Annotated in this window: 54 protein-coding genes and 1 pseudogene (1 of these 55 running past the window's edge); 13 read left to right on the top strand and 42 right to left on the bottom strand. The window is 62.1% G+C overall.

Translation table 11 applies throughout. The features are described from left to right. The 3 genes from E5678_RS01310 to E5678_RS01320 form a co-directional block, all read left to right on the top strand. Positions 1–329, top strand: partial view of a diguanylate cyclase gene (locus E5678_RS01310; RefSeq protein WP_168708461.1) — the 3' end only. 694 nt of this gene lie to the left of the window's left edge; 329 of the gene's 1,023 nt are visible here — the last part of the coding sequence; its start codon lies off the left edge, out of view; its stop codon occupies positions 327–329. Then, positions 326–5,164 carry a PAS domain S-box protein gene (locus E5678_RS01315; RefSeq protein WP_136176859.1) on the top strand — a complete coding sequence of 1,613 codons (4,839 nt, stop codon included), beginning with the start codon at positions 326–328 and terminating at the stop codon, positions 5,162–5,164. Before E5678_RS01310 ends, E5678_RS01315 begins: the two co-directional genes overlap by 4 nt. 174 nt (positions 5,165–5,338) lie before the next feature. Continuing rightward, entirely contained in the window at positions 5,339–6,592 is a 1,254-nt protein-coding gene (locus E5678_RS01320; RefSeq protein WP_136176860.1) for an Hsp70 family protein, read from the top strand. A 35-nt stretch (positions 6,593–6,627) separates the two neighbouring features. Here E5678_RS01320 and E5678_RS01325 read toward each other — a convergent pair whose 3' ends face one another. The 11 genes from E5678_RS01325 to E5678_RS01370 form a co-directional block, all read right to left on the bottom strand. Then, a complete protein-coding gene (locus tag E5678_RS01325) occupies positions 6,628–6,957 on the bottom strand; it encodes a cupin domain-containing protein (protein WP_136176861.1) in 330 nt (109 codons plus the stop codon). Between the two features lie 77 nt (positions 6,958–7,034). Further along, positions 7,035–7,823, bottom strand: a complete 789-nt coding sequence (locus tag E5678_RS01330; protein ID WP_136180574.1) for an SDR family oxidoreductase — start codon at positions 7,821–7,823, stop codon at positions 7,035–7,037. Between the two features lie 138 nt (positions 7,824–7,961). Continuing rightward, entirely contained in the window at positions 7,962–8,936 is a 975-nt protein-coding gene (locus E5678_RS01335; protein ID WP_136176862.1) for a VCBS repeat-containing protein, read from the bottom strand. 67 nt (positions 8,937–9,003) lie between these two features. After that, on the bottom strand, positions 9,004–9,285 hold the full coding sequence (locus tag E5678_RS01340; protein ID WP_136176863.1) for a DUF427 domain-containing protein: 282 nt from the start codon (positions 9,283–9,285) through the stop codon (positions 9,004–9,006). A 37-nt stretch (positions 9,286–9,322) separates the two neighbouring features. Then, positions 9,323–9,463: a hypothetical protein gene (locus E5678_RS22210; RefSeq protein WP_168708462.1), complete on the bottom strand. Its 141-nt coding sequence runs from the start codon at positions 9,461–9,463 to the stop codon at positions 9,323–9,325. Positions 9,464–9,586: 123 nt separating this feature from the next. Then, positions 9,587–10,177, bottom strand: coding sequence for a thioredoxin fold domain-containing protein (locus E5678_RS01345; RefSeq protein ID WP_136176864.1), 591 nt, complete (start codon positions 10,175–10,177; stop codon positions 9,587–9,589). 96 nt (positions 10,178–10,273) lie between these two features. Then, on the bottom strand, positions 10,274–11,224 hold the full coding sequence (locus E5678_RS01350; protein ID WP_136176865.1) for a nitronate monooxygenase family protein: 951 nt from the start codon (positions 11,222–11,224) through the stop codon (positions 10,274–10,276). A 171-nt stretch (positions 11,225–11,395) separates the two neighbouring features. Then, positions 11,396–11,920, bottom strand: a complete 525-nt coding sequence (locus E5678_RS01355; RefSeq protein WP_136176866.1) for an RcnB family protein — start codon at positions 11,918–11,920, stop codon at positions 11,396–11,398. 65 nt (positions 11,921–11,985) lie between these two features. Continuing rightward, positions 11,986–12,507, bottom strand: a complete 522-nt coding sequence (locus E5678_RS01360; RefSeq protein WP_136176867.1) for a TerB family tellurite resistance protein — start codon at positions 12,505–12,507, stop codon at positions 11,986–11,988. A 247-nt stretch (positions 12,508–12,754) separates the two neighbouring features. Further along, a complete protein-coding gene (locus E5678_RS01365) occupies positions 12,755–13,165 on the bottom strand; it encodes a DUF6691 family protein (RefSeq protein WP_247596875.1) in 411 nt (136 codons plus the stop codon). Between the two features lie 14 nt (positions 13,166–13,179). Further along, positions 13,180–13,656 carry a YeeE/YedE thiosulfate transporter family protein gene (locus E5678_RS01370; RefSeq protein ID WP_136176869.1) on the bottom strand — a complete coding sequence of 159 codons (477 nt, stop codon included), beginning with the start codon at positions 13,654–13,656 and terminating at the stop codon, positions 13,180–13,182. Between the two features lie 70 nt (positions 13,657–13,726). On the opposite strand from E5678_RS01370, the gene E5678_RS01375 reads away from it, so the two are divergent. Further along, positions 13,727–15,025 (top strand): lipopolysaccharide kinase InaA family protein, encoded by a 1,299-nt coding sequence (locus E5678_RS01375; RefSeq protein ID WP_136176870.1) that lies wholly within the window; start codon positions 13,727–13,729, stop codon positions 15,023–15,025. Between the two features lie 3 nt (positions 15,026–15,028). Then, the gene (locus tag E5678_RS01380) at positions 15,029–15,727 is read left to right on the top strand and encodes an SOS response-associated peptidase family protein (protein ID WP_136176871.1); all 699 of its coding nucleotides are present in this window, start codon (positions 15,029–15,031) and stop codon (positions 15,725–15,727) included. A 13-nt stretch (positions 15,728–15,740) separates the two neighbouring features. Here the strand turns inward: E5678_RS01380 and E5678_RS01385 are convergent, their stop codons facing one another. Beyond that, complete coding sequence (locus E5678_RS01385; protein ID WP_136176872.1) at positions 15,741–16,370, bottom strand: DUF938 domain-containing protein; 630 nt, start codon at positions 16,368–16,370, stop codon at positions 15,741–15,743. After that, positions 16,367–17,182, bottom strand: coding sequence for a serine protease (locus E5678_RS01390; RefSeq protein WP_247596876.1), 816 nt, complete (start codon positions 17,180–17,182; stop codon positions 16,367–16,369). Before E5678_RS01390 ends, E5678_RS01385 begins: the two co-directional genes overlap by 4 nt. A gap of 183 nt (positions 17,183–17,365) precedes the next feature. On the opposite strand from E5678_RS01390, the gene E5678_RS01395 reads away from it, so the two are divergent. Both E5678_RS01395 and E5678_RS01400 read left to right on the top strand, forming a co-directional pair. Beyond that, entirely contained in the window at positions 17,366–18,064 is a 699-nt protein-coding gene (locus E5678_RS01395) for an SOS response-associated peptidase family protein (protein WP_136176873.1), read from the top strand. 245 nt (positions 18,065–18,309) lie between these two features. Beyond that, the gene (locus E5678_RS01400; RefSeq protein ID WP_136176874.1) at positions 18,310–18,993 is read left to right on the top strand and encodes a glutathione S-transferase N-terminal domain-containing protein; all 684 of its coding nucleotides are present in this window, start codon (positions 18,310–18,312) and stop codon (positions 18,991–18,993) included. Positions 18,994–19,158: 165 nt separating this feature from the next. Here the strand turns inward: E5678_RS01400 and E5678_RS01405 are convergent, their stop codons facing one another. The 3 genes from E5678_RS01405 to E5678_RS01415 form a co-directional block, all read right to left on the bottom strand. After that, a complete protein-coding gene (locus E5678_RS01405; RefSeq protein WP_136176875.1) occupies positions 19,159–20,232 on the bottom strand; it encodes an alkene reductase in 1,074 nt (357 codons plus the stop codon). 115 nt (positions 20,233–20,347) lie between these two features. Beyond that, entirely contained in the window at positions 20,348–20,587 is a 240-nt protein-coding gene (locus E5678_RS01410) for a hypothetical protein (RefSeq protein WP_136176876.1), read from the bottom strand. Positions 20,588–20,714: 127 nt separating this feature from the next. Then, on the bottom strand, positions 20,715–21,278 hold the full coding sequence (locus E5678_RS01415; RefSeq protein WP_136176877.1) for an outer membrane beta-barrel protein: 564 nt from the start codon (positions 21,276–21,278) through the stop codon (positions 20,715–20,717). Positions 21,279–21,540: 262 nt separating this feature from the next. Between E5678_RS01415 and E5678_RS01420 the strand changes: the two genes are divergently transcribed. After that, positions 21,541–23,742 carry an Ig-like domain-containing protein gene (locus E5678_RS01420; RefSeq protein ID WP_136176878.1) on the top strand — a complete coding sequence of 734 codons (2,202 nt, stop codon included), beginning with the start codon at positions 21,541–21,543 and terminating at the stop codon, positions 23,740–23,742. A gap of 67 nt (positions 23,743–23,809) precedes the next feature. Here E5678_RS01420 and E5678_RS01425 read toward each other — a convergent pair whose 3' ends face one another. The 5 genes from E5678_RS01425 to E5678_RS01445 form a co-directional block, all read right to left on the bottom strand. Further along, positions 23,810–24,184, bottom strand: coding sequence for a DOPA 4,5-dioxygenase family protein (locus tag E5678_RS01425; RefSeq protein WP_136176879.1), 375 nt, complete (start codon positions 24,182–24,184; stop codon positions 23,810–23,812). 30 nt (positions 24,185–24,214) lie between these two features. Next, positions 24,215–24,661 carry an SRPBCC family protein gene (locus E5678_RS01430; RefSeq protein ID WP_136176880.1) on the bottom strand — a complete coding sequence of 149 codons (447 nt, stop codon included), beginning with the start codon at positions 24,659–24,661 and terminating at the stop codon, positions 24,215–24,217. A gap of 247 nt (positions 24,662–24,908) precedes the next feature. Continuing rightward, on the bottom strand, positions 24,909–26,135 hold the full coding sequence (locus E5678_RS01435) for a GGDEF domain-containing protein (protein ID WP_136176881.1): 1,227 nt from the start codon (positions 26,133–26,135) through the stop codon (positions 24,909–24,911). Between the two features lie 74 nt (positions 26,136–26,209). Continuing rightward, positions 26,210–27,406: a Gfo/Idh/MocA family oxidoreductase gene (locus tag E5678_RS01440; protein ID WP_136176882.1), complete on the bottom strand. Its 1,197-nt coding sequence runs from the start codon at positions 27,404–27,406 to the stop codon at positions 26,210–26,212. A gap of 99 nt (positions 27,407–27,505) precedes the next feature. After that, positions 27,506–27,970 carry a hypothetical protein gene (locus E5678_RS01445; protein WP_136176883.1) on the bottom strand — a complete coding sequence of 155 codons (465 nt, stop codon included), beginning with the start codon at positions 27,968–27,970 and terminating at the stop codon, positions 27,506–27,508. 673 nt (positions 27,971–28,643) lie between these two features. On the opposite strand from E5678_RS01445, the gene E5678_RS01450 reads away from it, so the two are divergent. After that, the gene (locus E5678_RS01450) at positions 28,644–29,648 is read left to right on the top strand and encodes a polysaccharide deacetylase family protein (protein WP_136176884.1); all 1,005 of its coding nucleotides are present in this window, start codon (positions 28,644–28,646) and stop codon (positions 29,646–29,648) included. Positions 29,649–29,667: 19 nt separating this feature from the next. Here the strand turns inward: E5678_RS01450 and E5678_RS01455 are convergent, their stop codons facing one another. The 13 genes from E5678_RS01455 to E5678_RS01515 all read right to left on the bottom strand — a co-directional run bounded on the left by E5678_RS01455 (position 29,668) and on the right by E5678_RS01515 (position 46,324). Beyond that, entirely contained in the window at positions 29,668–30,708 is a 1,041-nt protein-coding gene (locus tag E5678_RS01455) for an acyltransferase family protein (RefSeq protein WP_136176885.1), read from the bottom strand. A gap of 10 nt (positions 30,709–30,718) precedes the next feature. Then, a complete protein-coding gene (locus E5678_RS01460; protein ID WP_136176886.1) occupies positions 30,719–31,699 on the bottom strand; it encodes a lysylphosphatidylglycerol synthase domain-containing protein in 981 nt (326 codons plus the stop codon). Positions 31,700–31,835: 136 nt separating this feature from the next. Continuing rightward, positions 31,836–33,152, bottom strand: a complete 1,317-nt coding sequence (locus E5678_RS01465) for an FAD-dependent oxidoreductase (RefSeq protein ID WP_136176887.1) — start codon at positions 33,150–33,152, stop codon at positions 31,836–31,838. Positions 33,153–33,570: 418 nt separating this feature from the next. After that, the gene (locus E5678_RS01470; RefSeq protein ID WP_136176888.1) at positions 33,571–35,394 is read right to left on the bottom strand and encodes a GDSL-type esterase/lipase family protein; all 1,824 of its coding nucleotides are present in this window, start codon (positions 35,392–35,394) and stop codon (positions 33,571–33,573) included. Between the two features lie 44 nt (positions 35,395–35,438). Continuing rightward, complete coding sequence (locus E5678_RS01475; protein WP_136176889.1) at positions 35,439–36,605, bottom strand: nucleotide sugar dehydrogenase; 1,167 nt, start codon at positions 36,603–36,605, stop codon at positions 35,439–35,441. 338 nt (positions 36,606–36,943) lie between these two features. Beyond that, positions 36,944–37,864, bottom strand: a complete 921-nt coding sequence (locus E5678_RS01480; RefSeq protein ID WP_136176890.1) for an AEC family transporter — start codon at positions 37,862–37,864, stop codon at positions 36,944–36,946. A gap of 63 nt (positions 37,865–37,927) precedes the next feature. After that, positions 37,928–38,344, bottom strand: a complete 417-nt coding sequence (locus E5678_RS01485) for a DUF1850 domain-containing protein (RefSeq protein WP_136176891.1) — start codon at positions 38,342–38,344, stop codon at positions 37,928–37,930. A gap of 21 nt (positions 38,345–38,365) precedes the next feature. Then, the gene (locus E5678_RS01490) at positions 38,366–38,839 is read right to left on the bottom strand and encodes an acyl-CoA thioesterase (RefSeq protein ID WP_136176892.1); all 474 of its coding nucleotides are present in this window, start codon (positions 38,837–38,839) and stop codon (positions 38,366–38,368) included. A 9-nt stretch (positions 38,840–38,848) separates the two neighbouring features. Further along, a complete protein-coding gene (locus E5678_RS01495; RefSeq protein WP_136176893.1) occupies positions 38,849–40,876 on the bottom strand; it encodes a TRAP transporter permease in 2,028 nt (675 codons plus the stop codon). Positions 40,877–40,996: 120 nt separating this feature from the next. Next, positions 40,997–41,956 (bottom strand): TAXI family TRAP transporter solute-binding subunit, encoded by a 960-nt coding sequence (locus E5678_RS01500; protein ID WP_136176894.1) that lies wholly within the window; start codon positions 41,954–41,956, stop codon positions 40,997–40,999. 202 nt (positions 41,957–42,158) lie between these two features. Beyond that, positions 42,159–43,478 carry a sigma-54 dependent transcriptional regulator gene (locus E5678_RS01505; protein WP_247596877.1) on the bottom strand — a complete coding sequence of 440 codons (1,320 nt, stop codon included), beginning with the start codon at positions 43,476–43,478 and terminating at the stop codon, positions 42,159–42,161. Positions 43,479–43,483: 5 nt separating this feature from the next. Further along, positions 43,484–45,262, bottom strand: coding sequence for an ATP-binding protein (locus E5678_RS01510; protein WP_136176896.1), 1,779 nt, complete (start codon positions 45,260–45,262; stop codon positions 43,484–43,486). 102 nt (positions 45,263–45,364) lie between these two features. After that, on the bottom strand, positions 45,365–46,324 hold the full coding sequence (locus tag E5678_RS01515; protein ID WP_136176897.1) for a TAXI family TRAP transporter solute-binding subunit: 960 nt from the start codon (positions 46,322–46,324) through the stop codon (positions 45,365–45,367). Positions 46,325–46,472: 148 nt separating this feature from the next. Between E5678_RS01515 and xerD the strand changes: the two genes are divergently transcribed. Continuing rightward, positions 46,473–47,426 (top strand): site-specific tyrosine recombinase XerD, encoded by a 954-nt coding sequence (gene xerD, locus E5678_RS01520; protein ID WP_136176898.1) that lies wholly within the window; start codon positions 46,473–46,475, stop codon positions 47,424–47,426. 35 nt (positions 47,427–47,461) lie between these two features. Here the strand turns inward: xerD and E5678_RS01525 are convergent, their stop codons facing one another. The 6 genes and pseudogenes from E5678_RS01525 to E5678_RS01550 all read right to left on the bottom strand — a co-directional run. Further along, positions 47,462–48,325, bottom strand: coding sequence for a PA4780 family RIO1-like protein kinase (locus E5678_RS01525; protein ID WP_136176899.1), 864 nt, complete (start codon positions 48,323–48,325; stop codon positions 47,462–47,464). Between the two features lie 28 nt (positions 48,326–48,353). Then, the gene (locus E5678_RS01530) at positions 48,354–48,611 is read right to left on the bottom strand and encodes a hypothetical protein (protein ID WP_136176900.1); all 258 of its coding nucleotides are present in this window, start codon (positions 48,609–48,611) and stop codon (positions 48,354–48,356) included. A 62-nt stretch (positions 48,612–48,673) separates the two neighbouring features. Further along, positions 48,674–50,122 carry a phosphatidylserine/phosphatidylglycerophosphate/cardiolipin synthase family protein gene (locus E5678_RS01535; protein ID WP_136176901.1) on the bottom strand — a complete coding sequence of 483 codons (1,449 nt, stop codon included), beginning with the start codon at positions 50,120–50,122 and terminating at the stop codon, positions 48,674–48,676. Beyond that, entirely contained in the window at positions 50,119–50,874 is a 756-nt protein-coding gene (locus E5678_RS01540; protein WP_136176902.1) for a tRNA-uridine aminocarboxypropyltransferase, read from the bottom strand. Before E5678_RS01540 ends, E5678_RS01535 begins: the two co-directional genes overlap by 4 nt. Continuing rightward, entirely contained in the window at positions 50,874–52,268 is a 1,395-nt protein-coding gene (gene dbpA, locus E5678_RS01545; RefSeq protein ID WP_136176903.1) for an ATP-dependent RNA helicase DbpA, read from the bottom strand. The genes E5678_RS01540 and dbpA overlap by 1 nt, the downstream gene beginning before the upstream one ends. A 31-nt stretch (positions 52,269–52,299) precedes the next feature. Beyond that, positions 52,300–52,813: pseudogene (locus E5678_RS01550) on the bottom strand (ferritin-like domain-containing protein); the annotation flags it as partial. A gap of 42 nt (positions 52,814–52,855) precedes the next feature. Here E5678_RS01550 and E5678_RS01555 point away from each other — a divergent pair. Further along, positions 52,856–53,635, top strand: a complete 780-nt coding sequence (locus E5678_RS01555) for a ferritin-like domain-containing protein (protein ID WP_136176904.1) — start codon at positions 52,856–52,858, stop codon at positions 53,633–53,635. Between the two features lie 127 nt (positions 53,636–53,762). Here the strand turns inward: E5678_RS01555 and E5678_RS22215 are convergent, their stop codons facing one another. Together E5678_RS22215 and E5678_RS22530 are read right to left on the bottom strand one after the other, a co-directional pair. Further along, on the bottom strand, positions 53,763–53,927 hold the full coding sequence (locus tag E5678_RS22215; RefSeq protein ID WP_168708463.1) for a hypothetical protein: 165 nt from the start codon (positions 53,925–53,927) through the stop codon (positions 53,763–53,765). 42 nt (positions 53,928–53,969) lie between these two features. Then, a complete protein-coding gene (locus tag E5678_RS22530; RefSeq protein ID WP_136176905.1) occupies positions 53,970–54,350 on the bottom strand; it encodes a DUF455 family protein in 381 nt (126 codons plus the stop codon). 104 nt (positions 54,351–54,454) lie between these two features. On the opposite strand from E5678_RS22530, the gene E5678_RS01565 reads away from it, so the two are divergent. Continuing rightward, positions 54,455–54,979: a gamma carbonic anhydrase family protein gene (locus E5678_RS01565; protein WP_136176906.1), complete on the top strand. Its 525-nt coding sequence runs from the start codon at positions 54,455–54,457 to the stop codon at positions 54,977–54,979. Between the two features lie 38 nt (positions 54,980–55,017). Then, positions 55,018–55,998 (top strand): Hsp33 family molecular chaperone HslO, encoded by a 981-nt coding sequence (locus E5678_RS01570; RefSeq protein ID WP_136176907.1) that lies wholly within the window; start codon positions 55,018–55,020, stop codon positions 55,996–55,998. Positions 55,999–56,147 lie beyond the last annotated feature (149 nt).

Consider the following 56,147-nt stretch of genomic DNA (forward strand, 5'->3'; position numbering starts at 1 on the left):
CTCACGCGGTGCTGGATGCCATTGAGCAACTGGGCATTGATCACGACACCTCGCCCTTGTCGGGCCATGTGACGGCGACCATCGGAATGTCGGTCTACGACAGCGCCAGCACATGCTGGGTCGAGCCGCTGGCCGCGGATGGCGTGGGTGAGTTGCCCGAATGCGATGCGCAGGCCTTGTACCGGTCGGCGAAGGGTGCGCTTAAAGCGGCTCGCCTGGCTGGGTGTGCGCAATCGTGGTGGGCAGACATTGGGCAAGATGACGCGCAAGCCCGCGCTGAAGAAATCTCGGCCCACAGCCGTCCAGCCTCGTTGCAAGCGATCGCATGAACCCCTCCGGCGCCCCCCGCGCATGGGCCACGCTGGTCTTGGCGACAGGGCTGGCGCTGACCGGCCTGGCTGCACACTTTCAGCGGCACACGAACCTGAGCGCTGCTCAGGTGCAGTTTGAAGCCGAGTCTGCACAGGCTGTGGCCGCGGTGGTGGACCGCCTGCATCTGTATGAATTTGGGCTGCGCAGTGTGCGCGGCGCGGTGCTCGCGGGTGGGGTGGACGCCATCAACCGCAAGCGCTTTCTTGAGTACAGCGAGTCGCGAGACTATAAAGTCGAATTTCCTGGTGCCCGTGGGTTTGGTGTGATCCGGCGGGTGTCGCCGGCCGGGCAAGCGGCTTTTGTGCGGCGGGAACGTGCCGACGGCATACCGGACTTCACGGTCAGGCAATTGAACGCGCATGACCGCGAGCGCTTTGTCATTCAGCACATTGAGCCGCTGGAAATCAACCGGCAGGCCCTGGGGCTCGACATTGCCTCGGAGCAAAACCGCCGCGGCGCAGCCATGCGTTCAATGCGCACGGGTGAAGCCACGCTCAGCGGCCCCATCACCCTGGTTCAGGCCACCGGCAAGCCTTCGCAGTCGTTCCTGCTGCTGATGCCCATTTACCGGCCCAATATGCCGCTGCGCAGCGAGGCCGAGCGGGAACTCGCCTGTATCGGCTGGTCGTATGCGCCCTTGGTGATGGCCGAGCTGCTGAACGGCCTCGATCTCTCCAATGGGGAGCTCATGCTCAAGCTCTCAGACCGGGGCGACGAGGCACCCGTGGTGTTTTTTGAGTCGCCTGGTGTGGCGCCGCCACCTGCCAGGGCATTGACCCAGACTATCGAGTTTTCCGTTCACGGCCGCAACTGGTCGGCCCAACTCAACCCGACGCCTGTTTTCTTTCAGCGTCTGAACCAGACAAGTCCAGCGCAGGTTGCCAGCATTCTGGCCGGCCTGTCCGCTCTGCTGTCCTTGCTGGTCTACCTGGTGGCCACCGGCCAGGCGCGCAAGCGCCAGATGCATCTGGCCCATGCACACCGTGCGGCCATCGTCGAAAATTCCCTGGACGCCATCATTGTGGTGTCGCTGGATGGCCGAGTGGTGGACTGGAATCATGGCGCCGAGAAGATGTTTGGGTACCTTGAGAATGAGGCCACAGGGCAGCTGCTGCGCACCTTGCTGCTACCCCCCGAACGCTCCGAAGAAGACGCAGTGATTCTGGTGGCCGTCAGGAGCGGGCGGACCGCCAAACCCTTCGAGACGACCAGGCTGTGCCGCGACGGACGTTTGCTGCAGGTTTCGATTGCTGTGTCGCCCCTGATGGACGCAAACGGCCAATGTGTGGGCTTGTCCAAAGTGATACGCGATATGAGCGAGGCGCACCAGGCGCAGCAGGCCCTCTCAGACCTCAATGGACAGCTTGAAATCCAGGTGCAAAGCCGCACGCAGGCGCTCAACGAAACCCTGCACGATTTCCGCAACATTCTGGATGCGCTGCCATCCATGATCGGCTACTGGGACATCAACAGGGTCTGCCGCGTCGCCAACAGGGCCTATGCCGAGTTTGTTGGCATGGATTCGTCGGACCTCGTCGGCCGGTCGATGGAAGATGTGCTCCCCGAAAACATGCTGGAGATCAGCCGTCCGCACATTCAGGCCGTGTTGAGTGGCGAGCCCCAAACTTTTGAGGAGACCCTGGTGGCCTGCCATGAAGGCGTCCCCCGGCAACTCTTGGTGTATTACTTGCCGGACATCGTGGATGGCGAAGTCAAGGGCTTTTATGTCTTGGTCCACGACCTCACCGAGCTGAACGAGAGCCGCCAGCAGCTGGCACTCGCGCAGCGCGATTCGGCCGCTTTGCTGCAAGCGATTCACCAGCATGCCATCGTGTCGGTCACGGACCGGGCGGGCACCATCGTTGAAGTCAATGACAGCTTTTGCACGATCTCGGGCTACAGCCGTGAAGAGTTGCTGGGTTACAACCACCGGTTGATCAATGCGGGGGTGCATAAAGCTGCTTTCTGGGACAACATGTGGGCGACCGTTTCGTCGGGTAAGTCCTGGCGCAGCGAGGTCTGCAACAAGGCACGGGACGGTTCTCTGTACTGGGTGGACAGCATCGTTTCGCCCGTTGTGGACGCCAGCGGCGAGGTCGAAAAATTCATTTCTATACGGACCGACATCACCGAGCGCAAACGCCTTCAAGCCGATGTGGCCGAAGCGCACCGGTTGCTGGCAGAACGTGAGCGCTTCCTGCGCAGCATCACCGACCATTTGCCGGTTCGCATCTCATACACCAACAGTCTGGGCGAGTTCCAGTTTGTGAATGCCACCTACTGCCAATACCTGGGCCACAAGCGCGAGGAGATCATCGGCAAGACGCGGACCGAACTCTTCCCATCGTGTGCAGGCATCGAATCCTTGCCCATTGAAGACGCCTTGCTGAAAGGCGTCGCTCAGCGCGTCGAGCACGACGAGGTCATGGACGGTGTTGTGGTCAGTATGGACACCCACCTGGTGCCTGATTTGGCGGGCGACGGCGCGGTTCGCGGTCTCTACATGGTGAGCACAGACATCACCGAGCGCCGCCAGGCTGAGCGCGAGTCGCGCCAGACCATGACCTTGCTCAATGCGGTGCTGGCCGCCGCTTCTCAGGTGTCCATCGTGGCAGTCAATCGCGATGGTGATATCAGCATTTTCAACAAGGGCGCCGAGAAGCTGCTGGGCTATCGCCAGGAGGAAGTCGTGGGCAAGATGTCCACCCTGCAGTTCCATGATGAGCGGGAAATGCGCCACCGTGCCGAAGAGCTGTCACGGCAACTGGGTCGAACGGTACAGGCCGGCAAAGTGTTGATCGATGCTGCGGAGCTGGGGCATTCCCGTGAATGGACTTATGTGCGCAAAGACGGCGTGGGCATCCCGGTGTCATTGGGTGTGACCGCCATGTACGACGACCAGAATGAATTTGTGGGCTACCTTGGTATTGCGCACGATGTGAGCCAGCAAAAGGAATACGAACGCTCGCTGCGCGAAGCCGTGCACAAGGCCCGTCGAGCCAACCAGGCCAAAACCCATTTTCTGGCCAACATGAGCCATGAAATCCGAACGCCCATGAATGCTGTCATCGGCTTGTCGTATCTGCTGGAGCGGACCGAGCTGACCAGCGAGCAAGGTGGTTTTCTGGCCAAGATCAAAGTGGCGAGCAAATCGTTGCTGTCATTGATCAACGACATCCTGGATTTGTCCAAGATTGAAGCCTCCGAGCTGAAAATTGAGCGCGCACCTTTCAGCCTGGCGAGTTTGCTGCGCGACATTTCAGAGCTGGTCTCGGTGCAGTCAGAGGCCAAGGGGATCGACTTCCAGCTTGACCTGCCACCTGAGATACCCCAGGCATTGGTGGGCGATTCGACGCGGCTGCACCAGGTGATGCTCAACCTGTTGACCAACGCGATCAAGTTCACAGACGAGGCGGGTTCGGTGCAGCTCCTGGTGACCCGGGTGGGGGGGGCCTCAGACATTTCACGCCTGCGTTTTGCGGTGCGCGACACCGGTATCGGCATGACCGAAGCGCAGATGGGGCGGCTGTTCACGCCGTTTGCCCAAGCAGATGCGTCCACAACCCGGCGCTTCGGTGGTACCGGATTGGGCTTGTCGATCGTGAAGCAGCTGGTCCAGCTCATGGGGGGTGAACTGGGCGTGACCAGTGAACCGAATGAGGGCAGTGAATTTTGGGTTGAGCTCGACTTCGGTCTGGGTGACGTAGAGATGCTGCCCGCGCCGGCGGCCGGAGACCAGCCGGCCCCGGGCTTGGGTCTTCAAGGCCTGCGCGTGCTGGTGGCCGATGACAGCGAAATCAATCTCGAAGTCGCCCGCCGCGTGCTGGAGCTGGAGGGCGCAGAGGTCAGCCTGGCCCTGAACGGCCAGGAGGCCATTGATCAGTTGCTCGCCAACCCACAGGGGTTTGATGTGGTCTTGCTGGATCTTCAAATGCCTGTGCTGGACGGCTTCGACACCAGCCGGCGCATACGCAGTGGCCTGGGCCTGCAGCATTTGCCCATCATTGCCCTGAGCGCTTCGACATTGAGCAGTGAGATGGAGTTGGCCAAGCGAGCCGGCATGAACGACTTCGTCAGCAAACCGTTTGAAGTGGCGAACCTGGTGGGCTGTATCCGGCGCTGGATACACAACGGGGGCGCACCGCAGTCGTCGGCACCCCAAGGCGTCCCGCCGCGCAGTCCCTTGGTCTGGCCCCATATCGAGGGCATCGATTCGGACGCGGCTTGCCGGCGCCTGGGCGGCGATCAGGAATTGTTTTTCTCCATGCTCAAACGCCTGCTGGCTGAGTTCGCGACGCTTGATCGCAACGCTGCGCCGGTGGATGCGGGCGAATTGCAAGCGCTGGCCGCACAGTTGCACAAGCTCAAAGGCAGTGCAGGCACCTTGGGCGCCCAAGCTGTGGAGCGGGCTGCGGCCATGGCCGACAAGGCTTGCCGTACCCAGCAGGTGGATCAGGTTGGGCACTTGCTGGCCGATGTGGTCGAAGAGCTGAACCATTTGCGCCAGGCTGTCCAACCCTGTCTGGCGGCACATGAAGCCCAGGTGGGAGGGGAGGCGTCGCAGGGTTGTACATCCGTCGAACCTGCCGAAGTGGAGGCGCTGGTTGAGTGCTTGCTGAGCAACGATCTGGGGGCGATCGATCGGGTGAACGCAATGGCCACGGGGTTGAAGCACGGTTTGGGGAACGAAGGTTTTGCCCAGTTGCGCGAGCAGGTCAACAACCTCGAGTTCGCAGCCGCAGCCTCGATGCTGCAGGGCCTGTGTGAACCTGCTGCCGATGTCTCAGGCTGAGGGGGGTCCCCGCTGATCAGCCCGCCTGGACCCGACAACGAGCCCAAACGGGCACACATCCGAGCTTGTCGTGGCGAAGGTCATGAGAGCGGATGAGGGGCGGTGTGCCGGAAATGGCAGAATCCTTGGTTGCCCGGCTCACACCCGGCCACCTTGTTTCCCCCACCGCTCGGCATGACTGCACCTCTCACCGGTACCCTTGGCATCGACTTCGGTACCTCCAATTCGGCCGTTTCCTGGGCCCAGGGCAATGGCGCGGCGCGCCTGATTCCCCTGGAGGGCGAGGCGATCAACATGCCGACGGCGGTGTTTTTCAACGCCGAAGACCAGTTCACCCACTTTGGCCGCGATGCCGTGGCCCAGTACCTGAGTGGTACCGAAGGACGGCTCATGCGCTCGCTCAAGAGTCTGCTGGGCAGTCCCTTGCTCATGGAGACCACCGAGGTCAACGGCCATGCGGTGAGTTTTCTTGACATCATTGCCATTTTTCTGGGCGAATTGCGCGAGCGAGCGAGTGAGGCACTGGGGCATGAGCCCACGCGGGTGGTGATGGGTCGGCCCGTGCACTTTGTGGACGATAGCCCGGAGCGCGATGCGCTGGCACAGCATTCGCTGGAAGATGCGGCCCGGCGGGTGGGGTTCGAGCACGTGAGTTTTCAGCTAGAGCCTATTGCGGCTGCGTTGGACTATGAGCGCCGCCTGAGTCGCGAGAGTCTGGTGCTGGTGGTGGACATTGGCGGGGGTACCTCGGATTTCACGGTGGTGCGCCTGGGCCCGAACCATGTGGGCAAGGCCGATCGCCTGAGCGATATCCTGGCCACCACCGGTGTGCACATCGGTGGCACCGACTTCGACCAGAAGCTCAGCCTGGGCGGTGTGATGCCCTTGCTGGGCTACCGCCACCATGGGCCAGAGGGCCGGGAGGTCCCCCACCGCGTGTTCATGGATCTGTCCACCTGGCACCTGATCCAGTGGCAATACCTGCCCCGGGCGATCAGCCAGGCGCAAAACCTGCGCACCAACTACAGCGATCAAAATCTGCACCGGCGCTTGATGACGGTGTTGCATCAGCGCGAGGGCCATCGCATGGCCTTTGAGGTTGAGCAGGCCAAGATCCGCTGCTCGGTGAGCGATGCGCCCACCGCGGTGGATCTGTCGTGTCTGGAGAAGGGTCTGAGCGCGCCTTTGGCCCCTGAGCACATGGACGCCGCGCTCGCCGCCCAGCTCGAGCGCACGGTGGCCTGCGCGCGCGCCTGCGTGGAACAGGCTGGCCTGGACGATGGTGATCTGGGTGCCCTGTACCTCACCGGTGGCTCTTCCGCCTTGCGACCCTTCCAGCGTGCACTTCAAGCCGCGTTCCCGGGTGTTCCCATGGTGGAGGGGGACTTGTTTGGCGGTGTGGCCTCTGGCCTGGCCTATTCGCGCTGATGCGTTGAGGGCGCTGGGCGATGGCTCGCCAGCGCTCAGGGTTTCAGAACGATGGTCACCAGCGCAGATGCGTCTTGCAAGGCGGTCACGCCATGCTGGGTACCGCCCTTCAAGAACAACAATTGCCCGGCCTTCAGGATGTGGCTTTCGCCGTCCACGGTGACATCGATCTCGCCTTCGATGCAGTGGATGGTGATTTCACCCAGTACCTGGTGAGGTGGGAATGATTTTCCCGCCTGCAACACCAGCCGAATCAGTTCCAGCTGATCGGACTTGAACAGCGCCTTGGTGGGTTCGGTCGCCAGTCGGCTTCCCATCGGCTGAACGTCGACAGGGTCTCCGGGGCGTGTATGAGTGAGGGCCATGCTGCAGTATGCCCCGCCGCCGGATGGACTTCAAGCGTTTCTGCGCCGGCCTGGTGAGGCCGCAGCGCAAAGCCCGATCAAACCGGTACGGTGTAGTTCAGGGCCATGCGTCCGCCATCCACGGTGACAATTTCTCCGGTCACGTAGCTGGCCGCATCGCTCGCCAGCCAGGCCACCACATCGGCCACCTCTGCGGGTGTGCCCAGGCGTTTGAGGGGCGTGCGGCTGAGGACTTTGTTTCGGGCGGCTTGGCTGGTGAGCACCGCCTGGGCGGCGAGCTCCGTGGCAATGGTGCCGGGCGCGACGGCGTTGACCCGGATACCCTGGTCAGCCAGGGCGAGGGCCATGGCGCGCGTGAGCTGGTTGATGCCGCCCTTGCTGATGTTGTAGCTGGCCATTTCGGGAATGGCCAGCACACCATTGACCGAGCTCATGTTCACGATGCTGCCTCGGGTACCGGTCAACACCATGCAGCGCGCCACGGCCTGGGCCACCAGAAAGCTGCCTTTGAGATTCACCCGCAAAACCGCATCGAAGTCGCTTTCTGAGATGTCCAGAAAGGGCGATGCCCTGAACATGCCTGCGTTGTTGACGAGGATGTCCACCCGGCCGAAGGCCTTGACCACTTGGGCCACCATGGCGTCCACTGCCGCGCTGGATCCGACATCACAAGGGAGGCAAACAATGCCGAGTTTTCGGGCCCAGGCAGGCGCGGGCAAAACATCGGCCACGACCACCCGCGCGCCTTCGCTGGCGAAGCGGCGCACACAGGCTTCGCCAATGCCCTGGGCCCCACCGGTGACGATGACCACCCGGCCCTGGTGGCCGAAATGGACGGGAGAAATCGCTTGTGCTGGATTGTTCATGGCGCCGATGGTAAGCCAGCCCAGCGTGGTGCGTTGTGTCGCGTTCACGGGGGACCGACTTCGCCAACGGTTGTTCGCGGCTGGCACGTTCAGACCCATCCGCTGAACCTGCTGCTCCCATGCCCGTGGGGCGCCGGCTCAGTGCGTGAGGGTCACGCGCGATGTGGTGCGGTCAGACAGGGTGGCGCATGCCGATCCGTCGCTTCGCAGACCCAGGCGTTCAACCAACCCGGCCATGGGCACCAGATCCGCGAGCTCGTTCCACTGGCCGGGCGCTTCCCAGCGCAGGGCATGCAGGGCGCGCCGCGTCATGTCAGGCACCACGATGGTTGGAGGGGTGCCGGGTTGCTCCACGATCACCGCCAACGCTTGCTCAACGGCCCCCATGCGGTGGTTGGACACGTCCATGGCGTTGGCGAACGGCACCAGCCGTGGGGGCCGGTAGTGGTACAGCGTGAGCGTGCCCCCGATGTGGGGCGTGGTCACGCTGGCCACGTCGGGCTTGCCATCCCCATCAAAGTCGGCGACACCCACCGGGTTGAGCCAGCGGAAGGTGGAGCCCGCACGGGGGCTCGTGGCACGGCGCACCAAGCGTGGCGGTGTGGCGGGCTGGCCGCTGTGAACCACCCCCCACACCACCACAGCCGCTCCGCGCAGGGCATCGGCTTCGATCACCAGGATTTCATCGCGCCCATCGCCATCCAGATCGGCCAGGCGTGGCACACGGTCTTCAAACACGCGGTGCAGGGGCAGCTCCACCGAAGCGGTGGTCCAGCCGCCTTGGCCATCCTGGACCAGGGCGTGCAGACTGGCTGCGTGGGTTTTGGCGCCCAGGGCGCCGTGGGGATAACGCAGCGTGGGAGATGCGAGCCAGACCCACGCGATGTGGTTTTGGCCCGGCACGGCCTGGCTGTCTGGAATGCGCTGCTGAGCGGCGCGGGGGAGGGGTGTTTGTAGCGGTGCCGGCCCCGTTGGGGCAGGGCACACCGAATGGGCCTCGACCATCAAGCCCATGGCCTTGGCCTGGTTGGCCCACAGCACTGTGGCCGCACAGAGGGCTGTGAATGTCAGGCGGATCGTTGTGCGGCGCAGGCGCGGGTGGAGAGCAGGCATGGCGATGAGTCGCCATCAGCCGGTGATCCTTACACCGCGCAGCCCCGGGCTTGCCGCCGGAGCGGCTTCAGGCCGCGACCTTCACACCCTTCCAGAAGGCGACCCGTCCGCGGATGTTGTCGGCTTCGGCTTTGGGTTCCGGGTAGTACCAGACCGCGTCGGGGTTGAGCTCGCCGCTGACCAGCAACGAGTAGTAGTGTGCCTCGCCCTTCCAGGGGCAGCTGGTACGGTGGTTGCTGAAGGAGACGAAATCGCGGTTGAGCGCAGCCTCGGGAAAATAATGGTTGCCCTCCACCAGAACGGTGTCGTCGCTTTCGGCAATCAGCACGCCGTTCCAGGTGGCTTTCATGGGCATTCTTTCGTTAGATTCAACAACAGGGGACGGGTCACTTGTTCTTTTCTTTGCCGCGGGGCGCTACCGAGGTCATCGGGGCCACGGGGCGGTCGGACGTTGCTGGGCCCTTGGGCAAAGCGTTGTCTTTTTTGGGTTTCTTCGACATCTTTTCGTTGCGCTGTTCTTTGCTCATGGTAGCTCCATCAATATGCCGCTGATTGCGGTCGGTGGCGCGATGTTAAATCATCATCGCCACACTGTGCACACTGGTCAAGTTTCCAACCGGTTCACACTTGAAAAAATGGCGTGAAAGGTCTTAGTTCGTTGATACGCCAAGCAGGTCGGCCAGGGCCTGGGTGTCCATGGAGCCTGCCTTGGTCACCACCTGACCCGTGCGGGTGTTCTTTGCCACAATGAACGGGACCGACTGAGCACCCAGGCTGTCCAGCAGGCGGGTGTTGGCCTTGATCGCTTCGTCGATCTCTGCAGGCACGCTGGCCGAAGCGGCCATGCCGCCTTGACCAGCCAGCAACGATTTTTCGTGTGCCGTCATGGCTTCGATGGGGTCGGCTGCCTGCAACAGGGCGGCGCCCTGGGGCAGGCTCTTGGCGCCCAGCAACGACACCGGGGCCCAGATGAACTTCACCTTGCTGTGCAGCGGCAGTGAGGCTTCCCACAGGTGGCTGCAATGGGGGCACTGGGGATCGAACAGCACATAAACGGGGTTGGCGCCCATCAACGCACCTGCGGTGAAGCCTTTGGCGGCCGCTGCCACGGCGTCGTAGGCCTGGGCTTGCGCGATGGACGCAGACGCGCTGGCCGATGGGGTTGACGCCTCAGGCGAGCAGGCGCTCAGTGAAATCGCGAGCAGAGCGGCCAGGGGCAGGGCGAGGTAACGGGCTTGCATGGGGTGTGACAGAAATGAGGTGAAGGAAACTTGGAGCGACCTTGCAACTTTAAGGTCCACAAGGTCAGACACTCCATTTTGCCCCTAGACGCCAACTCAGGTGAACGAACGGGATTGACCCATCTGACCCAGGCGCTGGGTGATCTGGAAAAACTCCTCCACCATGCCCGAGATGATCTCTTCGGCTGTTTTGACACGGTCGATCAGTGCCACGCTCTGGCCAGCCAGGGCGGGCGCAGCCTCCATGTCGCCATCAAAGTACACGCGCTGTATGCCCTGAAAGGTATCGGGCGGCATCACGCCGGCTTCGTGGATGGCCGCGGTGCGCTCGGATTTGAGGGCGCGGATGCAGGGGCTGGATTTTTTGTTCAGCACCCAGGTACTGGTGTCGCCAGCCGACACGATGGCCTGCTTGAAATTCTCATGCACCGGGCTTTCCGCGCAGCTCACAAAACGGGTGCCCATCTGCACTGCCTCAGCGCCCACTGCAAAGGCAGCGGCCATGCCGCGCCCGTCCACGATGCCGCCGGCGGCCACCATGGGCACATTCACCCGCGCCCGGATGGCCTGCAGGAGCACCAGAGTGGAGACTTCTTCCGGGTTCTTGAATCCCCCGCCTTCGCCGCCTTCAACCACCAACCCATCGATGCCGGCGTCCACGCACTTGAGTGCGGTTTCCACGGTGGGCACTGCGTGGTACACGGTGATGCCGGCACTTTTGAGCGGTGCGATGAACTTGGCCGGGCTGCCCGCCGAGGTGGTCACGAACTTCACACCCGACTCACAGACGAAACGCAGCATGGCGTCGTCTTTGAGAAAACGGATCGGCAGGTTGACGCCAAAGGGCAGGCCCAGGGCGGCCATTTTGGTGATTTCGGCCTGGCAGTTCGCAGTTTCGCCCGACGAGGTTTCAATGATGCCCAGACCGCCTGCGCGCGAAACGGCCGAGGCCAGCTGGGTCCGTGCGATCCAGCCCATGGGCGCCTGGATGATGGGGTAACGGGCACCAGTGTGGGCGAGGACGCGGTTCGTGAGGGGGGCGGTCATGGGTCTCCTAGGGGGCATTATTGGAATAAAACCGCCATTGTTGGGCCTCTGACCGCGCGCTCTTGTCGCTCTCGTTACCGCTCCAGCGCGCCGGTCTGTCTGGCGCTGTTTGGCCATGTCGACGGGCCACCACCTGCGGCGAGGGCTGGCCAGTGGCAGCGGATCCCCCGCTCAGTGGCTCAGCAAGATGTGGGCGATCAGGCCCGTGGCCACCGCCACCAGCACATAGTCTGCGCCCACCTGCACCCATTGATGCCCACGGGGAGGGGCTTTGAGGTGGTGACGTTGGTAGTTGACCACGACGTATTGCGGGCTTCGCAGCGCACTGGGCATGTGGTGCCCGCGGCGGAATTCAGGGCCGCGGGCGCTGTAGTAGTAGGCCGGTGCCCTGCGGTCGTGATCTCGGCTGTAGCGGCGGTCGTTGCGGTCGTCACGGCGGTCTTCCCGGCGCTCGGCGCGGTCCTCCCTGCGGTCCCGGCGATCGTCGCGCCTGTCTGCACGGCGATCTTGCCGGTGGTCCTGCCGTGCCTCGCGCCGATCCTCACGCCGCTCCGAGCGGTTGTCCCGGCGGTCGTGTTGGGACGGCTGGATCACGATGACGTTGCCGTGCTTGCCGGTCGCCTCGGCAAATGAAGGCAGGGCGCTCAGACCGAGCGTGGCGGCGACAGCGGTGGCGAGAAGGCGTCGGTAGAACATGTGGTGGCTCCGTTTGGTTGGGATGACCTGATCATGGCCGCGCCCTGTGTCTGGTGTGTAAATTCTCAGGACGCTGCAGGCAAAGAAGTGTTGCCGCTTGTAATGGGCGGGCCACCGCTCTGCTCTGGCAGTGTCGTTTCCTTGGCCCGCAATTTGGCACCGATGTATTCCCCGTGGGTCACATGGAGCAGACCGGCCACTTTGCTGATCACATGCTGCTCATGGGCGTCGAGGTGGGCGTCGGCGTAGGCTACTTCCCACATGGTCTCCACGACACGGATCTTTTGGGCTTGTGTGAAGTGATCGTTGAGTTGCCCGGTGAAGCGCTGGTAGTCGTAAGCGGTCTTGGCGGTGTCCAGGGCGATCTCGATCAGGCGGCTCACCTCCTGGGGGGGCAGGCTGAAGCGGGTCTTGAGCGCATTCAGGATCGCGCGCCGTTCAACATCGGCCAAGGTGGGTTCGGCGCGCATCACTTCCACCAGCAGCACTGCGGTGGCCAGCTGGAGTTCGTGCTCGGTGTCGGCCGCAGAGGTGGGGCCATCGGGTTGCAGCAGGGTTTGAAAGAGGTCTTTGAGGTGTTGGAGCATCGGATGGTGTGATCGGTGTTTAACCGAGGTTGTTCATGGGTCGCACCGCCGGTGCGGCATGCCGCATGGGCCGTGGCTTTCGGGTCTTTTTTTGTCCTTCTTCCTCGCCATTGGCCATGCTATTCACGCCTCGGGCAGGTCAAAATTGCGCCCGAACGCCTTGCACCACAGCCCCGCGCCCCAGTGGACAATCTCGGCTCAAGCTTGGCAGACCGCTCACAGGCGGCAAGGTTCCCCGGTTTTTCTTTCAGGCGCGGGTCCGAAAACCCTGCAGGCCCGCTCCAGCAGCGATGCCGAGCAGCGCCCACAGCAGGCTCCAGTTGCCCGTGCCCAGGCCCGCAATGGCTGGGCCTGGACAGACACCACACAGACCCCAGCCCACACCAAACACGGCGGCGCCGGTCACGGTGTCGCGATTCCAGTGGCTCGCGTGGTGCTGAAAACGGCCGCCGAGCAGTGGCTGCTTTAGCCAGCGGGGCACCAGTTGGTAGCCCACCAGCGTAACCGCGACACCGCCACCCATCACCAAGGCCAGACCCAGGTCCTGAAAACGCAGGAAGCTCAGCACCACTTCGGGCTTCACCATCGTGGACAACGCCAGCCCAAACCCGAACAAGGCTCCCGCAACCAGAACCGCGATGACCTGGCGCCATGTCATGGAGTGAGCCGGGTTCATGACAGGCCCCATGCGACGAGGTTGGCCGTGATGAAGGCGGTGGCCATGAAGGTCAGCACGGCCAGCAACGAAGGCCATTGCACCGAGCCCAGGCCACAGATGCCGTGGCCCGAGGTACAGCCATTGCCCAGGCGGGCGCCAAAGCCCACGAGGAACCCGCCGATCAGCAACGCCCACACCGGCACTTCGGTGCTGCCGGGTGTGCCGTCAGACACCAGCCACCACCACAGCGCAGCGCCCAGGACCAGGCCTGCCGCATAAACGAGCCGCCAGTCGCGTGTACTGGTGTAGCGGGCTTGCTGAAAGTAGGGGTGCATCGACACATACGACCAGGTGCTGGAAAACACCGAGCTCATGCCGCCCACCCATCCGGTGAACACAAAGAGCAAGGACACGCCGGCGCCAATGGCCAGGCCGCCCAGCAGGTAGTGTTGCCACCCCAGTGGGAAGAGGGAAAGGGAGAGTTCGTTCATGGCGGCGGATTATCCGCCGCCTGGCCTGGGCGCGGTTTTCACTGAGATGCATCCCGTGGACAATCCCGGGATGCACACTCTGGATCAACTGCGCAGCGGCGCGCTCGCCGGCGCGAAACGGCTCGACCTGTCAGGTGGCTTGACCCGCCTGCCCGATGAGGTCTTTGATCTTGCGGACACGCTGGAGGTGCTCAACCTCAGCGGCAACCGGCTGACCGATCTCCCGCCCCACATGGGGCGCCTGCGCAAGCTGAAGATCGTCTTCGGCTCGAACAACCTGTTTGAACACCTGCCGGAATCGCTGGGCGAATGCGAAGCCCTGCAAGTGGTGGGCTTCAAAGCCACGCGCATTCGCAGCGTGAGCGCTGCGGCCTTGCCGCCGGCATTGCGCTGGCTGATCCTCACAGACAACGCCCTTGAGCACCTGCCCGATGCGTTGGGGGAGCGGCCCGCCCTGCAAAAGCTGATGCTGGCCGGCAACCGCCTGCGGGCGCTGCCCGAAGGCCTGGCCAATGCCAACCGCCTGGAGTTGCTCCGCCTGTCGGCCAACCGGTTCGAGCGCTTGCCGGGTTGGCTCACCCAGTTGCCCCGCCTGGCCTGGCTGGCGTTGTCCGGCAACCCCCTGGGCTGGCAGCTGGCGCAGGCTGAGCCGCTGCAGGGCGTGTCTTGGTCGGAACTCGGCGTGTTTGAACGCCTGGGTGAGGGTGCTTCTGGCCATATTTACCGGGTGGAGCTTGAGAATGGCCAGAGTCGCGCACTGAAGCTGTTCAAAGGCGCTGTCACCAGCGACGGGTTGCCGGAACACGAGATCGCCGGATCCCTCGCCGCTGGCCCGCATCCGGCTTTGTGTACGCCCGTGGCTGAGTTGCAGGGCCATCCCGAAGGCACACCCGGCATGTTGTTGCCCCTGATCCCCTCGACGCACACTGTGCTGGCCGGGCCGCCCAGCATGGTTTCCTGCACCCGCGACGTTTACGCCGCGGGTTTCCAGCTGTCGGCGACGCTGGCACTGGCGCTGGCACGCCAGGTCGTGGGTGGGCTGGCCCATTTGCACGCCCGCGGGGTCATGCATGGCGATTTCTATGCGCACAATATCCTATGGAATGCTGACTCGGGCGACGCGTTGCTGAGCGACATGGGCGCCGCCACCGTGCTGCCGGCCTCACCACCCACGCTGCGCCGTGATTTTTTGTCGCTGGAGGTGCGCGCGGTGGGTTGCTTGCTGGAGGAACTGGTGCAGCATGTACCGGTTGATGATTCGGACGCCACCAGCTTGCGCCTGTTGTCGCAGGCGGCTGAAGCCTGCCTTTCGCTGGATCCTGCTGTGCGGCCCGCGCTGGCCGATCTGGTGCAACCCTGGGGTGTTTGAACCATGTGCACCAATTACACCCCCGCCACGCCCCGGCAGTTGATCGCTTTGGGCGACTGGGCGGCTGGCGTGTTGCCCGAAGGATCGTGGCCCGAGGAAACCTATCCTGGTTACCTGGCGCCTGTCGTTGTGCAAGGGACGCCTGGCGGACCGCAGTCCGCCTCAGCGTGCGACATCCGGCTGGCCCGTTTCGGATTGATTCCACGCTGGTGTCGGGACGCCGCTCACGCGGCAATGGTGGGGCGCGGGACCTACAACGCACGCACCGAAACCGTGACCGATAAACCCAGTTTTCGCAGCCCCTGGCTGGAGCGGCGATTTGCGCTGGTGCCCATGCAGCACTATTTTGAACCGTGCTGGGAGACGGGCCGATCGGTGCGCTGGCGCATTGCGCGGGCCGATGGCGAGCCCTTTTTGGTTGCGGCTTTGCATGAGCTCTGGACAGACCCCCTGAGCCAGGAGCACACCCACAGTTTTACCCTGCTGACCCGCAATGCCGATACCCACCCTGTGCTCCAGCGCATGCACCGCCCCGCCGACGAAAAACGGCAGGTGTGCATCGTGTCGAGCCAGGACGCCCACGACTGGCTGGATTCGCCGGCAGATCGCGCCTTGCCTTGGTTGATGCAGCGCGATGGGCCGGAGCTGACCGGTACGCCGGCACCGTTGCGCGAAGACCCTCAGGCGGTCTTGCCTTTTTGAGGAGGAGCCCGGTTCAGGCCTGGGCAAAAATCAGCAGCAGGTTGTTGGCGGGCATGTTGAGGCGGTGCTCCAGGTGCAAACCTGCCTCCTGTGCCGCATTTTTCACCGCCTCAAGGTCCCGCAAACCCCAAGCGTGATTCTGGCTGCGCAAGGAGGTATCGAAGGCGAGGTTGCCAGGCGCCGTGTCCACATCAGCCTCGAGAAACGGCCCGTAGACGAGTAACACCCCACCCGACCGCAGGTGGCGCGCTGCGCCCTTCATCAGGGCCGCGCAGGCGCTCCAAGGCGCGATGTGCAGCATGTTGGCGCAATACACCGCGTCAAAGGGGTTTTGAAAGGCGCTGGCCAGGGTCTCGTCGGAGCTGGGCCAGACGGGCTCGCTCACATCGAGCAGGCATGGGGCCAACACGTTGCCTGCTTGCAGCGCACGCGTCCAGGCGGCGATGGTCGGCAAGGCCGCGCTGTTCACTTCGGTGGGCTGCCACTCCCAGCCAGGCAGCCGTTGACCGATCCACGCGGCATGCTGTCCGGTGCCCGAGGCGACCTCCAGCAATCGGCCGCCGGCCGGCAGGTGAAGGCGCAAGGCGCACAGAATCGGTTCTTTGTTGCGTTCGGCCGCAGGGCTGGATGGCAGGTCGATCATGGGGCGGGCGCAGTGGACTCGGTAAGCGGGGGTGAAGCTGTGGTCAGCGTGAGCAGAATGTCTGCGTACCAGGCGCAATTCAGGCCCAGGGATTCGTCGAGCACCAGATCGCGGTTGCCCATGTCCATGCGCGAGGAATGCACGCCTAGCAGCTTCCAGGGCAACTCAGCCATGTGCTCTGTGGGGGCGGTGTCGCGCATCACCACCGCTGCACCGCTGGTTCCGCGGTGGGTTCGTGCGTCGGTCAAGAAGTAGCCATAGCCCTGAAAGCGAATGCCGAAAGGGGAGGCAATACCGGTGGTGCGCACCACGGGCAGGTGGTGCACAGTGTCGTGAAACCCGAGGGGGAACCCCACCACCAGCAAGGGCGAGTCCACCGCCACCGAACCGAAGCCCAGCTGCAAATGCTCAGGCGTGAACGCCCGGATGATCGCATTTTCGGGCAGGTGCTTGCGGTCCACCTCCAGCACCGCCACGTCGATGTCCCCACCGCTGTCTCGTGCCTGGTGCCATTTGGCTTTTCCATCGGCGTAGAGCAGCATGGAGAAACCGGTGGATTGCGTGAGATCGGTTTCGTTGGTGTGCACCTCGATCTCGATGCGGTCCGGCAGGTGTTCCGTGGCATCGTCAATCACCACATGGCGGCTGGTGACCAGGTACAGCCGATCTTCGCGCTCGAAAAAGAAACCACTCGCGTTGGTCAGCGCAAAGGTGCCCAGAAAGGTGGACACCCGGGGGGCCGCAAGGAACAGAGGATCCACCGGAGCACCCGCTACAGTGGGCTTGTTCAGGGTCGTCAGGGTTTTATTCACGCGACAGTGTCGCAGTTTTCCATCTTGATGCGCCAGTTCTTCGCGGGGTTGACGCGGGGGGCCGTGGGCGCCGTCATGCCCAGGGTCAGAAAATCGCCCCAAAATGGGAATAAATGCGTTGCCGCAACCCTTCAGCAGTGGGTTTTTGGGCCATGCCGCGCCACAGGCGCTAGCATCGACAGTATGAGTGTCCAATATGAATGTCTGCCCCGCGTCAGTTTGTACGCTGAAGCCTTTGGCGTAGCCGAGCCCACCGTGGCCATCGGAAGTGAGGTCTGGCCGCGACGGCCGGGTCTGTTTATCCGGCTGTCAGCCCCCGTGCCCGCTCCACCCGACAGCGCTGTTGAAGGCGATTCGCGGGTGCGCGAGCTGGTGGCCGGTCAGCTGGGTCTGGTGCCACGCTGGGTCAAATCGGCGTCCGACGCCAAGCTGCGCTCGACCAAGCTGGTCAATGCACGCAGCGAAACCGTGTCAACGTCCAAACCCTATTACGACGCCTGGATGGCCGGACAACGCTGTATCGTGCCCATGCAGACTTTTCAGGAAGACGATCTTCGCAGCGGAAAGGCGGTTCCGACCCGGATCGCGCGGGTCGATGGTCGGCCCATGGGCGCGGCGGGTCTTTGGGAGCACTGGACCGGTGCAGATGGCGAAGTGATCGTGAGCTTCACCTTGCTGACGGTCAACGCCAACAGCCATGCCTTGATGCACCGGTACCAGCAGCCTGGTTCCGAGAAGCGCATGTTGGCGGTCTTGAACGAAGGTTCATTCGATGCCTGGCTGCAAGCCAAACCGGAAAAGGCCAAAGAATTTTTGCGACCCTACCCGGCCGAAAAACTGACCGCCAACCCGATCGAGTCACGTCGAAAAGACAAAAGCTGAGCCGCCAGGGCGGGTGTTGTGGCCTCAAACACGGATATCCGCTCACTGTTGCAGCACCACCCTAAGCCCCTTCGCTCTGTTGGCCGCTTCGGCGCGCCCGGCAGGGATGGAGGATCTTGTCTAGACTGACCTTCGTTTCCGAGGCCGGTCTTTCCTGTTTTTCAGGTGCACCCAGAGGTGCAGATTGGCCGATTCCTTTTCGAGCCTTCTCGAATCGTATCAATCAACCCTGAGGCCACTTGTTCATGAAGTTTTACTACCACCCATCGCCGAATCCGCTCAAAGTGGCCCTGATGCTGGAAGAAGCTGGCTTGACCTACGAGCTGGTGCCTGTTGATACCCGCAAGGGCGAGCAGCATGAAGCCGCTTACCTGGCGATCAACCCCAATGCCAAGACGCCTTCGCTGGTGGACGGCGATGCCGTGGTGTTCGACAGCAACGCCATCCTGTTGTATCTCGCAGAGAAAACCGGGCAATTTTTGCCCGAGAACACACCCGCCCAGCGCGCCCAGATGCTGTCCTGGCTCATGTTTGTGGCCTCGGGCATCGGCCCTTACTCCGGCCAGGCGGTGCATTTCAAACATTACGCGCCGAAGCCCCAGGATTACGCGGTCAACCGCTACGACTTCGAGGCCCAGCGCCACTGGGGCATCCTGAACGACCATCTGGCCAAGCACCGCTACATGGTCGGCGACACCTATTCCATCGTGGACATGGCCGTCTGGGGCTGGGCCCGCGCGGTACCCTTTATCTTGGGCGCCGAGGCTTGGACCGATCTGCCGCACGTGAAGCGCCTGCTCGACGAGATCAATGCCCGCCCGGCGGCGCAGCGCGCCGAGGCATTGAAGGCTCAACACACGTTCAAGACGGACATGGACGCAGCCGCTGCGCAGGCCATGTTCCCGCAAAACGCGCGCCTGGCGAGCTGAACCTGGGCAAGGGCGGTGAGCCCGATCGAGAAAAAGGCCTTGATCCGAGTGGATCAAGGCCTTTTTTTGCGCTGTGGGTTCAGTTCGGCTTCACGTTACGAAGGGCTGGTTGGACACCGAACCCTTCAGGTGCGTTCGTGCATCCGAAGTGACCGTGTCTGTGGTTCAGGCGCTGACCGCGGCTTCCATCGTCGGGTAGTCGGTGTAGCCTTCTGCCCCCGGCGTGTAGAAGGTGCTGGGGTTGGGTTTGTTGAGCTCGGCGCCGGCGCTGATGCGTTCAGGGAGGTCGGGGTTGGCGAGGAAAGCGGTTCCAAACGCCACCGCGTCGAGCTTGCCTTCGCTGATGGCCTGCTCGGCTTCTTCAGGCGTGTAGCCCATGTTGCCGATCAACACGCCTTTGTAGCTCGCTCGCGCCACGGGCATCACATCGGCAGACTGCTGCCGGAAGAAGTCTGAGCGCATCACGTGCAGGTAGGCCAGGTTGAAGGCGTTGAGGCGCTCGGCCAGAAAGCCGATGAGTGCCAGCGGGTCGCTGTCGATCATGCTGTTGTAGCTGTTGAGTGGCGACAGGCGCAGGCCCACGCGGTCGGCGCCGATGGCCTCGGTGACCGCGGTCAACACCTCAAACAGGAAGCGGGCACGGTTCTCCAGCGAGCCGCCGTAGGCGTCGGTGCGCTGGTTGGCGCTGTCGCGCAAGAACTGGTCGATCAGGTAGCCGTTGGCGCCGTGCACTTCGACGCCGTCAAAGCCGGCCTCGATCGCGTTTTTTGCGCCTTGCACATAGGCCTGCACCAGCGTTGGAATCTCTTCCAGGGCCAGAGCGCGCGGTTGCACATTGGGCAGCTTGCCTTGTGGGGTGTTGACTTCGCTGTCGATCGCGATGGCGCTGGACGACACGTTTTCAGCGCCGTTGTTCATGGCGGGGTGGGCCGCGCGGCCCGAGTGCCAGATCTGCATGAAGATGCGGCCGCCTTTGGCGTGCACTGCGTCGGTCACTTTTTTCCAGGCGGAGATTTGTTCAGCGGTGTAAATGCCCGGCTCGGTCACGAACGCCGAAGTGTTGGACGCCACCATGGTGCACTCGGTGATGAGCAAGCCGCCGCTGGCGCGCTGAGCGTAGTACTCGGCCATCAGGTCATTGGGCATGTGCTCCAGGCCGGCGCGTGCGCGGGTCAGCGGGGCCAAGAGGATGCGGTTGGGCAGGGCCAGGCGGCCTACGTTCAGGGTGTCAAACAACATGGAAAGGTGTCCGGGAAAAGTAGGGGAGAAAACGTCAGGAATCTGATGCTCCCGAGAGTATCAGCGTCTCGATGCCAGTGTGGCAGCGGACTTACCGGATTGGGTATATGCGGCGTCAGCGCGGTGCCAATGGGGCAGAAAGGCGTGCGCTCACAGCAATTGGGTCGGGGGCTTCAAACACCGCGTTGTGCTCCGCGGTCAGGGGCCCACCGCCGGGCTCCACTTCGCCTTGTGCGCCATAGCCCACCGCCTTGAACTTCCAGATCGCACCAATGCGCTTGAGGTTGCCCACATGATCCCCCGTCGCGGTGTGCACCGCGTAGACGTTGGCATTGACGGGGCGCAGTTGCAGCATGTGGGGTCAGGTGGGATGGGCGGTTAAACGGGCGACAGGCAGGGCATGTCGCCCTGGCAATGGCTTCATCCCGATTTGCATTCAGCAGTGAGAACTGCGCAGTCAGCGCTTTGAAGGCGAATCGGTATCAGAACTTCATGCCCACGCTCAGGGTGTAGCCCTCGATGCGTGCACCACCCTTGTTGAGGTAGTTCATGTAGTCGGCACTGAAGGTGAGGGTGTCGCCTGGGATGAGTCGAATGCCGCCGCCGTAAGAAAAATCGCTGTCGTTGCCCGTTCCCAGACCGTTGAATTTGACTTCGCTCTTGGCCCAGCCCGCACGGCCGAAGAGCTCAACGGGGCCCAGGCCCAGGTGGCTGCCCACGTACAAGCCCAGAATCTGGCTGACCTTGGCATCGCCCAGTTGGGCTGTGCTGCTGCTGCCGGAGCTGACAAAGCTGTCGCTCGACAGGCTGCCCGAGGCGATACCCTCAATAGACAGGCCACCCAGGGGGGAGACGCCGACCAGCGCTCGCACCATGGTGGGCTTGGCTTCGGCCGACAGGCCGATCAGGGGAACCGAAAGCCGTGTAGACATGGCGGCGTAGCCCACTTCGCCGTAGACGCTTTGCGCCATGGCCGCTTGCGCGCCACCAACGGCCACAGCCGCCAGCATCAGGTGTTTCAGGTGGTGCAGGTGTGCAGACTTCATGGGGATCCCGTGTGGTTTTCGAATCGTACGAGTTTATCGAGTGCGCTTCGGGTATCGGTCACCAGGGTGTATCGGCATGAAACGCGGGGACCGACGCTGGACTGGACGGGCTGTCGCTTTTGCGACCAAAACGCCGCATGGGGTGCTCAGGGTAAACGCTAGAGACGCTGGCAACTTGAATCACAGAGGCTTATAACCGCGGTTGGACTGCAGTCAAAAAGACTTCGTTTGTCCGCGGGGTCGCACAACAGGAGACAAAAACATGCCCGAATTGTTTACCCGCCGATCGACGGCGATCGTTGTTCTTGCTCTCGCGCCGCTGACCGTGCTGGCCAGCGGCACATCGGTCCGCTTCGACGACGCAGCCAGTCCGTTTCCCAGCAACCGACTGACCCGGCTGAATTTTTCCAACGTGACCTACCGCCAGGTCAACTTGCCCAAGCCCGATTGCGCGATACAGGTCAGCGACTGCAAGGACCTTGACGTGATCAACACGCTGGATGGTTTTTCCACCCAGCCCCGCATCACCGTGCCGTTCACGGGCGACATCGACGTGTCCACGGTCAACAGCGACTCGGTGTACCTGATCAACCTGGGCGATACCCAGAGCTTTCGGGGTTTTGGCAGCAAGGTGGGCATCAACCAGATTCTGTGGGACCCCGACAGCCAGACCCTGGTCTTTGAGCCCGACGAGCTGTTGGCCGAACACACCCGCTACCTGATCGTGGTCACCGACGGCGTGCGCGATACCCAAGGCAAGAAGCTCAAAAAGAGCGACTACGCGGGCGAGCAAAACAGCCGCGACTGGCGTGATCGCTGGGACCGGTTGCTGCAGCGTCGGGATGGCCACGCCAGCAAGGGGCGCGATGACGACGATTCGGGCTACGAGCGCGAGGTGCGCGATGCGGTGCGTTCGGTGCGCACGCGCGGGCCTTCGCTGGTGGCCGCAACCGTGTTCACGACGCAGAGCACCACCGGCGATCTGGTGAAAATCATGCGCCAGATCAAACGCTCGCGCCCGGCGTCTGCGAATTTCATGATCGGGAGCAACGGGGGGGCTTCGACCCGTGCGGTTTTTAATGTGGCCGATGTCACCTCCATGAGTTTCCAGCGCCAGATCAGCACGGCCCCGGGGTTCACGACTGGCCCGCTGCCCACGACTGCATTGGGTGTGTTCACGGGAGCCGTGGGACAGATCGCTTACGGCACCTACAGCTCGCCAAACTACCAGGTTGCGGGCCAATACATACCCCCCGTGAACTCGCTCACCGGCGCGCCAAGCGCGCAAGGCAACAAAGAACTGGTGTTCCAGCTCTTTGTGCCCGCAGGAGAGAAGCCAGCGGGTGGCTGGCCCGTGGCGATCTTTGGCCATGGCTTTACCGACAGCATGTACGGCGCCCCATGGACCGTGGCTTCGACGTTCGCCTCGCGCGGCATCGCCACCTTGTCGATCAACGTTTTGGGCCATGGGGGCGGTGCGCAGGGCAAGCTCAGCGTCACCACTTCCTCAGCCGCAACACCCATCGAGGTACCGGCCGGCGGCCGGGGTTTTGACCAGGATGGCAACGGCGCCATCGATTCCACCGAAGGCGTCAATGCGGTTGCTCCGCGCGATGCCATCAGCAGCCGCGATGGCTTGCGCCAAACCGTGATCGATCTGCTGCAGCTGGTTCGGCAGGTGGAGGTGGGCATGGACGTGGATGGTGACGGCAGTGCCGATCTCAACGCCCAGCGCATCTACTACGCGGGTCAGTCGTTTGGTGGCATTTACGGCACCATTTTGCTGGGCGTGGAGCCCAACATCCGGGCGGGTGTGCCCAACGTGCCCGGTGGCTCGATCACCGAAGTGGGACGGCAGGGCGCTTTCCGCTTCCTGACCGCTGCCGCCCTGGCCACGCGCCAGCCCCAGTTGCTCAATTTGCCTGTGACACCCGGTGTGCCGGTGCCGTTCAATCTGAACTTCAACGAAAACATGCCGCTGCGCGATGTGGCACCGGTTGTCAACACCGTGCCCGGCGCGTTGGCCATTGCCCAGGTACTGGACCGGTATGAATGGGTGCAGCAGTCGGGTAACCCGGTGTCGTATGCGCCGCTGATTCGCAAGCAACCATTGTGGGGCGCTGCGGCCAAGTCGGTGATCGTGCAGTTTGCCAAGGGGGACCAGACCGTGCCCAACCCGACGACCTCGGCCCTGATCCGGGCAGGTGGCCTGGAAGATCGCGCTACTTACTTCCGCAATGACCTGGCCGTGGCCAACAACGCGGGGGTGCCCAAGAATCCCCACACCTTCCTCACCAACATTGCATCGCTTTCGGCAGGGGGTTATGCGGTAGCAGGGCAAATACAGATCGCCGAATTCTTCAAGAGTGACGGCGCCGTGGTGATCGATCCGGACGGCACAGGGCCCTTCTTTGAAACACCGGTGGCCCTGCCGCTGCCAGAGACGGGCAACTTCATTCCCTGATCGCCCATGCCCCTGGTGGGGGCAGGGTGCTTGGCCTATGAATCCACGGGCTCTCTCGCCCCTGGATTCATAAGTCGTAGGTCGGTGACTCTTCTGGCAACACGCTGAGATCCAGCGGGCGCACTGCGCCCATCCAGATGGCGCGGTCGCGGTGGTCGATCAGGTCGTGGCCGGTGATGGGGTGAATGAACACCACCAGGCTGCCCCGGTTCAAGGTCAACCAGGGAATCACCTCCCCGAACAGGGCTGCCTTGAACGCCAGCTGGCAACTCCCGTCGGGGTGAGGGCCGACCGGTTGGGCGTGCATGCGGCCCATCTTCAACGGGAACAATGCCGCCGCACCCTCGCACAGCGCTTTGGCAGCAGCCTGGCTGTCGGCATCGAAGTACACATGGGCGTGGTAGCCGTGGATGTCTGTGACAGGGGTGAGCGTTGGGGCCATGGAGGGTCTCGCTGTGGGTTTCAGGGTTGTTCAGCCGGGGACCTGGGCTTCGACGAGCAGGGCCAGCAGCTGCAGCGACTGTTGCCAGCCCATAGTGCAACCGTCAAGTGGAATCATGGCTGGAATGCCTTCTTGCACGATGCTCAGCTCGGTCCCGCAGGGCACGGGTTTGAACGCCATGGTGGTGCGCATTTCGCCCGGCAGATGGGTGTCCTCAAACACGTCGGTGTTCACGATGCGCTCGTTGGGCACGAGCTCGACGTACATGCCCCCGAAGGCGTGGCTTTGCCCATTGGCCAGGTTGGTGAAATGCATGCGGTAGCGCCCGCCGACGGTGGCGTCGAGCTCGAAGACCTTGCAGGTGAATCCGTGAGGGGGCATCCATTTGGGGATGGCGTCGGGATCGAGGCAGGCCCGATAGACCCGCTCGGGTGGGGCTGCCAGGACGCGGTGGAGGGTGACGGTGCCAGCGGTCATGGGCAGCTCCCGGGCAGAGTGGTTGGAATGAAACGGTTCGATGGGCTTTGAGCTATCGCCTGCACTCACGACGGATGGCGCACGCCCTGTTCGACATCAGGGGATTCAGTCTACCTTCAGTTTGGGGCGGATGGCGCCGCAAAAACACGTCAGGCTTGCGCTCCATCTCCGCGCAGGGCGCTGATGTTTGGAGCCCAATAGGCTGCCCAGCGTGCTGGATAGAACCCGGGTCCTGGCGGCTATCGGATCAGGGCTGCACAGCAGGCTGAAACGGGTTGCTGGAAGTCGAGGCGCTGGAGGCGCTCGAGGTGGGACGCACCGACAGCAAGGCCATTTGCTCGGCCTGGTTGAGGGCCTCCAGGGGTTGGGCAGTGGCGGGATCGACCGTGACCACCCCCACGCCCACTTGCGGGACGAAGCAGAGCTTCGATTGCCACTCACCCGTCACTGCCAGCGGCCGGCCAGCGAGCTCCAGCAAATGACCCACCACTGCATCGATGGCATTGTGGTGGCCGTCTGAGGACATGACCACCACGAAGCACCTGGGGTGGTAGAGCCCCACGGTGCAGCGGAAGCCGGCCGCTTGGCGAATGCGCGCAGCCAGCGTCACCAGAATCTGACCGTCGATCTTGTGATCCTCGCACCCTGCGACTTCGTACAGATTGCTCAGGTACAGGCAAATGACACTGCAGCTTGCGTTCAATCGCGCGCTGCGCCAGAAAGCGTGCTCGATCTGGGACAAAAGGGCCGGCCCTGTGGGCAGGCCGGTGGCCGGTTCGGCGCCCAGTTCCAGGCGCAACAGGCGTTTGAGCAGCCGGATCTCCCGGTGGCGAAGCAACACCAGCACCGTGACGATCAGAAAGTAGGCGAGGGTGATGGTTGCGGTCAACAGCCAGAACAGCGTGCCTGCTTGCACGCCCAGCGCTTTGGTGTAGAGACCGGCCACCATCAAGTCCAGGCAAACGATGGCGATCACCATCCAACGGGCCAGGGGGTCACCCAACACAGCGCTTCGGACCACGGCGATCAAGGCCAGTACGGCGGGGACCATGTTTGCGGCCGCGACCCACCACAACAAAGCCTGAAACGCTTCGGCGTCGATCTGGCTGGCGCGCAGGGCCAATGCCATCGCCAGCAGCGCAAGCACGGCGCCGCCCCAGTGTGTCAATCGGTGCACCTGGCGGTCTTCGTGGGGCCCGCTGAGCCAGTCGCCCAGAAAATACAGCGCCATGGCACCGGCGCCCGGGCCCAGGCAGGCTTTGAGCACCCGCATCGGTGGCTGGGGGAGTCCAGGGAACACCGCTTCTGGAAGGCCCGTGATCACCACGCAGCTGGACCCGGTGACCAGAATGAACAACACATTGCGCAGCGATCCGCTCGACCGATGGGCGATGCCATCGCCAACGGCCAGCGCCAACAGCATGAGCATGCCGCCCAGCATCGTGAACCAGATAGCGAGTTCAGGAATGGGCATCAATAGCGGTCAAACTGCATCAGAAGGTGTCAAACGGGTGGAGGAGGTGTCTGGGTATGGGCTGTGCGTTCGGCTCAGGCCGGCGTCCACGCGCCATCACTGGCACTGGACCGTATCACCGCATCGACAAAGCGCAGGCCCATCCAGCCGTCGTCGGCATTCGGAAAGTGCAGGCTCAAAGGATCGGGCGGCTGGCCAGCGCGTCGGGCCGCAATGGCCTCTGCTGCATCAGAATATAGATTGGCAAAGGCCTCGGGGAATCCTTCCGGGTGACCGGCGGCGATCCGGCTGGACCGAGCGGCGAGCGGCAAGGTGCCGGGTCCACCCGGGGTGCGCACCTGCGCGGGCGCATCCAGTGGCTTGAAGTGCAAGACCTGCGGCTGCTCCTGTGCCCACTCCAGGGTGCCAAGCGAGCCGCTCACGCGTATGCGCATGGCGTTTTCCATGCCGGCGGCTGCCTGTGTGACCCAGAAGCTGCCGCGTGCCCCACCGCTCAGGCGCAAGAGGGCGCCCGCGTAGTCGTGCGCCTGGCTGCCTGGCACGATGGGGCCCGCGTCGGCCGCCAATTGCACCACTTCGAGCCCCGTGATGAACCGCAGCAGTTGGTGGGCGTGGGTTCCGATGTCGCCCATGACCAGCGATGCGCCAGTGCGAGCAGGGTCGGCTTTCCAGGCCGCCCGGCCCGGCCCGGGCTTGGCGCGCCCGCCCTGCACATACTCCACCTGTACCAGCCGAAGCTCACCCAGCTCGCCGTTGGCCACCATGGCGCGGGCCTGGCGCACCAGGGGGTAGCCGCTGTAGTTGTGGGTCAGGCAAAACACCAGCCCGCTCTCCTTTACCCGCTGGCGCAATTGCGCGGCTTCGTCCAGCGTGTTGGTCATGGGTTTGTCGCAAATGACGTCAAAGCCCTGTGCCAGTGCCGCCATGGCGTAGGGAAAGTGGCTGTCATTGGGGGTCATGATGGCCACCACTTCAGCCCCGTCGGCACGATCCGCTTCGGCATCGAACAAGGCCTGGGCGCTGGGGTAGCTGCGCTCGACGGGCAGGCCCAGGCTGGCGCCCGCGCTCTGGGCCTTGTCGGGTTGACTCGACAGGCATGCCGCAACGAGATCGTAGCGATCGTCCAGTCGGGCAGCCTGGCGGTGGGTGGCACCGATGAACGAACCAGCCCCCCCGCCAATGACCGCGAGGCGCAGGCGGCGCCCCAGCAAGGCGATCACAGGGTTGGGCGCGGGGGATTGTGGGGCCGGTGAGGAAAGCGGGTGCGGCATGGCAGAGTCAATGCGTTGTGGATGCAACGATTGTGCGCCGCCTTCATCGGCAGGCCGTGGCCGTTGCCCTGGCCCAGGGGGCCTTCACTGCGCGGAGCATCAAGGGCAGGTTCGGGCGGCTCGGTAGCCCGAGCCTTCCCAGCGCCAGATCGGTGCGCAGGGGCCCAGGCCTTGAACGGTGAGATGGGCGTAGCCTTGGCGCTGCATCGGCAGGGCAACGAGGGTGCCGGCCGTCTTGAGTTGACTGACCCATTCGCCCTTGATCTGGACCCACAGTTCGGTGAGCTGGCCCGTCGCGCCCAGACAAGGGGAGCCTGAGAGCACCACGGCCCGAGCCGGCCGGTTGGTGTCACCGAGGTCAAACGGCCGCACCTCGTAGCTCACCGGTTCGCCCGCGCAAGCCGGGTCCACCAACGAACCCTGGACGGCCGTCGCGGGATCACTGTCCAGGGCACGGGGGGGCTGGGCACCTGGCGCACGGACCGGTGCGGCGGGCCCCGTCACGGAACAGGCCGAGAGTATGGCGGTCATGGCCCAGGCGATCATCGATGGCATCCATCTCATGCCGTTCTCCTTGGTAGGCAAAGTGGTTTTCATGGTAGGGCCTGTTCGCGCCATTTGGCAAGAAGCGTTGTGTATCCAACCCTTGTGGGCCGTGGCTCCACAACCAGGCGAAACGCGATACGGGTGCCGCCAATAAGCCCCTGCAGACGAAGCGCGACATGCGAACTGGGACGACAATCCCTTGTGGGGTGTGATCGTTAGGCCGTGTCCGATCGGTCGTGGCCTGCGTGCCCAGCGCACAAAGGTTGCATGGCGTGAGGATTGCGAGGCTGCCGTCAGTTAGGGGGGCGAGACCGAGGGTTGCGTGGGCTTTCAGCGATGGATCGACTGGGCTGCGCACCGCCGGTTGGTGTTGTCCAAACGCTGGGCCAAACGCTCTCGCATCACTTTGAAGGGATCACTGCGAACATGCAGAATGGGTGACCCAGCACCTGCGTGGAGGCCATGAAAGGTTTGCCGCAACAGGCCAGGCGGGCGGTTCGGAGCAGGCGAGCGAGTAAAAATGCTTCGCACCCGCCTGTTTCTGCCTGCCTAAGTGGACGTTGAGGTATTTTCCTTGCAGCCCGTTTCAGGCTGAGTTGCCCCACCCGTCGGGCCTCATCACGCACCGGTGCGGAGAGGCAAATTCCATACAAAACGGTATTGAGGCCGTTTTCAACCTGTTCAATTCATCATGTCCCGTCTCGCAGATACTGTCTTTCGGCTCGCCTCTCGTTCGCTGCGGGTCAGCCTGCGGCAGATTCCTTTGGGGTTTTCCCGGGCAGTGTCCTCTTCGACTCTGCCGATTTTCATTTTTCACGCGGTCGAGGAAAACCCCAAGCCTTACATCAAGCATTTGTACGATTACCATACGCCCGAGAGTTTTGAGCGGGTTCTGGATGAAATTTTGCGAAATTTCAGGCCGTTGGAGGACCTGTCTCCGCAGGGGATTGCACGTGCGGGCGCTGACCAATTTCTGGTCACTTTTGACGATGGCTTGCGATCTTCGTACGAAGTGGCCGCTCCGATACTTGAGCGCAAAGGCATCCCGTCGATTCATTTCCTGATCACGGATTTCCTGGCAGGCTCGTCTGCTTCACGCGTGGAGGAAAAGTTCAAAGCCAGTCTGCTGAAAGAAGCACTGAGCCACAGATCGTTGCGCGATCAGGCTGATGTGGCATCCATACTGGCCCATGCGGGGTATGTTGGTGCGCCTGAAGACGCTCTGATGTCGGTGCGATTGGCCGATGGCGCGGTCTATGCCGAGGTTGCCGAGCGCTTGGAAATCGATATGGACGCCTATTTTCGCGCGGATCGCCCCTACATCACCCACGATGAGGCGGCCGACTTGGCCCGCCGCGGCTTTATGTTGGGGGCGCACAGTCGCGACCACCCGCGCTATTGGGAAATCGGGCTGGACGAACAGGTGGAGCAAACCCTGCGCAGCATGCAGCATGTGCAGACCGCTTTCGGCCTACCTCACCGCTACTTTGCGTTTCCCTACAAGAACAAGGGCATCACTTCGGCGTTTTACGACCGCACACATGATGCTGTTGATCTGTTTTTCACGACCAGTGGCTGGGGAAACCGCATGAACCGCCAGAAAGTTTTTCACCGCGTGGGCTTGGACAGCACCGGCAGCGCCTCGCAGGCGCTCCAGAGCGGATGGAGACCCTTTCCGCTAAGCCTTGTGCAGTAAGCGCCCGCCAACCAACCAATCAGCGGCGAATACCCAGTGTCCAGGAGAGCCAGCGCTCAATGAAAGCAATGGCTGGCCACATCAGTAGAGCAGCCACAGTGAGTATCAGCCCTCCCCAGGGCAAGCTGTGCTCCATGGTGTCCAGGCTGGTTCCAGTGGCAATACTCAGTACCACTTTGACGCCTTTGATCGCGAGCATGTGCAACACGAGGATGCCCATGCTGTGTTGACCGATGAAGGCCAAAACAGCCTGCCATCTGGGGCTTGCCAGCCTGACCAGCATCACGGACATTCCGATGCCTGCCAGGGCAAACATCAAGAACAAAACCGGTTGATGGATCGTGGGGCCAGCCAGTCCGACGGCACCGTTGGTGGGCGAAAAGAGTGAGAGGCCCAGCAGGACCACAAACGCCATCCATCGCAGGCCTTTTGCCCACTGATTGACGGGATCGTGTCGCCTGAAATCCAGGCCCAGCTGGATGAAGACAGCGGCTCCCATGGCGGGAAGCAGGCTGAAGGGTGGGTTGAACTGTTCCTCTATCAATGCCGCGATCGAGAAGCACAACAGCAGGATGGCGTACTTGACAACGGGGTGGGTTGTCTGTGCGTTGAGCGCCTGCACGGCGCTCTGCGACAGGAAGAGGGCCATCAGGAACCAGAGTGGGCTGTTGACCAGCAGACCGTCGCCCACTGAGCCGTAGAAAATTCCCATGAATGGCTGCCACAGACCATAGCCGAACTGCGCCACCGTGATTCCGGCTGCCTGTGCAGCCGCATACCCGAGAACGTAGAACCCGTAACCCAGCAAGGCGTAAAAAAAGTAGGGAACGAGCAGTGTTTGGACTCGACGTCGCAGGAAGGTGGCGAACCGGGTGCCACCCGGTTTGAGCGTCATGCCGGCGGCAAAGAAGAACAGCGGGACGTGAAACGAAAAAATCCACATGTACCAGACCGGTACATCCGACAGTGACCAGACATGCCCCGTCACGATGAGCAACATGCCCCATCCCTTGAGGGCATCGATCCAAATTTCCCGGGTGGGGGTTTTCGTTTCTGCCATGGCGACGGGATCAGGGCTGGTTGTCGCTGGGTTGACTCAAGGGCGGAGCCTGCGTCAGCCATTGCAATAGCAGGCCAGCGACAAATGCCAGGCCGTCGCCCAGCACGGTGGCCAGACGCATGGTCACGCTCAGGCCAATAGCTGTTCCAGTCCCGACCACGGAGCCCAGCAAGGCCACAACCAACGCTTCCCGAACGCCGAGTCCGCCCGGAGCTCCAGGGAGCAAGTAGCCGGCGATCCATGCGGAGGTGAACATCAGGGTGAAGGTCAGGATGTCGCCGGATTCGACGCCGAAGAGGTAAGTCGCCTGCAGCTTGAGCATCAAGCCAAAGACGAAGAAGCACAGGATGAAGCCGCCGGCCACGGCCACCGCGGTGTGAAAGCGAGGCAGAGCCACCAACTGGCCACTGCCCAACCGACGCGACAGGCCGGGCAGAAGGCGGTTGAGCATCCAGACCGCCACCCACGGACTGATGGCCACGGCAACGCCCAACACGGCCATCACGGGAGCGTCTGGAATCGGAACATCAAGAATGTGTGAAGTATCCAAAAACAGCAGCAGGCCGGCCCCACCCATGCTCAGTCCGGTCGCGACCAGCCACAGGGTGGAAATAAGCATGGTGGTGATGGACACACCGATCGGCACGCCAGCTGCGCTGGCCAGGGTCACCTGTCCGATGAGATGTCCCACGTTGCCCGGCAGGTATTTGGCGACTTGGGCCATGCCCACAATCCGGAAGGCTGTGGTGGGCGCCAGGTGTACGCCCTGGTCTTTCAGCAGAGCCATCCACATCAGGCCGCCGAAGATCAGGTTCACGAACATGCAAAGGATGGTCGCAGCCATGGCGAGCCACGCTCTGGCATCCCAGCGAATGGCCGGGATGCTTTCGAAGTACTTTCCAACCGCATCGAAAAAGTAGATCGCCGTGATCGCGATGATGACCAATGAAGCCCACTTGAGCAGCCGCTTGGCTTGAGGTGAGCGGGTCATGCTTCTGCTTCTGCTTTGGAGGTGTTACCTTTTGGCCAGAGTGTCGGGCTGTTCAACGCACCCGCATGTTTTATGGAGTTGAAACAGGCGGGTGCATATGGGGTACGACCTACTAGGGGCGCAACCTTTGGCGGCATCAGGCAGGCTGACCGTTGATCAGGTCAGCAATACGCTTGCCCGCCATGATGCTGTGGTCCATGTTGTAGTACTGCCAATCCCCGAAGCGGCCACAGGGGTGCATGTCCAGGCTGACCATGTATTCGTGAATGATTTTGACGTTCTTTTCGTAGTCGAGGTCGTAAATCACGTAGGCAGGGTCAACCGTCAAAACGTCAGCGGCAAGAATCTCGTCGTCCGGGCGGAGGATCTTGGCTTTGGTCAAGCCGTCGATCGTGGCTTGAATCAGCTCTTTGTCGGTTTGAACGCGCAAAGGGCGGTGCTCTGAGTACGAAATTTCACAACAGACCGAGCTGGTGCCTGGCGGGCAGGTCTTTTCAGACGTGTTGCGGGGGAAGCTGATGCGGTGAAAGATGAACTCTTCGGCCTCATGGAAGTACAGCCAGTGATACGGGCTGATGTCGGGGCGGTTGATGCCGATGTTGACGCATTTGATCTGGTTGAACTGCAGTCCTTTGATCGCGGCGGTAACGTGCTCGGGCACACCATCGATGAACTTGGGCAGGTGGGTCAGGGGCAGCGTGTACACCAGGTTCTCGTAGCCGACCACTTTGCCGGAAGCGAAAGACACTTGTTTGCCGACGGGGTCAATCTTGGTGACCGTCTCGTTCAGATGGATGTTGGTGACCCCTTTGGCCAGTGCCACGGGAAGCGCTTCGATGGCTCCTTCAATAGGGTACCAGAACTCTTGGTTGAAGCCCGACATAGCGGTTTCGTCATGCAATGCTCCGCGCAGCACAGCTTCAAAATCAGGCTCTGGAACGCGGCGGTCGATCCAGCTGAAGTTCATGTATTTGGGGTCAATGGTCCAGATGCGCTCGGCATACGGGATCATCAGCTGTTCTGCGATCCCCTTGCCGAAGCGCCAGTACATCCACTCACGGTAGTTTTGTGGCTTGGGACGATCGGGGTTGCGCAATACGTCGACCAGACCGCTGAGACACTCGATGATGTCGGTAGCGGGTAAGCCATGCAGGTGGGCCTGGTATGGGAAGCGGGTGTAGAGGTCGTACTTGCCGTGGTAGATGTACGCCTTGCGTTTTTGGACGTGGAGGTTGTCCTTGAGCAGCGTGTGAATCAGCTGTGAGGCGTAAGGATCCACGGTGTACAGAATGTGCGGCGCGTAGTCGAACAGAAACCCATTGACATCTTCAGAGCGACAAAGTCCACCCACTTCATGGAGCATCTCGTACACGGCGTATTCACCCTTGAGGTGATAGCCGGTGCTGAGGCCTGTCAAGCCTGCGCCCAGGATGAGGTTTTTGGTTGTGTGCATTTACGTCCTCTGAAAACTGAAAAATCGACTATTTTAGAGTGCTAGTGTCACCGGAACCCATAGCCCTTGGGGCCCATGGGTTCTTGCGACCTCGGTTTTGGCGGTGCGCCTGAAACGGGTTGTGCCTGGTTGGCTCTCGGGACAGCGCTTGTTTTCAACGTGAGCTGCCTTGTTTGGGTCGCATGAGGGCCGATAGCCGCTGGGCCCGCCCTCATTTCTTGGCGATTGACTCACGCGGATGCTCTTGGCATGTTCTCAAGAGCCCGTTGGCATGGGTGGATGCCGTCCGAAGCGACGCACATGCTGCCGGGTGCGATGCTTCAGAAATTCAATCGGAACGCTGCGCTCCTGGGCTGGGGTTGCCCCTAAACGCATGCGTTCATGGCGTGAGACGTCGGGCAGGTGCCCGAGTCGCCGCTCAGAAACTCAAGTTGGCTTGCAGCTGCACATTTTGAGTTGATTGGGGTTGCTCCAGCTCGAAGGAATACCCTGCACGGAATGTGATTCGCTTGGAAACATCCATTTTGGCGTTGAGCGCCAGTTGGGTGCGGGATATTTTTGCACGTTGAATGATCTCGGTAGACTGGGTGCCGCCTGCTTCGGTCATGCCAACCGTGATGCTGTCGCGATGAAGGCTTTGAAGGTGGTTGATGCCGCCGCCCAACTGCAACTTGCGTCCCCCCGAGAATTGGATGGGCGCAAAACCCACATCGAGTCCAATGCCGGCGAGCAGCTCATTGGCGCGGGTCCCGGCAAAAGTTACATCGGTGGTGTAGAGCGTGCTCAAGGTCGCGGGGTTGAGCGAAGTGCCCTGATAGGTCAGCGCCGCCCAAGGCGTGAATACCGAGTCGCTTGGCGAGCGCCAGTTGTATCGCAACTTGCTCTCCATCGACCAGCCGGACGCTGATCGATTGTTGTCAATCTGCCGTGAAATCAGGTCGTCTGATCCATGTTGCGAAAAATCGTAATTGAGCTGGGAAAGCTGGGTGCTGACAAGGAAGTTGTCGATGGGCTGCATCCAGTAAGCACTTGCCGTGCGGGTGCTGTACCGCAGGCTGGTCCTGTCCTCAGAGCTTGCGATCAAGGTGCTTGCATTGCCTTGTGTCAAGGCGATGCCATAGGCCGCGGAGTTGGCCTTGTCTGTTTGATTGGGCGAGAAGTTGAACGCCAGCCCGCGAGGACCTTCGCGAAGTTTGTTGAGATCGGAGAAGGGTGCGAACACGACACCCTCCGATGAACGCTGGGCGCTGTCGCTTCGCTCGGTTCCCAGTGGAATCAAGCTGAAACCGGGTTGGTAGTTGCCCAGCTGCTGCTGCCGGAAACTCAGCAGGCCCGTATCAATATCGGAGTTCAGTTGACCCGCCGCGTCGCTGCCGGCGCTGACTGTGCTGGCCCATGTCCATGCCCGCGTCAAGTAGTGTTGATACACCCTGGAAATGAGCTCCATGCCCAAGCTGCCGTAGTGGAGGCTGTCAAAGTACAGCGAATCTATGGCAGTGCGTTCTTTGTCTTCAGTTGTGACGTTCACAAAGCCGAATTTACCTGGATCGGCGTAGACGCGATCGAATACCGTTTGCAAATCGACGGCAATGATGTTGGGATTTTCATTGGCAACGCCAGCAACAAAGCTGTTCCAGGCATTGACTTGTCCTTGGGTGGAATCAGCAACGCCCGGGTTGCGACTCCAATCGGTGATTTGCGTGACAAAAATGCGGTTGTTGCCATTGGCCGCACCCGATGCGAGCAATTGCGAGATGCCGTCGGTATAGCCCGCCTTTGCCGAGGCCAGATTGTCCGTGCTGCCTAGGCGCCCGATGTCGTTGTAGCCCAAATAGACAACGGACAGGTCGCGTTCGGTGACCGGCGTGTTGGTGCTTTGCCAATTGGCAATTTGTTGGGTAAACGACCGCACTTGGTCAGATGCAGCCGTTGCACCGCCGATTGCGTAAATTCGGGATTGCTCGACAGTTCCGTTGGCCTGAAGCGCCTGAGCCCAGTTGGTGATGCCTCGTGGTTCGGTGAAGTCTGGGTCGGTGTAGCTATCGCCATAGACGCGCATGACATTCACTTGCACCCCGTTGGCGGCCCCATTTTTCGCAAACGGGTTCGATGCAGCCGCAGTCGTACCCGTTGAACCACTGCTGCTGGCACAACCCGCGAGGAACAGGGTGACGAGACTCAATGTACATGCCGCATACACAGGGCTGTAGCGGTGGTTGTCAGGCGTTGAGCTAGAGGTCATTGGGATTCTCGCGGAGTGCAGGGGTGGAAAGTGGGTGTTGATGCTTAGTCGCTGCCAAACAAATCTCGAGTGAAGATTTTATCTTGAACGTCTTCCAGTGCAGCGGTCATCCGGTTGGTGATGATGACATCGGACTCGGCTTTGAAGGTGTCCAGATCGTTGACCACGGGGGAGTGAAAGAACTCGGGCTCGTTCAAAGCCGGTTCGTGGATTATGACCCTGATGCCTTTGGCCTTGATCCGCTTCATGATGCCTTGGATGCTCGAAGAACGGAAGTTGTCCGAGCCGGCTTTCATGATCAGGCGGTATACCCCTACCGTTTTGGGTTGCCTGCTCAGTATGCTGTCGGCGATGAAATCCTTGCGGGTGGTGTTGGACTGAACGATCGCCTGTATCAGGTTTTGGGGCACCGATTGGTAGTTGGCCAACATCTGCTTGGTGTCCTTGGGAAGGCAGTAGCCGCCGTAGCCAAAGGAGGGGTTGTTGTAGTGGTCCCCAATGCGCGGGTCAAGCCCCACCCCCTGGATGATCTGGCGTGAATTCAGCTCGTGGGCAGCCGCATAGGTGTCGAGTTCATTGAAGAAGGCTACGCGCATCGCGAGGTAGGTGTTCGAAAACAGCTTGATGGCTTCTGCCTCGGTCGAGCCGACAAACAGAACGGGAATATCGGTTTTCCGCGCGCCGCCTTTGAGCAGTTCTGCAAAGACGTGGGCACGCTCTGACTGCTCGCCTACGATGATGCGTGAGGGATACAGGTTGTCATGCAGGGCTTTGCCCTCTCGCAGGAACTCGGGTGAAAAAATCAGGTTTGCGCACCCTGTTTCGGCTCGGATCCGCTCGGTATACCCGACGGGTACCGTGGACTTGATCACCATGACGGCAGTCGGGTTGATGGCCATCACATCCTGGATGACTGCTTCGACCGAGCTGGTGTTGAAGTAGTTGGTTTCTGTGTCGTAGTCGGTAGGCGTGGCAATGATCACATACTCGGCGCCCCGGTAGGCGTCGGCCTTGTCCAGGGTCGCACGAAGATTCAGCGAGGCATCTGCCAGGAAAGCTTCGATTTCAGGGTCAGCGATCGGGCTCTTGCGCTGATTGATCATCTCGACCTTATCGGGAATGATGTCCAGCGCCACCACTTCGTGGTGTTGCGAGAGCAGCACAGCATTGGACAAGCCCACATAGCCTGTGCCGGCAACTGCGATTTTCATGTTGTTTTCCTTGCGTGGTCGAGATGTAATGCGCTCTTTTGCGTGTTGCCGATCTGGGTCAGGCTTGGGCGCACGGGGTCAACTGTTGGGTGAGCGCTGCGCCACGCCGTTGGACGGTGGAGCCTTGGCCGCCGCCGTGTGTCACCCTTGTGCGGCTGCGGGCGCCCAGCAGTCGCACAGGGGTGAGATTTTGCCATACCGCCAATGCGGGGTTGGTTACCTTCTTGTCACCTTGAGGCATCGGCTTCTTGAATAGTGAATTCTTTTGGATTATTTGTGGTGCTTTGGAAGCGCCTGGGTATGGCGTGATTCACCCCCGGGGCTCGGCCAGTTTGAGCTTAGTTTCCCGCCAAGCCGCTGAGCACACCCAGCGCGAAGGGCAGGCTGACCATCCCGAGCAAGGTCGACAAAGTGACCAGCCCGGCCACGTAGGCGCCGTTGTAACCCATGCGCGCTGCCAGCACGTAGCAGCTGGACGCCGTGGGCACCGCCGAGAACAGGAGCAGGACGCTGGTTTGCGTGGTGTCCAGTTTGAACAGCATGGCCAGTCCCAGCGCCATGACCGGCATGGCCATGTGGCGAATGGCCAAAACCAGCACGCCCAGTGTTTTGGCGTCTTTGAGCGAACTGAACTGCATGCCGGCACCGGCGGCCATGAGGCCCAGGGCCAGCGAAGCTTGCCCGATGCGGCTGACCGTTGGATCCAGCCAAGGCGGGATTTGCAGGCCCAGCAGGTTGGCCGTGAGGCCGGAAACCGTGCCGATGATCAGCGGGTTGCGGACCAGCTCCCGGGCAAAGCCTTTGTTGGCATGCCGCGCCATGGGCCAGACCGCCCCCACGTTGAGCAGCGGGACGCAGACGCCAATCACCACGGAAATCAGCAGCAGGCCCTCGGGGCCAGCCACTTTGTTGGCCAGGGCCAGGGCGATGAACGAGTTGAATCGGAAGCCGATTTGTGCGCTGGCAGCGTGCAGGCGCACATCCAGGCGCTTACCGACCCAAGGCCAGTGCGGCAGCGAGTAGGCCAGTGCGATCCCCATCAAGCACAGTGCCAGCCCCGCGCCCATCAGCGAGGAGGCCGTTGACAGATCCAGCGGGCTTTTCACGATTGAGTGAAACAGCAGCACCGGGAACATCAGAAAGTACACCAACCGCTCTACGGGTTCCCACACCTGGCGGTTGAGCGCGGTGAAGCGGCACAGCAGGTAGCCGATCAGGATCAGCGAAAAGTCTGGGAAGAGCAGTTGAGCGAAATTCACGGCTTGGAGCGTAACCGACGGCGCCAGGGCAAATGCCTGGCCGCTGTCTCGGGGGCGCTGGTCTCAAGGTTGATCGATGCAGGGTTCGAGCAGGGTGATGTCGCCGTCTGAGGGGAGCCATTGCCCCAGGGGTAGGCACTGGCCGGTTTGGCACCACTCGTAGTCGGCCGTGTAAATGGAGCGGGTCAACCGGAGACCTTTGGGAGACCAGGTGGTGGGCTGGTATTCGTACCATCCGTTGCGCAGCACGGCGTCATCGGGTGGCTCCATGCCCGCCGCTGAACCGCGCACCCGGGCTTTGAGGGCCTGAAGGATGGGGGTGGTTCCGTCGGGCGAAAGTTTGATCGCGTAGTCCTCTTCCCAGCGCACTTTTTCGATGGAGTGTGTCCAGGCGAGGGTAAAGCGCTGGGCGGGAACGAACACAGGCTGCGCCGAGACGCCGGCAGCAGCAAGGGAGAGGCAGACGCCAAGCAGACTCATGCAGGGTGTGCCAACAGGGGCTTACTGGATGGCCGCATAGCGCTGCGCCATTTCCCGGCGCACTTCCTTGCGCATTTCGGCGGCGGCGTAGCGGCGGCGTTCGTCTGGGGAGAATGGGCGCAAGGACGGTACCGGGGTGGGTTTGCCGCTGTCGTCCGTGGCCACCATGGTGAAGAAACAGCTGTTGACGTGCCGCGTCTCCTGCGTGCGGATGTTTTCGGCAATCACCTTGATCCCCACCTCCATGGACGAGTTGCCCGTGTGGTTGACCGAGGCGAGAAAGGTCACCAGTTCGCCCACATGGATGGGCTGGCGAAAGACCACCTGGTCGACACTCAAGGTGACGACGTAGGTGGTGGCATAGCGGCTGGCACAGGCATAGGCCACCTGATCCAGCAGCTTCAGGATGGTGCCACCGTGCACGTTGCCCGAAAAATTGGCGGTGTCAGGCGTCATCAGCACCGTCATGCTGAGCTGGTGGGCAGGGGTTTCCATGGGCAGGTGTCAGGCTTGGGCCGGGGCGCTGGAGGCTTTCAGGCGCCAGAAGTGCCAGGCGACAAATGCGGCCACGGCGGCGAGGCCGATCTCATCGGTCATGGGGAGTGCGACCACCAGGAAGCTGGCCGCCACGAAGGCGACGATGCGCTCGACCACGTTCAGCGGCCCCTTGAGGTAGCCAATGGCGGCCGCGCCCCACATGCCAATGGCCACCAGCGCCTTGAACACCACCCAGACGGTGGCCGTCCAGCCGCCGTCGCCTTGCAGCATGAGAGCCGGGCTGTAGACCGCCATGAACGGCACGATGAAGCCTGCGATGGCCACGCGGATGGCCTGCAGGCTGATCTTCAAACCGCTTTCGCGCGCAATGGGGGCCGCGGCAAATGCCGCCAGTGCCACCGGCGGCGTGAGGTCGGCCATGATGCCAAAATAGAAGACGAACATGTGCGACACGATGAGCGGCACACCCAGCTCCAGCAGCACCGGTGCGGCCAGCGAGCTGGTGATGATGTAGTTGGGGATGGTCGGAATGCCCATGCCGAGCACCAGGCAGGTCAGCATCGTCAGCAGCAAGGCCAGGAACAGGCTCTCACGCCCGATGGCGATGATGTGTCCACCGAGTTCGGCCGCCACACCGGTGAGGTTGATCACGCCGATGATCACGCCGACCAGGGCACAGGCGATCGCCACGGGCAGGGCATGGCGGGCGCCTTCAACCAGGGCCTTGACCGCGAGCGCGCGGGCATCGCCGCCGGTGCGCCGGATGAAGGTGATGGCCACCAGCACGGCTGCGATCACGAAGAACGTGCCGACGCCGAACTCGAAGAAGCCGGCACTGGCCAACCCGAGCAGAACCCAGAACAGGCTTCGCAGGGCCACACCTTTGACGCCCGTCATCACGGCTGCACCGAAAATCAGGATCACGGTGAGGCCCAGGCCCACAGTGCCCGAGAACAACGGGGTGTACCCAGAAAACAGCAGGCCGACCAAGCCAGCCAGGGGCAGCAGCAGGTGCCAGCGCTCGCGCACCGCGGTCCAGGGGTTGGGGCATTCTTCCTTGGGCAAGCCGATCAGATTTTTGCGGCCAGCTTCGAGGTGCACCATCCAGAAGGCCGTGGCGAAGTAGAGGATGGCGGGGATCAGCGCCGCCTTGACGATATCCAGATAGGGTACGTTGATGGTCTCGGCCATGATGAAGGCCACGGCCCCCATGACGGGCGGCATGATTTGGCCGCCCATGCTGGACGTGGCTTCAACGCCGCCAGCGAAGCTGGAGCTGTAACCGAACCGCTTCATCAGCGGGATGGTGAACTGGCCGGTGGTGACCACGTTGGCCACGCCCGAGCCGTTGATGGTGCCCATCAGGCCCGATGAAATCACCGACACCTTGGCAGGACCGCCGCGTGTGTGGCCGACCGTGCCCATGGCGAAATCGTTGAAGAGGTTGATCATGCCGGCTTGTTCAAGGAACGCGCCAAACAGGATGAACAGGAAGATGTATGTGGACGACACGTAGGTGGGTGTGCCGTAGATGCCTTCGGTGCCAAAGGCGAGGGCGCTGACGATCTGATCAACGCCAAATCCGCGATGCGCCAACATGCCCGGCAGGTATTGGCCAAACAGGCCGTACGCCAGAAAGATGCCGCAGATAAAAGGCAAGCCCCATCCCATGGCGCGGCGGGCGGCCTCAAAGACCAATGCGATGGTGATGACACCGATGACCCAGTCGGCCGCGATCAGCTCACCGGCTCGAAGTGTGAGGTCGGCTTCAAAGATCCAGTGGTAGAAGCCGAAAGCAAAACCCGTGAGCCCGAGGACCCAACCCAGACCCCGCCAAAAGATATTGCGCCCGCCCATGGGGGGGTAGAGCGCGAAGATCATCAGCAGGACGAAGCCGACGTGCACGGCGCGAACCACCTGGCTGGAGATGGGGCTGAAAGCCGCGGTGACCAGCTGAAAGCTGGAAAAGGCGATGGCGATCCAGAACAGGGCGCCCGTCAAGCCGGAAGGGGTTGTCTCTTTGTCGTTGTGCATGGCTGTCTCGGTAATACAGAGGTGACCGGTTTTGTGCCCGGTGGAGCTCAGAAAGTCCGCGCCTGCCAGGGCCAAAGGGCAGGCAAGGCGCGGACCAGTTTGCCAGTATCAGGCCGGTTCTTACTTCAGCAGGCCGATTTCTTTGTAGTATTTCGCGGCACCAGGGTGCAGCGGCACCGGCATGCCCTTGATGGCATTCTCGCGCTTGATGGCCTTGGCGGCGTTGTGCGCAGCGTACAGCGTGTCGATGTTTTCGTACATCTGCTTGGCCATCTGGTAAGCGATTTCATCGGACACACCGGAGTGGGTCACGAGGAAGTTGGGGATGGCGGCGGTGGCCACATCGGCGGTCTGGCCGGTGTAGGTGTTGGCGGGAATCACCGACACCTGGTAGGCCTCGTCACCGATCTTGGCGATGATATCGGCGGGCACCGGAATCACGACGATCTGCACCGAGGTGGCCAGATCGCGGATGGAGGACACGCCCAGACCGGCGGACTGCAATGTGGCGTCGAGCTGGCGGTTCTTCATCAGCTCAACCGACTCGCCGAAGGGCAGGTACTCGACCTTGGACAGATCGGAGTAAGCAAGGCCGGCGGCCTTGAAGATGGCGCGCGCGTTGAGCTCGGTGCCCGACTTGGCTGCGCCCACCGAGATGCGTTTGCCTTTCAGATCGGCCAAGGTCTTGATGCCCGAGTCGGCATTGGCGACGATCTGGATGTAGTTGTTGTAGGTGCCCGAGAGGCCGCGCAGCTTGTCGAGCTTCTTGGGAAAGCCGGCCTCCGGCTCACCCTTCCAGGCGTTGGAGACGGCATCGCCCAGGGCAATGGCGAGCTCCCCGCGACCGGCTTGCAGCAGGTTGAGGTTCTCGGCCGAGGCCTTGGTCACTTGCGCGGTGGCGCGCACGTTGGGAATGGTCTTGGCGTAGATCTGGGACAGTGCGACACCCATGGGGTAGTACACGCCGCTCTGGCCGCCGGTGAGCACGTTGATGAATTGCTGTTGCTGGGCCACGGCGGTGCCGGTGGCGAGCGCTGCGCCCAGGCTGAGTGTCAGGCCAATCTTGTGAATCAATCGCATGGTTTTGTCTCCTGTCTTGGAAAGGGTTGCACCACACCCGATCGTGTGTGGCGCATGGAGGGTTGCAACATGTGTGCCACCGACGCTGATGGCGCAGGGCCTTGATTCTGATGGGGCTTCAGCCCGAGTTTTGTGCGGATTTCCGCACATGCATCCTGGGTCTGTGTGGATGTTCGCACACGACACCACCTGGCGCCCGGCATTAGCGAAAGCGCGCCGGATCGATGTCGTGGCGCGCCAGCTTGTCGTAGAGCGTCTTGCGGGGTATTTTCAACTGGTCCGAGGCTTGGCTTACCTGCCCGTGGCAAGCTGCCAGCGTGTGTGTGAGCAGCTGCTTCTCAAAATCATCGACCTGTTGTGCGAGTGAGGGGGCCATGCCGGTGGCGCCGCTTGGGGCCAGTTGATCCGATTCGAGTCCCAGGCAGAGGCGGTCGGCCAGGTTCTTCAACTCACGCACATTGCCCGGCCAATCGTGCGCCATCCATTGGGCCATTTGCCGGTTTGACCAGCTGGGCGACTCGGTGCCGTAGCGCTCAGCAGAGAGGTGCAGACAATGCGCCAGCAAGTGGGGGATATCGTCGCGCCGCTCGCGCAAGGCCGGCAGTTCGATGCAGGCCACGTGCAAGCGGTAGAAAAGGTCGGCGCGAAATGAGCCGGCATGGGCGAGCGCCTTGAGATCGTCCTTGGCCGCCGCAATAAAGCGGCAGTCGATGCGCGTGGTTTGATTGCCGCCCAGCCGCTCGAACGATCTTTCCTGGAGCACGCGCAGCAGCTTGACCTGCTGGGCCATGGGCAAGCTTTCAATCTCATCCAGAAACACGGTACCGCCGTGGGCGTATTCCAGCTTGCCGATGCGCTTGCGCGTAGCGCCCGTGAAGGCACCGATCTCGTGACCAAACATCTCGCTCTCGAAAATGGCCTCGGGCAAAGCGCCGCAGTTGATGGCAACAAAGGGCCCCCCGCGTCCAGAGGCATCGTGCACGGCACGGGCGACCACTTCTTTGCCGGTGCCGGTCTCACCCCGGATCAGCAGATCCACCTGGGTGGTGGCCAGTGCCGCTATGCGGCGGCGCGCTTCCACCATGCCCGGTGTCTGGCCCACCAGCCCAAAATCTTGTTGAGGGGCCACCAGCGCCTTCAAGCGTCGGTTGTCTTGAACCAGGCGGCGTTTTTCCAGAGCCCGGCGAATGACCTCGACCAGGCGCTCCGAGGAAAACGGCTTCTCCAGGAAATCGTAGGCGCCCAGGCGCATGGCTTCCACAGCCATGCGGATGTCACCGTGGCCCGTCATGAGAATCACCGGGACCTCGGCGTCCAGCGTCTGCATGCGCCTGAGCACCTCAAAGCCGTCTTCGTCGGGCAGGCGCACATCGCTCAGCACAACGGATGGACAGGCCCGTGCAACTTGTTGCAGGGCCGCCTCGACGTTGGTGGCCTGTATGACGGCGATGTCCGCCAGTTGCAAGGCTTGTTGCGCCCCGAGCATGACGAGAGGGTCGTCTTCAATCAACAGGACGTTCATGGGGTTCATGGCGATGTGCGTGCGAGCTTCAGTTCGAAGCGTGCACCGGGGTAGGCGTTTTCAGCGCGAATGGTGCCGCCCATTTCGAGCACGATGGCGTGGGAAAGTGAGAGGCCCAGACCGAGACCTTTGCCGCTGGGTTTGGTGGTGAAGAAGGGTTCAAACAGGTGGTTCAAAACGTCTTCGCTGAGCCCGGGACCGTGATCACGGATGGTGATGGCGACGAGGGATTCGGTTGCCGAGAAACCAATCTCGATCAACCGTTCAGGCAGGTGTTCCATGGCGTCAATGCCATTGCGCAGCAGATTGACCATGACCTGCTCCAGGCGGATGGTGTCACCCCATACGCAGAGCCCGGTGGCCTGCACTTCGATGCGCGTGCCTGTTGCCTTGCGCAGGGGTTCGATCAGCATGAGTGAACTGGCCATGACCTGCTGAAGCGGCACTGAACCCAGGCGGCCGGGCTCCTTGCGAGCGAAAGCTTTGAGCTCGCCGATGATGCTGCCCATGCGGGAGCAAAGCTCTCCGATCAGTCGCAGGTTGCTGCTGGCGTTGCGGGTGTCGTCGCGGGCGAGAAAGACCGATGCATTGCCCGCGAGCGTGTGCAGGGCGGCGAGAGGTTGGGAAATCTCATGGCTGATGCTGGCGGCCATCTGGCCCAGCACGGCGAGTTTGCCTGTTTGCACCGCCACATCGTTCGCGGCTGTCAGGTCAGCGGTGCGCTCGGCGATGCGCTGGTCGAGTTCACGGACCATTTGCGCCAATTGGCGCTGGGACGTCCGGCGTTCGAGCTGTCTGCGCCGATGTTGCCAGACCAGGGCGAAACCCAGTATCACCAGCGCGAGGCTCAGGCCGGCGATCTCTGCCGCCTGCAGGGCTTGGCGCCTGGGGGCGGCGGGGTCGGAGAAATGCAGCATCTCCCATCCCAGCTTGCCCATCGCCTGCGTTTGAACCAGCACTTTGCGGCCGTCTTCGAGGGTCAGTCGGGGCGTGGCGTCGTGGGTGAGGGACGTTTCGGTGCGCGTCAAGGCGCGAGGATCGATGTCGCCGTATTGCCGGGTGCGTTGCAGCTGCTGCAGCGCAGGCGGCGGCAAGGGGCGCAGGCTGCGGTAGCGCCACGACGGCTCGGTGGTGAGAAAAATGACGCCCAGGGTATCGGCGATGGCGATCTGTTGACCCGCTTCGCGCCACTTGCTTTCGAATGCCGTGAGGTCGATTTTGATGGTCACGACTCCCACGATGCGCCCTTCGGCGTACAAGGGCGCTGCAACGAACGCACCCGGTTCCCCGGTGGTGACGCCGACACCATAAAAGAAGCCGGTTTGCCCCCGGATGGCGGATTGGAAATAAGGCCTGAAACGGTAATTTTGGCCGACGAAACTGGGGATGGATGCCCAATTGCTGGCGGCCAGCGTATGCCCCTGGGGATCGATCACATAGATCGCCGCCACGTCGCTGCGCTGCTGCGCAAACGCCAGGTACTGGTTGGCCTGGCGGGTGAGCGCAACGTCCTGCGGTGACTGCAGCAGTGCAGACAGGCTGCGCTCAGCGCCCACCAGGTAGGGCAGGTGCTCGAATTTCTCCACCGAACCGAGCAGGTCGCGCACCTGGAGCTGAAGGGTGGCGTTGGCTTCTTGCGTGTTGGTGCGCAGCGCCGCCGTGTGGAACCCGGTGTACGTCCACCAGACCACGGCCAGCCACAACCCGGCAGCCAGCAAAGCACCGATCGCGATCGCACGGCGGGGCACGGGTTCTGGGGGGGTGTCGATGGTGTGGTGGATCAAAAGAGTGTTCGGCCCAAACGTCAGCGGCCCCAGTCGATGACTGGGGCCGCTGGAGCTTCGGTACAGGGGCGCCGGAAGGCGCCCTGCGGCAGTGATGGGTTTTTACTTCAGCAGGCCGACTTCTTTGTAGTATTTCGCGGCACCAGGGTGCAGCGGCACCGGCATGCCTTTGATGGCATTTTCGCGTTTGATGGCCTTGGCGGCGTTGTGCGCAGCGTACAGCGTGTCGATGTTTTCGTACATCTGCTTGGCCATCTGGTAAGCGATTTCATCGGACACACCGGAGTGGGTCACGAGGAAGTTGGGGATGGCGGCGGTGGCCACATCGGCGGTCTGGCCGGTGTAGGTGTTGGCGGGAATCACCGACACCTGGTAGGCCTCGTCACCGATCTTGGCGATGATATCGGCGGGCACCGGAATCACGACGATCTGCACCGAGGTGGCCAGATCGCGGATGGAGGACACGCCCAGACCGGCGGACTGCAATGTGGCGTCGAGCTGGCGGTTCTTCATCAGCTCAACCGACTCGCCGAAGGGCAGGTACTCGACCTTGGACAGATCAGAGTAAGCAATGCCGGCGGCCTTGAAGACGGCACGGGCGTTGAGCTCGGTGCCCGACTTGGCTGCGCCCACCGAGATGCGTTTGCCTTTCAGGTCGGCCAAGGTCTTGATGCCCGAGTCGGCGTTGGCGACGATCTGGATGTAGTTGTTGTAGGTGCCCGAGAGGCCGCGCAATTTGTCGAGCTTCTTGGGGAAACCGGCTTCTTCTTCACCTTTCCAGGCGTTGGAGACGGCATCGCCCAGGGCAATGGCGAGCTCCCCGCGACCGGCTTGCAGCAGGTTGAGGTTCTCGGCCGATGCCTTGGTCACTTGCGCGGTGGCGCGCACGTTGGGAATGGTCTTGGCGTAGATCTGGGACAGTGCGACACCCATGGGGTAGTACACGCCGCTCTGGCCGCCGGTGAGCACGTTGATGAATTGCTGTTGCTGGGCCACGGCGGTGCCGGTGGCGAGCGCTGCGCCCAGGCTGAGGGTCAGGCCAATCTTGTGAATCAATCGCATCTTGTGTGTCTCCTGTCGAGAAATAGGCAAAAGGGCAGAATACAACAACTTGCCGTGGGCGTTGAGCCTGAGCCTTCATTGTTTCGGGCGGGTTTTCCCGGGGATGCCCTCAACAAATCCCTTTAGCACAGCCTCTTGCCGCCGCTTCATGCCTGCCTCTTCATCCTCTGACCGCTCTGCGGTTGCCAACCCTGTGCTCTTCAGCGCCAGCCAGGCGCAGGCAGAAGCCTTCACAGATGCCCTCTGGCTGGAAGAGGGGCTATCGAGGAACACGCTGGACGCGTACCGGCGCGATCTGGTGTTGTTGGGTGACTGGCTGGCGGGCCAGGGGCTCCGGCTGTCCGAGGCGCGGGAGTCCGATCTGAACGGGTACTTTGCCGCGCGCCATGCGCAAACCCGCGCCACCACAGCGAACCGGCGCCTCACGGTGTTCAAACGCTATTTTCGCTGGGCGCTGCGCGAGCGCCAGATCGAGGTGGATCCCACCTTGCGGCTGTCGGCGGCGCGCCAGCCTATGCGGGTGCCCAAGAGCTTGAGCGAGGCGCAAGTTGAGGCTTTGCTGGCGGCGCCAGACACGACAACGCCGCTGGGGCAGCGCGATCGCGCGATGTTGGAGCTGATGTACGCGAGCGGGTTGCGTGTGAGCGAACTGGTGACGCTGAAAACGTTTCATGTCGGGCACAACGAGCATGTGTTGCGCGTCATGGGCAAAGGCAACAAGGAGCGGCTGGTGCCTTTTGGTGAGGTAGCCGGGCAATGGCTGCGGCTCTGGCTGACCGAGGGGCGCCCCGATGTGCTGGCCGGGCGGCAAAGCGAAGACCTGTTTGTCACGGCCCGTGGCTCCCGGGCGGGCGAGGCCATGAGCCGTGTGATGTTCTGGAGCCTGGTGAAAAAATACGCCGCGCAGGCGGGCATCACGGCGCCGCTGTCGCCACACACGTTGCGCCACGCCTTTGCCACCCATTTGCTCAACCATGGGGCGGATCTCCGGGCTGTCCAGATGCTGCTGGGGCACGCCGACATTTCCACCACCACCATCTACACCCATGTGGCGCGAGAGCGCTTGAAAAGCATCGTTGCGTTACACCACCCCCGTGGCTGATGCCCCCCGTTGCCCTGGGTGTTGGCGTGTGGGCGTTACATCGCCATGCGCAGGCGACGCGCCGCCTCTTCGTCGCGCGCGTCGTCGATCTCTCGCATCACGCTGCCGAGGTCCACTTCGCCCGGCGCCGGCTTGTATTGGCCTGTGAGCACCGTGTCGTTTTCCAGCAGGCCGGCCTGGTACAGGCTCCAGATCTCCGGGCCATAGGCGGTGCGCTTGAGCGCAGGCGCAAACTGGCCGAAGAAGTCGCGCAGGTTGGCCACGTCGCGCAACAGCATGCGCTGGGCGTGGTTGTTGCCGGCGGCGTCCACTGCTTGTGGCAAATCGATGATCACCGGAAAATCGGTGCCGTCGTCCTCCCCTGAGTGGGCCAGCAGTATGTTGAATTCGGACAGGTCGCCGTGCACCACGCCGGCGCCCAACATGCGCACCACCTCGCCAATCAGCGTGGTGTGGTGGGCGATGGCCTGTTCCGGTGTGAACGACACATCGTTCAGGCGTGGGGCTGCGTCACCGTTGGCGTCGCTCACCAGCTCCATCAGCAGCACACCGTCAAAAAAATTGTAGGGTTTCGGTACGCGGACCCCTGCGGCGGCCAAGCGGTACAGCGCATCCACTTCGGCACTTTGCCAAGCCGCTTCCTGGGCTTGGCGCCCGAATTTGCTGCCTTTGGCCATGGCCCGTGCCTGGCGCGAATTTTTCACCTTGCGGTTTTCGGTGTAGTCCACCGCCTGGCGAAAGCTGCGGTTGTTGGCTTCTTTGTAGATCTTGGCGCAGCGCGTCTCGTCGCCACAGCGCACGACATAGACCATGGCCTCCTTGCCGCTCATGAGCTGTCGCACCACGGTGTCGATCAGGCCTTCTTCAACAAGTGATTGCAGTCGGGGTGGCGCTTTCATGCTTGTGGACCGCTGGGCTGGACGCCGTTCAACGGGCCACCACCGACCAGCCTGCGTGCAAGTTGTTTTTGTCGTTTTCGAGATCCCAGTGGGTGCCGCAGCGCTCACACTGGTATTCGGTGATCGTCACCTGGCCATGGCGGCGGGGTTCTTTGCGGTTCAGGCCCTGGGCCAGTTCGGGGTGGCCGGGCGCCTTGCGCCAATTGCGCTGGATGCCCAGGCAAGCCTCGCAAAGGGGTTTGGGGCCGGGTGTGTTGGGGGTAGCGGTGGTAGCGGATTCGGTCATGGCTGTGGTTGGGCTGGGGCGCAGGAAAAAGCGCCCGAATGCCCCGATTGTGCGCGCAAGCGCTACATCAGGAAATCGAGAAAGCTGGCCAGCGGGCTGATCGCGCGCATCAGGAACACCGATTTGTCGCTGGCCCCTTCAATCAATGCATCGACGCCGCCTGGGTGATCTGTGCCGACGATAGCCCGGGATTGCGCCAATCTGGCCGCCATGCTGGTTTTCATGGCGGAAGCGAGATCCGGGTTGCCGCGGCAAATCACGATCAGCTCGGAGTTGAGGTTGGCCGATCGGGGGTCGATATTGTAGGTTCCAACGACCACCGTGTCGTCGTCAAACACCGCCCGCTTCGCGTGTACGCCCCAGCGCGCTGAGTTGGGCGTGCGGGCCGCGCTTCGCAGTGGGTCACCTTCGTAGGCCCAGACCTCGAGTTTGGGCAGTTGCAGGCGGGCCAGTCCGTCGGCCAGGCTGGCCACTGTGTAGAAAGCGTCGGTTGATTGCAGGCTGTTGGTGAGAAAGCGCAATTGCACGCCACGGCCCACCACATCGCGAACCACGTTGGCGCCGTCATCGCGCAGCACCAGGTAGGGCGTCTCCACGGTGATCTGACGCCTGGCTTCATGGGCCAACTGGCTGATGGCCAGAAACACCTTGCGCCGCTCGACGCCAGAGCCGGGGTAGTCGGTGACAAATTCGATGTCGTTGCAGGTGGATGTGCCGTGTTCAGGGGCGTGGTGTTGAAGTGCTTGGGCAAGACCCCGCTCGGTGGGCGACGGCTGGCCCAACAGGTCTTGAACCACCGCAGCGCTGATGTCGCCCGACAGGTCTTTGGGCTGGGTGACCCATTCCGAGGCCCAGTAGAGCTCGAAGCTGTCCACGATGGAGCCGACGATGGGCCCCTCGATCAACAGATCGCTGTCGAGAAAGTTGTAGGTTGTCGAGAGGTCGAAATACTCGTCAGCCATGTTGCGCCCACCGATGATGGCTTGGGCGCGGTCTACAGCGAGCAACTTGCGGTGGGTGCGGTGCTGGGCGGCGAAGAAGCGTTGAATGCCCGCGGTGTTGTAGTAGCGAACCGCCACGCCTGCGGCCTCCAGCGTCTTGACGTACTCCGGCGCCAGCTTGAACACCGGCAGGGCAAAGTCCACCAGAATCCGCACCTTGACGCCTTCACCCGCCCTGCGGGCGAGGGCCTGGGTGATGAGGCGGCTGGCGGTGTCGATTTCGTAGATGAAAAACTCGAGTTCAATGCTCTGTTTTGCCGACTCGATCAAGCGCAGGCGCTCGGCCAAGGAGTCGAACCCCACATCCAGCAGCGCGGTTTGATGGGGCTGCGAGGAGCGGGCGGCTATGGCCTCGTGGGAGGGTGCTTTGCCCAGCCATTGCCGCTCGGTGGCTTCCTGGATGCCGAGAAAGCTCAAGGTGAACAGCGCAGGTATGCCGATCAGCAAGAACACCAGACCCCAGCCCAGCCATTTGACAACCCGCCAGGCGATTGATCGGTTCCATTTCATGGAACATCTTCCGTTGCGCCATGCTTTGGCCGTGACTGAGTCAAGCTCAGCCAGTGCTGGTAGAGCGGGTCTTGCCAATTCGGTGGCACTTGTTGCTTGGCCTGAAGGTAGTGCAGGGTGAACAGGTTCAAGTGGGCTTGCAGCAAGTGCGATGGGTGAAGGTCCCCCGACAACCCAAGGCACACGGCAGCCACCTCAGACGTGCACAGGTGGTCTTCACGGGTAGAGCGGCGCAGCCGGTAGGTCGACAGTTGCTCGGGTTGCAGGCTGAGCACAGGCAAGGCATCCAGGTAGGGGCTCTTTCGAAACATTTTTCGGGCCTCTGCCCAGGTGCCATCCAGCAAGACAAACAGCGGTCGCTTCCCGGCAACCGGGGTCGGCGTGTCTACCACGCGGTGCTGAGGCGCGTATTCGCCGGGGAACACCACATAGGGTTGCCACTTTGGATCCGTCAGCAGCTGACCCAGGGCAGGGTCCATCTCGGTGCGTGACCAGCCAAACGCCGATGTGTCTTGCACCACATCGGCGATCAGCCAGCCAGTGTTGCTGGGTTTGAGCGGTTCAATATCGCCCATGATGAGACAAACCCCCGCATGGGTGCTTTGAGGCAGGATGTGGCCACACAGACAGTGGCTGGGCGGCAAGCGGCAGGTTTCGCAACGGGTCACGCGCGAGCCACCCCGGGCCAGAAAGGGTTTGACGCTGCGCGCCAGCCGGTCTGCGCGCAAGCGAGCCACTGCGTGGAGGCGCATCAGTCTTCCAGCACCCGAACCTTCACGCTTTTACCCTTGATGCGCCCGCTGTCGAGCCGGCTGGCGGCTTGCTGCGCGATCGCGCGGTCCACGGCCACATAGGTTGACCATTCGTTGACGTTGATCTTGCCGATCTGCTCGCGGGTGTAGCCCAGGTCGGCGGTGAGCGCGCCCAGCACATCGCCGGGGCGGATCTTTTCTTTGCGGCCGCCTTGAATGTGCAGCGTGACCATGGCGGGCACCAGGGGCTCCTTGCTGGTGGGGGTGAGTTCGGACAGCGGATGCCACTCGGACTCGCGGCCTTGCAGCTGTTCGATCTTGCCCACGTAGCCCATCTCGTTCATGCTGGCCAGGTTGAGCGCCAGGCCGCTTTCACCGGCCCGGCCGGTGCGACCGATGCGGTGAACGTGCACTTCCGAATCGGGGGTGACGTCCACGTTGATCACGGCTTCGAGGTTGGCGATGTCCAGCCCCCGGGCAGCCACATCGGTGGCCACCAGCACCGAACAGCTGCGGTTGGAAAACCGCACCAGCACCTGATCGCGCTCGCGTTGTTCGAGCTCACCAAACAACGCCAAAGCGCTGAAACCCTGCGCTTGCAACACACCCACCAGATCGCGGCATTGCGCCTTGGTGTTGCAGAAAGCAATGGTGCTGGCCGGGCGGAAGTGGGCCAGCAGCTGACCCACGGCGTGCAGCCGGTCTTTGTTGCCCACTTCGTACCAGCGCTGTTCGATCTGGCCTTCGCTGTGCTGGGCCTCTACCTTGACTGTCTGAGGGTCGCGCATGAATTGCGCGCTGAGTTTGGCGATGCCTTCGGGGTAGGTCGCGGAAAAGAGCAGGGTCTGGCGCTCTTTCGGACATTGTTTGGCGACTTTGACGATGTCCTCAAAAAAGCCCATGTCGAGCATGCGGTCTGCTTCGTCGAGCACCAGGGTGTTGAGCGCATCCAGTTTCAGGCTGCCGCGCTCCAGGTGGTCCATCAACCGGCCGGGGGTGCCGACGACGATGTGGGCGCCGTGTTCCAGCGTGGCGAACTGGCCGCGCAGCGGCACACCACCACAGAGGGTGACCACTTTGATGTTGTCGTCGGCACGTGCCAGGCGGCGGATTTCGGTGGTGACCTGATCGGCCAGCTCGCGTGTGGGGCACAGCACCATGGTCTGTACCGCGAAGCGGCGCGGGTTGAGGTTGGCCAGCAAGGCCAAAGCGAAAGCGGCGGTTTTGCCGCTGCCCGTCTTGGCCTGGGCAATGATGTCCTTGCCCAGCAGGGCCAAGGGCAGGCAGGCCCCTTGAATCGGGGTCATGGCCAGGTAGCCGAGTTGTTGCAGGTTGGCCAGGGTGGCCGGGGTGAGGGGCAGGGCGGAGAAATCGGTCGGGAGAGCAGAGGTCATCCCTGATTATCGGGCGTGTTGGTGTCTGGGATCAGGTTTCCAGCAGGTGGGCCAGTTCGGCCTCGCTGAACCCTTCCGCCCGCCCGGGCCGCGTCGTTGAACGGTGGCCTGAGGCGCGGCGCGGCGTGCTGGCTGGCCAGCACCCTGTAGTGAGCCAGCGGCCCCAGGTTTTGTTCAGCGCAGAGCCCGAGGCACCAGGGGTTGCCCACGGCCACATGGCCGGTTTCATCTCGCAGGATGGTGTCGAGATTTTCCACGGCTTTCAGCGCCGCCGGGCCTGGATCAACGGGCTGGCATCGAGGCCGCGCGCCACCAGGGTGCGAGGAACCAGCGCCATGCGGGCAATGACGCTGTCTTGGTTTGATGCACATGTGCCACAGCCCATCGTGGGCTGGAAAATCACCACAGTCGTGCCCCAGCACCTGCAGCAACCCCCACAGCAAGCCAAAATGGGTGGCCTCTTCGACGGCCACGCGCAGCCAGTCCCGGTAAAAAGTGTCGGGCATGCCTTCGGCCCGCCAGACCGCATCCGGCGCCAGGTTGATGGTTGTTCATGCTGGTACACCCTGCTGTGTACGATCAAGGACATGACGACACTTCGACACGCTGCACTCATCCCCCTTTGCCTCACAGGCGCTGACGACAAAGCAAAGGCAGGGCTTGCACTTGATCTGAACTTGCCTGCAGGGGCCGACGAGCAGATTGCAGTCGAGACGCAGATACCTGGCAGGCCCTCAAAGCCTGTGCTGGTCCTTCACACCGAAGTGAAGCCTCGTTCGGTCCATACAGTCGAAGGCCGTGCCGCACTCATTCATGCCATTTGTCATATTGAGCTGAATGCTATCGATTTGGCGTGCGACATCATCTGGCGTTTCCACGGGATGCCTGATCTGTTTTACCGGCAGTGGGCACAGGTTGCCAAAGAAGAAGCCCTGCATTTCTCCTTGCTGAGGGATCATCTGCGCCAGATGGGATTCGAATACGGTGATTTTCCAGCCCATGACGGACTGTGGCGGATGGCCGAGAAGACCAAACATGACCTTCTTGCCCGACTCGCACTGGTTCCCAGAACATTGGAAGCCCGTGGCCTTGACGCCTCACCACCCATCAAGAAGAAGCTGGTCAGTGCAGGTGATATGCGAGCAGGCGAAATTTTGGACGTGATCTTGCGCGACGAGATTGGCCATGTGGCCGTAGGCAACCATTGGTATCGCTATTTGTGTGAACAACAGGGCAGGGAAGTTGTTGCTACCTATGCCGAACTGGCTGAGAAATACGATGCACCCAAGCCCCGTGGACCATTCAACTTGGAAGCTAGAAGGCTGGCTGGCTTTGATGAGGCTGAGTTGGCAGCCCTTGGAGAATGAAAGAAGGAACCTTGAAGGTTCCTTTTCCTTAGCTGGCTAAACATTGCGGGTTTTTTAATCCGATATTGGATAATCGACAATCAAGATTTTTCTTAATCGCTAGAAAAAGTATCACCGTAAGATTTTTTTAAATCGCCATAGCCAAAGCTATAGTTTTCGTCTTTTTTTCGATCCTGAGCTGTCGTTCATCTAGATAGGTAATGGCGGCAAATAAGACTCCTACGCCAGCAAGACCCGCACCCACAACTGAGGCGATACTGCCTGCAATTGATATGTTGGTAACGATGTCCATTTTTTGATTATATGTATTGCATGAATAAATTGCAATATTGTTCTAAAAAATTCTAATGGCTTTAGCAATCTGCTTGATCGCATTGAGTTCAATGTGGCAAATGAAGTGCACCAGCGCCGCCAAGCCCTCTGGGGTGAAGAGAGAACGGTGGGGAACTTCCAGGGGTGCAATCAGCGGAGGGCGCTTCGAACGTCCCGGCAAGAGAGCCCCTTCGACAACGGTGGGGGATCCCCTGGGGTCGATTCGAGCGCCTTCCCCTTCCACTACCCGGGCCTGGAGCGCATGGGTGCTGTCGACCTCGGTGCCCGGTAGCTCCAGGCACAAGGCGTGGAGGGTCCAGCGGCGTGCGCAGGCCGCGCAGACGGGCAGAAATTCGCGTCCAGGCTGACATGGAGCCAGCGGGACGGTGGTGGGCGCTTGCATCCCTACAATTCCAGGGTGGGGTCCGATATCCTTTGGCCGGTAGAGTGTCAGGCGAACACAACCCACCCCATTCCACAAACACAACCCCAAATAGGAGACATCCGATGGCACTTTATGAACTCGATGGCCTGGTTCCCCGCCTGGCCGATACCGCCTGGGTGGCCGACAATGCCCAGGTGATCGGCAATGTGGAGCTGGCCGAAGACAGCAGCATCTGGTTTGGCGTCACCGTGCGCGGGGATACCGAAATCATCACCGTAGGCAAAGGCAGCAACATCCAGGACGGCAGCGTATTGCATGCCGATGTGGGCATGCCACTCACCGTGGGCGACAACGTGACCGTGGGCCACAAGGTGATGCTGCATGGCTGCACGATCGGCGATGAGTCGTTGATCGGCATTGGCGCGGTGGTGCTCAATGGCGCGAAAATCGGGAAAAATTGCCTGGTGGGCGCGGGTGCACTGGTGACCGAGGGCAAAGAATTCCCCGATGGCTCCATGATCATCGGCAGCCCGGCCAAGGCGGTGCGCCAGCTCACGCCTGAGCAAATGGAAGGCTTGCGCATGAGTGCGCAGCACTACATCGACAACGCCCAGCGCTTCCGCCACACCTTGAAAAAGATCGACTGATCACCACCTCTTGACGTTGATTGCTCTGAAAGATCCGATTGTCCGAACTCCACAAATTCATTTTTGAAGGCAAGCCTGTGAGGGGCATGTTGGTGCGCCTGACCGATGCCTGGCAAGACATCCTGCAACGCCGTGCGCAATCGGGTGGTTACCCGGCTGCCGTCACCGAGTTGCTCGGGGAAATGACAGCGGCGGCGACGTTGATGCAATCCAACATCAAGTTCAACGGCGCTCTGGTGATGCAGATCATGGGTGACGGGCCGGTAAAGCTGGCTGTGGCCGAGGTCCAGCCCGATCTGAGTCTGCGCGCCACGGCCACCGTGACCGGCGAAGTGGCCGATGAAGCGCCTTTGTCGCACATGGTCAACGTCAACAACCAGGGCAAGTGTGCGATCACGCTGGACCCCAAGGACCGCAAGCCGGGTCAGCAGCCCTACCAGGGCGTGGTGCCGTTGTTTGGCGATCGCCATGAAAAGCTGGAAAAGCTCAGCGACGTCATCGAGCACTACATGTTGCAGAGTGAACAGCTGGACACCAAGCTCGTGCTCGCCGCCAACGACAAAATCGCGGCGGGGTTGCTGATTCAGCGCTTGCCGCTGCAAGGCGGTGCCAATCTGTCGGGCGAAGGCTCGATGGCTGGCGATGAAGACCGGATCGGTCTGAGCGAAGACTACAACCGCATCGCCATTCTGGCTTCCAGCTTGAAGCGCGAAGAGCTGCTGGAGCTGGATGCAGAGACGATCCTGCACCGCCTTTTCTGGGAAGAGGATTTGCGCCGTTTTGAGCCCCAGACGGGCGATCTGGGTCCCCGTTTTGCCTGCAGCTGCTCGCGCGAGCGGGTCGGCGGCATGCTGCGCAGCCTGGGGCGCGACGAAGTGGAATCCATCATCGCGGAGCAGGGGCAAGTGGAAGTCACTTGCGAATTCTGCGGGGCTGTGCAGCAGTTCGATCCTGTTGACGCGGCGCAGGTGTTTCTGGACGCCGAGCGGCAGCAGCCCGCCCCACCTGACGTGCATTGAGCGCGCCAGGCTTGAACAGTCGGCGCCTGCGGGCGCGGCCCCAGCCGGGGTGACGGCCGCCGGTCGCGGTTGGGTGCACGTGCCTGCAACGCACCTGTTTCGCTCGGGGTTGATACGTTCGTGCAGGAAAAGTGGTACGCTGTTTCAGG

The sequence above is a fragment of the Hydrogenophaga sp. PAMC20947 genome, assembly GCF_004795855.1.
Classification (GTDB): Bacteria; Pseudomonadota; Gammaproteobacteria; order Burkholderiales; family Burkholderiaceae_C; genus Hydrogenophaga.

What these genes read in the sequence shown, in the direction of transcription:
- E5678_RS01315 (WP_136176859.1), top strand. Translation starts at nt 326, where the DNA reads ATGAACCCCTCCGGCGCCCCCCGCGCATGGGCCACGCTGGTCTTGGCG.
- E5678_RS01320 (WP_136176860.1), top strand. Translation starts at nt 5,339, where the DNA reads ATGACTGCACCTCTCACCGGTACCCTTGGCATCGACTTCGGTACCTCC.
- E5678_RS01325 (WP_136176861.1), bottom strand. Translation starts at nt 6,957, where the DNA reads ATGGCCCTCACTCATACACGCCCCGGAGACCCTGTCGACGTTCAGCCG.
- E5678_RS01330 (WP_136180574.1), bottom strand. Translation starts at nt 7,823, where the DNA reads ATGAACAATCCAGCACAAGCGATTTCTCCCGTCCATTTCGGCCACCAG.
- E5678_RS01335 (WP_136176862.1), bottom strand. Translation starts at nt 8,936, where the DNA reads ATGCCTGCTCTCCACCCGCGCCTGCGCCGCACAACGATCCGCCTGACA.
- E5678_RS01340 (WP_136176863.1), bottom strand. Translation starts at nt 9,285, where the DNA reads ATGAAAGCCACCTGGAACGGCGTGCTGATTGCCGAAAGCGACGACACC.
- E5678_RS22210 (WP_168708462.1), bottom strand. Translation starts at nt 9,463, where the DNA reads ATGAGCAAAGAACAGCGCAACGAAAAGATGTCGAAGAAACCCAAAAAA.
- E5678_RS01345 (WP_136176864.1), bottom strand. Translation starts at nt 10,177, where the DNA reads ATGCAAGCCCGTTACCTCGCCCTGCCCCTGGCCGCTCTGCTCGCGATT.
- E5678_RS01350 (WP_136176865.1), bottom strand. Translation starts at nt 11,224, where the DNA reads ATGACCGCCCCCCTCACGAACCGCGTCCTCGCCCACACTGGTGCCCGT.
- E5678_RS01355 (WP_136176866.1), bottom strand. Translation starts at nt 11,920, where the DNA reads ATGTTCTACCGACGCCTTCTCGCCACCGCTGTCGCCGCCACGCTCGGT.
- E5678_RS01360 (WP_136176867.1), bottom strand. Translation starts at nt 12,507, where the DNA reads ATGCTCCAACACCTCAAAGACCTCTTTCAAACCCTGCTGCAACCCGAT.
- E5678_RS01365 (WP_247596875.1), bottom strand. Translation starts at nt 13,165, where the DNA reads ATGACATGGCGCCAGGTCATCGCGGTTCTGGTTGCGGGAGCCTTGTTC.
- E5678_RS01370 (WP_136176869.1), bottom strand. Translation starts at nt 13,656, where the DNA reads ATGAACGAACTCTCCCTTTCCCTCTTCCCACTGGGGTGGCAACACTAC.
- E5678_RS01375 (WP_136176870.1), top strand. Translation starts at nt 13,727, where the DNA reads ATGCACACTCTGGATCAACTGCGCAGCGGCGCGCTCGCCGGCGCGAAA.
- E5678_RS01380 (WP_136176871.1), top strand. Translation starts at nt 15,029, where the DNA reads ATGTGCACCAATTACACCCCCGCCACGCCCCGGCAGTTGATCGCTTTG.
- E5678_RS01385 (WP_136176872.1), bottom strand. Translation starts at nt 16,370, where the DNA reads ATGATCGACCTGCCATCCAGCCCTGCGGCCGAACGCAACAAAGAACCG.
- E5678_RS01395 (WP_136176873.1), top strand. Translation starts at nt 17,366, where the DNA reads ATGAGTGTCCAATATGAATGTCTGCCCCGCGTCAGTTTGTACGCTGAA.
- E5678_RS01400 (WP_136176874.1), top strand. Translation starts at nt 18,310, where the DNA reads ATGAAGTTTTACTACCACCCATCGCCGAATCCGCTCAAAGTGGCCCTG.
- E5678_RS01405 (WP_136176875.1), bottom strand. Translation starts at nt 20,232, where the DNA reads ATGTTGTTTGACACCCTGAACGTAGGCCGCCTGGCCCTGCCCAACCGC.
- E5678_RS01410 (WP_136176876.1), bottom strand. Translation starts at nt 20,587, where the DNA reads ATGCTGCAACTGCGCCCCGTCAATGCCAACGTCTACGCGGTGCACACC.
- E5678_RS01415 (WP_136176877.1), bottom strand. Translation starts at nt 21,278, where the DNA reads ATGAAGTCTGCACACCTGCACCACCTGAAACACCTGATGCTGGCGGCT.
- E5678_RS01420 (WP_136176878.1), top strand. Translation starts at nt 21,541, where the DNA reads ATGCCCGAATTGTTTACCCGCCGATCGACGGCGATCGTTGTTCTTGCT.
- E5678_RS01425 (WP_136176879.1), bottom strand. Translation starts at nt 24,184, where the DNA reads ATGGCCCCAACGCTCACCCCTGTCACAGACATCCACGGCTACCACGCC.
- E5678_RS01430 (WP_136176880.1), bottom strand. Translation starts at nt 24,661, where the DNA reads ATGACCGCTGGCACCGTCACCCTCCACCGCGTCCTGGCAGCCCCACCC.
- E5678_RS01435 (WP_136176881.1), bottom strand. Translation starts at nt 26,135, where the DNA reads ATGCCCATTCCTGAACTCGCTATCTGGTTCACGATGCTGGGCGGCATG.
- E5678_RS01440 (WP_136176882.1), bottom strand. Translation starts at nt 27,406, where the DNA reads ATGCCGCACCCGCTTTCCTCACCGGCCCCACAATCCCCCGCGCCCAAC.
- E5678_RS01445 (WP_136176883.1), bottom strand. Translation starts at nt 27,970, where the DNA reads ATGAGATGGATGCCATCGATGATCGCCTGGGCCATGACCGCCATACTC.
- E5678_RS01450 (WP_136176884.1), top strand. Translation starts at nt 28,644, where the DNA reads ATGTCCCGTCTCGCAGATACTGTCTTTCGGCTCGCCTCTCGTTCGCTG.
- E5678_RS01455 (WP_136176885.1), bottom strand. Translation starts at nt 30,708, where the DNA reads ATGGCAGAAACGAAAACCCCCACCCGGGAAATTTGGATCGATGCCCTC.
- E5678_RS01460 (WP_136176886.1), bottom strand. Translation starts at nt 31,699, where the DNA reads ATGACCCGCTCACCTCAAGCCAAGCGGCTGCTCAAGTGGGCTTCATTG.
- E5678_RS01465 (WP_136176887.1), bottom strand. Translation starts at nt 33,152, where the DNA reads ATGCACACAACCAAAAACCTCATCCTGGGCGCAGGCTTGACAGGCCTC.
- E5678_RS01470 (WP_136176888.1), bottom strand. Translation starts at nt 35,394, where the DNA reads ATGACCTCTAGCTCAACGCCTGACAACCACCGCTACAGCCCTGTGTAT.
- E5678_RS01475 (WP_136176889.1), bottom strand. Translation starts at nt 36,605, where the DNA reads ATGAAAATCGCAGTTGCCGGCACAGGCTATGTGGGCTTGTCCAATGCT.
- E5678_RS01485 (WP_136176891.1), bottom strand. Translation starts at nt 38,344, where the DNA reads ATGAGTCTGCTTGGCGTCTGCCTCTCCCTTGCTGCTGCCGGCGTCTCG.
- E5678_RS01490 (WP_136176892.1), bottom strand. Translation starts at nt 38,839, where the DNA reads ATGGAAACCCCTGCCCACCAGCTCAGCATGACGGTGCTGATGACGCCT.
- E5678_RS01495 (WP_136176893.1), bottom strand. Translation starts at nt 40,876, where the DNA reads ATGCACAACGACAAAGAGACAACCCCTTCCGGCTTGACGGGCGCCCTG.
- E5678_RS01500 (WP_136176894.1), bottom strand. Translation starts at nt 41,956, where the DNA reads ATGCGATTGATTCACAAGATTGGCCTGACACTCAGCCTGGGCGCAGCG.
- E5678_RS01505 (WP_247596877.1), bottom strand. Translation starts at nt 43,478, where the DNA reads ATGAACGTCCTGTTGATTGAAGACGACCCTCTCGTCATGCTCGGGGCG.
- E5678_RS01515 (WP_136176897.1), bottom strand. Translation starts at nt 46,324, where the DNA reads ATGCGATTGATTCACAAGATTGGCCTGACCCTCAGCCTGGGCGCAGCG.
- xerD (WP_136176898.1), top strand. Translation starts at nt 46,473, where the DNA reads ATGCCTGCCTCTTCATCCTCTGACCGCTCTGCGGTTGCCAACCCTGTG.
- E5678_RS01525 (WP_136176899.1), bottom strand. Translation starts at nt 48,325, where the DNA reads ATGAAAGCGCCACCCCGACTGCAATCACTTGTTGAAGAAGGCCTGATC.
- E5678_RS01530 (WP_136176900.1), bottom strand. Translation starts at nt 48,611, where the DNA reads ATGACCGAATCCGCTACCACCGCTACCCCCAACACACCCGGCCCCAAA.
- E5678_RS01535 (WP_136176901.1), bottom strand. Translation starts at nt 50,122, where the DNA reads ATGAAATGGAACCGATCAATCGCCTGGCGGGTTGTCAAATGGCTGGGC.
- E5678_RS01540 (WP_136176902.1), bottom strand. Translation starts at nt 50,874, where the DNA reads ATGCGCCTCCACGCAGTGGCTCGCTTGCGCGCAGACCGGCTGGCGCGC.
- dbpA (WP_136176903.1), bottom strand. Translation starts at nt 52,268, where the DNA reads ATGACCTCTGCTCTCCCGACCGATTTCTCCGCCCTGCCCCTCACCCCG.
- E5678_RS01555 (WP_136176904.1), top strand. Translation starts at nt 52,856, where the DNA reads ATGACGACACTTCGACACGCTGCACTCATCCCCCTTTGCCTCACAGGC.
- E5678_RS22215 (WP_168708463.1), bottom strand. Translation starts at nt 53,927, where the DNA reads ATGGACATCGTTACCAACATATCAATTGCAGGCAGTATCGCCTCAGTT.
- E5678_RS22530 (WP_136176905.1), bottom strand. Translation starts at nt 54,350, where the DNA reads ATGCAAGCGCCCACCACCGTCCCGCTGGCTCCATGTCAGCCTGGACGC.
- E5678_RS01565 (WP_136176906.1), top strand. Translation starts at nt 54,455, where the DNA reads ATGGCACTTTATGAACTCGATGGCCTGGTTCCCCGCCTGGCCGATACC.